The 56,479-nt window shown below is 69.1% G+C and carries 56 protein-coding genes, 2 tRNA genes and 1 pseudogene (1 of these 59 only partly in view); 36 read left to right on the forward strand and 23 right to left on the reverse strand.

Features of this window, described 5'->3' with window-relative positions; genetic code table 11:
- A partial coding sequence (locus tag WEF05_02510) for a hypothetical protein (protein MEX1100774.1) occupies positions 1–235 on the reverse strand: 235 nt, incomplete at its 3' end.
- A 214-nt stretch (positions 236–449) separates the two neighbouring features.
- On the opposite strand from WEF05_02510, the gene WEF05_02515 reads away from it, so the two are divergent.
- Both WEF05_02515 and WEF05_02520 read left to right on the forward strand, forming a co-directional pair.
- A complete protein-coding gene (locus tag WEF05_02515) occupies positions 450–1,679 on the forward strand; it encodes a PLP-dependent aminotransferase family protein (protein ID MEX1100775.1) in 1,230 nt (409 codons plus the stop codon).
- A complete protein-coding gene (locus WEF05_02520) occupies positions 1,676–2,629 on the forward strand; it encodes a D-alanine--D-alanine ligase (protein ID MEX1100776.1) in 954 nt (317 codons plus the stop codon). The genes WEF05_02515 and WEF05_02520 overlap by 4 nt, the downstream gene beginning before the upstream one ends.
- A 64-nt stretch (positions 2,630–2,693) precedes the next feature.
- On the opposite strand, the gene WEF05_02525 is transcribed toward WEF05_02520, so the two are convergent.
- From WEF05_02525 to rpmH, 7 genes and pseudogenes are all read right to left on the reverse strand, one after another.
- Complete coding sequence (locus WEF05_02525; GenBank protein ID MEX1100777.1) at positions 2,694–3,575, reverse strand: ParB/RepB/Spo0J family partition protein; 882 nt, start codon at positions 3,573–3,575, stop codon at positions 2,694–2,696.
- Complete coding sequence (locus WEF05_02530) at positions 3,572–5,227, reverse strand: AAA family ATPase (protein MEX1100778.1); 1,656 nt, start codon at positions 5,225–5,227, stop codon at positions 3,572–3,574. The genes WEF05_02525 and WEF05_02530 overlap by 4 nt, the downstream gene beginning before the upstream one ends.
- Complete coding sequence (locus WEF05_02535) at positions 5,224–5,859, reverse strand: 16S rRNA (guanine(527)-N(7))-methyltransferase RsmG (protein MEX1100779.1); 636 nt, start codon at positions 5,857–5,859, stop codon at positions 5,224–5,226. The genes WEF05_02530 and WEF05_02535 overlap by 4 nt, the downstream gene beginning before the upstream one ends.
- 269 nt (positions 5,860–6,128) lie before the next feature.
- Positions 6,129–6,800 (reverse strand): RNA-binding cell elongation regulator Jag/EloR, encoded by a 672-nt coding sequence (gene jag, locus WEF05_02540; GenBank protein ID MEX1100780.1) that lies wholly within the window; start codon positions 6,798–6,800, stop codon positions 6,129–6,131.
- The gene (locus tag WEF05_02545; protein ID MEX1100781.1) at positions 6,763–7,929 is read right to left on the reverse strand and encodes a YidC/Oxa1 family membrane protein insertase; all 1,167 of its coding nucleotides are present in this window, start codon (positions 7,927–7,929) and stop codon (positions 6,763–6,765) included. Before WEF05_02545 ends, jag begins: the two co-directional genes overlap by 38 nt.
- Positions 7,930–8,072: 143 nt before the next feature.
- Positions 8,073–8,276, reverse strand: a pseudogene (yidD, locus tag WEF05_02550) (membrane protein insertion efficiency factor YidD).
- A 374-nt stretch (positions 8,277–8,650) separates the two neighbouring features.
- Positions 8,651–8,788 carry a 50S ribosomal protein L34 gene (rpmH, locus tag WEF05_02555; protein MEX1100782.1) on the reverse strand — a complete coding sequence of 46 codons (138 nt, stop codon included), beginning with the start codon at positions 8,786–8,788 and terminating at the stop codon, positions 8,651–8,653.
- Between the two features lie 357 nt (positions 8,789–9,145).
- On the opposite strand from rpmH, the gene dnaA reads away from it, so the two are divergent.
- From dnaA to WEF05_02655, 20 genes are all read left to right on the forward strand, one after another.
- Complete coding sequence (gene dnaA, locus WEF05_02560) at positions 9,146–10,573, forward strand: chromosomal replication initiator protein DnaA (GenBank protein ID MEX1100783.1); 1,428 nt, start codon at positions 9,146–9,148, stop codon at positions 10,571–10,573.
- Between the two features lie 212 nt (positions 10,574–10,785).
- On the forward strand, positions 10,786–11,898 hold the full coding sequence (gene dnaN / locus WEF05_02565; GenBank protein MEX1100784.1) for a DNA polymerase III subunit beta: 1,113 nt from the start codon (positions 10,786–10,788) through the stop codon (positions 11,896–11,898).
- A 22-nt stretch (positions 11,899–11,920) separates the two neighbouring features.
- The gene (locus WEF05_02570) at positions 11,921–13,039 is read left to right on the forward strand and encodes a DNA replication/repair protein RecF (protein ID MEX1100785.1); all 1,119 of its coding nucleotides are present in this window, start codon (positions 11,921–11,923) and stop codon (positions 13,037–13,039) included.
- Positions 13,040–13,082: 43 nt separating this feature from the next.
- Positions 13,083–13,424, forward strand: coding sequence for a DUF721 domain-containing protein (locus WEF05_02575; GenBank protein ID MEX1100786.1), 342 nt, complete (start codon positions 13,083–13,085; stop codon positions 13,422–13,424).
- Between the two features lie 127 nt (positions 13,425–13,551).
- A complete protein-coding gene (gene gyrB / locus WEF05_02580; GenBank protein ID MEX1100787.1) occupies positions 13,552–15,738 on the forward strand; it encodes a DNA topoisomerase (ATP-hydrolyzing) subunit B in 2,187 nt (728 codons plus the stop codon).
- 181 nt (positions 15,739–15,919) lie between these two features.
- Positions 15,920–18,370, forward strand: coding sequence for a DNA gyrase subunit A (gyrA, locus tag WEF05_02585; GenBank protein ID MEX1100788.1), 2,451 nt, complete (start codon positions 15,920–15,922; stop codon positions 18,368–18,370).
- 40 nt (positions 18,371–18,410) lie between these two features.
- Positions 18,411–18,680 carry a hypothetical protein gene (locus WEF05_02590; GenBank protein MEX1100789.1) on the forward strand — a complete coding sequence of 90 codons (270 nt, stop codon included), beginning with the start codon at positions 18,411–18,413 and terminating at the stop codon, positions 18,678–18,680.
- Positions 18,681–18,777: 97 nt separating this feature from the next.
- Positions 18,778–19,353, forward strand: a complete 576-nt coding sequence (locus tag WEF05_02595; protein MEX1100790.1) for a DUF3566 domain-containing protein — start codon at positions 18,778–18,780, stop codon at positions 19,351–19,353.
- A gap of 150 nt (positions 19,354–19,503) precedes the next feature.
- Positions 19,504–19,578 (forward strand) — tRNA-Ile (locus tag WEF05_02600).
- Positions 19,579–19,605: 27 nt separating this feature from the next.
- On the forward strand, positions 19,606–19,776 hold the full coding sequence (locus WEF05_02605) for a hypothetical protein (GenBank protein MEX1100791.1): 171 nt from the start codon (positions 19,606–19,608) through the stop codon (positions 19,774–19,776).
- A gap of 198 nt (positions 19,777–19,974) precedes the next feature.
- Complete coding sequence (locus WEF05_02610) at positions 19,975–20,784, forward strand: GNAT family N-acetyltransferase (protein MEX1100792.1); 810 nt, start codon at positions 19,975–19,977, stop codon at positions 20,782–20,784.
- 22 nt (positions 20,785–20,806) lie between these two features.
- Positions 20,807–21,913: an o-succinylbenzoate synthase gene (gene menC / locus WEF05_02615; protein MEX1100793.1), complete on the forward strand. Its 1,107-nt coding sequence runs from the start codon at positions 20,807–20,809 to the stop codon at positions 21,911–21,913.
- An 85-nt stretch (positions 21,914–21,998) separates the two neighbouring features.
- Entirely contained in the window at positions 21,999–23,900 is a 1,902-nt protein-coding gene (locus WEF05_02620; protein MEX1100794.1) for a DUF3352 domain-containing protein, read from the forward strand.
- Between the two features lie 124 nt (positions 23,901–24,024).
- The gene (locus WEF05_02625) at positions 24,025–24,588 is read left to right on the forward strand and encodes a hypothetical protein (protein ID MEX1100795.1); all 564 of its coding nucleotides are present in this window, start codon (positions 24,025–24,027) and stop codon (positions 24,586–24,588) included.
- Between the two features lie 40 nt (positions 24,589–24,628).
- The gene (locus WEF05_02630) at positions 24,629–25,156 is read left to right on the forward strand and encodes a hypothetical protein (protein MEX1100796.1); all 528 of its coding nucleotides are present in this window, start codon (positions 24,629–24,631) and stop codon (positions 25,154–25,156) included.
- Positions 25,153–25,701, forward strand: a complete 549-nt coding sequence (locus WEF05_02635) for a twin-arginine translocation signal domain-containing protein (GenBank protein MEX1100797.1) — start codon at positions 25,153–25,155, stop codon at positions 25,699–25,701. Before WEF05_02630 ends, WEF05_02635 begins: the two co-directional genes overlap by 4 nt.
- Positions 25,702–25,790: 89 nt before the next feature.
- On the forward strand, positions 25,791–26,933 hold the full coding sequence (locus WEF05_02640) for a MauE/DoxX family redox-associated membrane protein (GenBank protein ID MEX1100798.1): 1,143 nt from the start codon (positions 25,791–25,793) through the stop codon (positions 26,931–26,933).
- Positions 26,930–27,721, forward strand: a complete 792-nt coding sequence (locus WEF05_02645) for a hypothetical protein (GenBank protein MEX1100799.1) — start codon at positions 26,930–26,932, stop codon at positions 27,719–27,721. The genes WEF05_02640 and WEF05_02645 overlap by 4 nt, the downstream gene beginning before the upstream one ends.
- Entirely contained in the window at positions 27,721–28,515 is a 795-nt protein-coding gene (locus WEF05_02650) for an aldo/keto reductase (GenBank protein MEX1100800.1), read from the forward strand. The genes WEF05_02645 and WEF05_02650 overlap by 1 nt, the downstream gene beginning before the upstream one ends.
- Before the next feature lie 88 nt (positions 28,516–28,603).
- Entirely contained in the window at positions 28,604–28,969 is a 366-nt protein-coding gene (locus tag WEF05_02655) for a VOC family protein (GenBank protein MEX1100801.1), read from the forward strand.
- A gap of 8 nt (positions 28,970–28,977) precedes the next feature.
- Here WEF05_02655 and WEF05_02660 read toward each other — a convergent pair whose 3' ends face one another.
- On the reverse strand, positions 28,978–30,588 hold the full coding sequence (locus WEF05_02660) for a PLP-dependent transferase (protein MEX1100802.1): 1,611 nt from the start codon (positions 30,586–30,588) through the stop codon (positions 28,978–28,980).
- Positions 30,589–30,663: 75 nt separating this feature from the next.
- On the opposite strand from WEF05_02660, the gene murF reads away from it, so the two are divergent.
- From murF to WEF05_02680, 4 genes are read left to right on the forward strand one after another with little or no spacing between them, the layout of a single operon-like run.
- A complete protein-coding gene (gene murF, locus WEF05_02665; protein ID MEX1100803.1) occupies positions 30,664–32,016 on the forward strand; it encodes a UDP-N-acetylmuramoyl-tripeptide--D-alanyl-D-alanine ligase in 1,353 nt (450 codons plus the stop codon).
- On the forward strand, positions 32,013–33,092 hold the full coding sequence (locus tag WEF05_02670; protein ID MEX1100804.1) for an FAD-binding oxidoreductase: 1,080 nt from the start codon (positions 32,013–32,015) through the stop codon (positions 33,090–33,092). The genes murF and WEF05_02670 overlap by 4 nt, the downstream gene beginning before the upstream one ends.
- Positions 33,089–34,147: a cysteine synthase family protein gene (locus tag WEF05_02675; protein MEX1100805.1), complete on the forward strand. Its 1,059-nt coding sequence runs from the start codon at positions 33,089–33,091 to the stop codon at positions 34,145–34,147. Before WEF05_02670 ends, WEF05_02675 begins: the two co-directional genes overlap by 4 nt.
- A gap of 46 nt (positions 34,148–34,193) precedes the next feature.
- Positions 34,194–35,309: a pyridoxal-phosphate dependent enzyme gene (locus tag WEF05_02680; GenBank protein ID MEX1100806.1), complete on the forward strand. Its 1,116-nt coding sequence runs from the start codon at positions 34,194–34,196 to the stop codon at positions 35,307–35,309.
- A gap of 29 nt (positions 35,310–35,338) precedes the next feature.
- On the opposite strand, the gene WEF05_02685 is transcribed toward WEF05_02680, so the two are convergent.
- The gene (locus WEF05_02685; GenBank protein ID MEX1100807.1) at positions 35,339–36,541 is read right to left on the reverse strand and encodes a hypothetical protein; all 1,203 of its coding nucleotides are present in this window, start codon (positions 36,539–36,541) and stop codon (positions 35,339–35,341) included.
- Positions 36,519–37,043 (reverse strand): sigma-70 family RNA polymerase sigma factor, encoded by a 525-nt coding sequence (locus WEF05_02690; GenBank protein MEX1100808.1) that lies wholly within the window; start codon positions 37,041–37,043, stop codon positions 36,519–36,521. The genes WEF05_02685 and WEF05_02690 overlap by 23 nt, the downstream gene beginning before the upstream one ends.
- Positions 37,044–37,207: 164 nt before the next feature.
- Between WEF05_02690 and WEF05_02695 the strand changes: the two genes are divergently transcribed.
- From WEF05_02695 to WEF05_02710, 4 genes are all read left to right on the forward strand, one after another.
- Positions 37,208–37,771: a hypothetical protein gene (locus WEF05_02695; GenBank protein MEX1100809.1), complete on the forward strand. Its 564-nt coding sequence runs from the start codon at positions 37,208–37,210 to the stop codon at positions 37,769–37,771.
- A 112-nt stretch (positions 37,772–37,883) separates the two neighbouring features.
- Positions 37,884–37,956: transfer RNA gene (locus tag WEF05_02700), tRNA-Ala, on the forward strand.
- Positions 37,957–38,089: 133 nt separating this feature from the next.
- On the forward strand, positions 38,090–39,553 hold the full coding sequence (locus WEF05_02705; GenBank protein ID MEX1100810.1) for a sulfatase: 1,464 nt from the start codon (positions 38,090–38,092) through the stop codon (positions 39,551–39,553).
- 112 nt (positions 39,554–39,665) lie between these two features.
- Positions 39,666–40,352 carry a hypothetical protein gene (locus WEF05_02710; protein MEX1100811.1) on the forward strand — a complete coding sequence of 229 codons (687 nt, stop codon included), beginning with the start codon at positions 39,666–39,668 and terminating at the stop codon, positions 40,350–40,352.
- On the opposite strand, the gene WEF05_02715 is transcribed toward WEF05_02710, so the two are convergent.
- Genes WEF05_02715 through WEF05_02730 form a run of 4 tightly spaced genes read right to left on the reverse strand, consistent with a single transcriptional unit; the run spans position 40,349 to position 43,371 of the window.
- Positions 40,349–40,927 carry a hypothetical protein gene (locus WEF05_02715; GenBank protein MEX1100812.1) on the reverse strand — a complete coding sequence of 193 codons (579 nt, stop codon included), beginning with the start codon at positions 40,925–40,927 and terminating at the stop codon, positions 40,349–40,351. The two genes, WEF05_02710 and WEF05_02715, sit on opposite strands and share 4 nt — an antisense overlap.
- 3 nt (positions 40,928–40,930) lie before the next feature.
- Positions 40,931–41,092, reverse strand: a complete 162-nt coding sequence (locus WEF05_02720; protein MEX1100813.1) for a hypothetical protein — start codon at positions 41,090–41,092, stop codon at positions 40,931–40,933.
- 54 nt (positions 41,093–41,146) lie between these two features.
- A complete protein-coding gene (locus WEF05_02725; protein ID MEX1100814.1) occupies positions 41,147–42,241 on the reverse strand; it encodes a PQQ-dependent sugar dehydrogenase in 1,095 nt (364 codons plus the stop codon).
- Positions 42,238–43,371 (reverse strand): PQQ-dependent sugar dehydrogenase, encoded by a 1,134-nt coding sequence (locus WEF05_02730; protein ID MEX1100815.1) that lies wholly within the window; start codon positions 43,369–43,371, stop codon positions 42,238–42,240. Before WEF05_02730 ends, WEF05_02725 begins: the two co-directional genes overlap by 4 nt.
- 6 nt (positions 43,372–43,377) lie before the next feature.
- Between WEF05_02730 and WEF05_02735 the strand changes: the two genes are divergently transcribed.
- On the forward strand, positions 43,378–45,669 hold the full coding sequence (locus WEF05_02735; GenBank protein MEX1100816.1) for a xanthine dehydrogenase family protein molybdopterin-binding subunit: 2,292 nt from the start codon (positions 43,378–43,380) through the stop codon (positions 45,667–45,669).
- Positions 45,670–45,719: 50 nt separating this feature from the next.
- Positions 45,720–46,403, forward strand: coding sequence for a hypothetical protein (locus WEF05_02740; protein MEX1100817.1), 684 nt, complete (start codon positions 45,720–45,722; stop codon positions 46,401–46,403).
- 168 nt (positions 46,404–46,571) lie between these two features.
- Here the strand turns inward: WEF05_02740 and WEF05_02745 are convergent, their stop codons facing one another.
- Positions 46,572–47,936: a nucleotide disphospho-sugar-binding domain-containing protein gene (locus WEF05_02745; protein MEX1100818.1), complete on the reverse strand. Its 1,365-nt coding sequence runs from the start codon at positions 47,934–47,936 to the stop codon at positions 46,572–46,574.
- A gap of 54 nt (positions 47,937–47,990) precedes the next feature.
- Between WEF05_02745 and WEF05_02750 the strand changes: the two genes are divergently transcribed.
- Positions 47,991–49,820 carry a prolyl oligopeptidase family serine peptidase gene (locus tag WEF05_02750; protein MEX1100819.1) on the forward strand — a complete coding sequence of 610 codons (1,830 nt, stop codon included), beginning with the start codon at positions 47,991–47,993 and terminating at the stop codon, positions 49,818–49,820.
- Positions 49,821–49,856: 36 nt separating this feature from the next.
- On the opposite strand, the gene WEF05_02755 is transcribed toward WEF05_02750, so the two are convergent.
- Entirely contained in the window at positions 49,857–51,092 is a 1,236-nt protein-coding gene (locus WEF05_02755) for a Glu/Leu/Phe/Val dehydrogenase (protein MEX1100820.1), read from the reverse strand.
- 121 nt (positions 51,093–51,213) lie between these two features.
- On the opposite strand from WEF05_02755, the gene WEF05_02760 reads away from it, so the two are divergent.
- Positions 51,214–51,483 (forward strand): hypothetical protein, encoded by a 270-nt coding sequence (locus WEF05_02760; protein MEX1100821.1) that lies wholly within the window; start codon positions 51,214–51,216, stop codon positions 51,481–51,483.
- A 184-nt stretch (positions 51,484–51,667) separates the two neighbouring features.
- Here WEF05_02760 and WEF05_02765 read toward each other — a convergent pair whose 3' ends face one another.
- Entirely contained in the window at positions 51,668–51,955 is a 288-nt protein-coding gene (locus WEF05_02765; GenBank protein ID MEX1100822.1) for a cell division protein CrgA, read from the reverse strand.
- Between the two features lie 46 nt (positions 51,956–52,001).
- Here WEF05_02765 and WEF05_02770 point away from each other — a divergent pair, with 46 nt between their 5' ends.
- Both WEF05_02770 and WEF05_02775 read left to right on the forward strand, forming a co-directional pair.
- Complete coding sequence (locus WEF05_02770) at positions 52,002–52,628, forward strand: GNAT family protein (protein ID MEX1100823.1); 627 nt, start codon at positions 52,002–52,004, stop codon at positions 52,626–52,628.
- A gap of 10 nt (positions 52,629–52,638) precedes the next feature.
- Positions 52,639–53,055 (forward strand): hypothetical protein, encoded by a 417-nt coding sequence (locus WEF05_02775; GenBank protein ID MEX1100824.1) that lies wholly within the window; start codon positions 52,639–52,641, stop codon positions 53,053–53,055.
- Here WEF05_02775 and cobA read toward each other — a convergent pair.
- The 5 genes in view from cobA to WEF05_02800 are tightly spaced (at most 2 nt apart) and all read right to left on the reverse strand, a layout consistent with a single transcriptional unit that may run on beyond the window.
- A complete protein-coding gene (cobA, locus tag WEF05_02780; protein ID MEX1100825.1) occupies positions 53,030–53,785 on the reverse strand; it encodes a uroporphyrinogen-III C-methyltransferase in 756 nt (251 codons plus the stop codon). The genes WEF05_02775 and cobA overlap by 26 nt on opposite strands.
- Positions 53,782–54,432 (reverse strand): bifunctional precorrin-2 dehydrogenase/sirohydrochlorin ferrochelatase, encoded by a 651-nt coding sequence (locus WEF05_02785; protein MEX1100826.1) that lies wholly within the window; start codon positions 54,430–54,432, stop codon positions 53,782–53,784. Before WEF05_02785 ends, cobA begins: the two co-directional genes overlap by 4 nt.
- 2 nt (positions 54,433–54,434) lie before the next feature.
- Positions 54,435–55,316 carry a phosphoadenylyl-sulfate reductase gene (locus tag WEF05_02790; GenBank protein MEX1100827.1) on the reverse strand — a complete coding sequence of 294 codons (882 nt, stop codon included), beginning with the start codon at positions 55,314–55,316 and terminating at the stop codon, positions 54,435–54,437.
- On the reverse strand, positions 55,313–55,465 hold the full coding sequence (locus WEF05_02795; protein ID MEX1100828.1) for an Insertion element protein: 153 nt from the start codon (positions 55,463–55,465) through the stop codon (positions 55,313–55,315). The genes WEF05_02790 and WEF05_02795 overlap by 4 nt, the downstream gene beginning before the upstream one ends.
- A protein-coding gene (locus tag WEF05_02800; GenBank protein ID MEX1100829.1) for a nitrite/sulfite reductase crosses the window boundary here: on the reverse strand, positions 55,465–56,479 show its 3' portion. Its footprint extends 695 nt past the window's final position; the window shows 1,015 of its 1,710 coding nt (coding positions 696–1,710); the start codon falls outside the window, past its right edge; it ends in the stop codon at positions 55,465–55,467. Before WEF05_02800 ends, WEF05_02795 begins: the two co-directional genes overlap by 1 nt.

Consider the following 56,479-nt stretch of genomic DNA (forward strand, 5'->3'; position numbering starts at 1 on the left):
CGGCCGGGTCGGGGACGGCCGGGTCGGGGACGGCCGGGTCGGGGACGGCCGGGTCGAGCAGGAGCTTCCCGCAGGGACCCCACTCGAGCAGCGTCGAGGAGAACCACTCCTCTTTCTGGAACCGAGCGTTCACGGCACGGTCGTCATGGTCGAGTTCCCAGAAGACGGTCTGCCGGCAGTCCCGCGGGACCCGAGCGAAGTTCTCCAGGTCGACATCGACGATGCGCCTGCCCACTACGCCGCCCGACGCCTCCGAGCGAGCAGCGCCAGCACCGATCCGAGGAGGGCCCCGAGGGCCGCGGCCCTGACGGCGCGCCGGAGCTCGGAAGGGTTCGCCGGTGACTGCATGCCGGGCATCATAGGTCGGGCTCGAGCCGCCCTCCTGCCGGGGTCGCCCCGGGACGGGCTCGGAGGTCGCGACCAGCGGCGTTGTTAGCATGGGACCCCCCATGGCCGAGTTCTCGATCGATCCCTTCGTCGACCGCTACGCCGCTCGCACGGCGGGGATGTCCGAGTCCGAGGTGCGGGCGCTGTTCGCGGTCGCATCTCGCCCCGAGGTCGTCTCCCTCGCGGGAGGGATGCCGTTCGTCCAGGCGCTGCCTGCCGACGAGGTGCAGCGAGTGGTGGCCGAGGTGCTCCGCGAGCGGGGCGCCGAGGCGCTCCAGTACTGCGGGGGGCAGGGGCTGCTCGAGCTCCGCGAAAGGCTCGTCGGTCTGATGGCTGTCGAGGGAGTGGAATCCGACCCCGAAGATCTCGTGGTGACGACGGGAGCGCAACAGGCGCTCGATCTCGTCGCGAAGATCTTCGTCGACCCGGGTGACGAGATCGTCGTCGAGGCACCGGCCTACGTCGGCGCGCTGTCGGCATTCAGCGCGTACGAACCGCGCTACCTCCAGGTCGACCTCGACGACGACGGGATGATCGTCGACCAGCTCGAGGATCTGCTCGTCCACGGAGCCCGGCCCAAGTTCGTCTACACGGTCCCCAGCTTCCACAACCCGGCGGGGGTGACGATGTCCGGGCCTCGCCGCGAGCGGCTCGTCGCGCTGTGCCGGGAGGCCGGTGTTCCGATCGTCGAGGACAACCCCTACGGCATGCTCCGGTTCGAGGGCGATCCGCTGCCGACGCTCCGTTCGCTAGATCCGCACAACGTGATCTACCTCGGCACGGTCTCGAAGGTGTTCTCGGCGGGCATGCGGATCGGCTGGGCGCTGGCCGAATCACATGTGCCGCAACGCCTCGTACTTGCCAAGGAGGCCGCCGATCTGTGTCACTCCTCGTTCACCCAGCTCGTGTGCGCGCGCTGGCTCTCGGACGAGGATCGATGGCGCTCCTCCGTCCAGACCCTGATCGACATCTACCGCTCCCGGCGGGACGTGTTGATCGGCGCGCTCGAGGAGTTCTTCCCCGAGGACGCCACGTGGACCCGCCCGGCCGGTGGCTTCTTCTCGTGGGTGACCCTGCCCGAGTACTTCGACACCCAGCAGTTGCTCGCGGCCGCGGTCGAACGACGCGTCGCGTACGTGCCGGGAACCGGGTTCTATCCCGACGGTCGCGGACGCCGGCAGATGCGACTCGCGTTCTGCTATCCGCCCGAGGAGCAGATCGTCGAGGGGGTGAAGCGATTGGCCGCCCTGCTCACGGACGAGGAGGACCTGTATCGATCGCTGCACCCATGAGCGCGGCCGTATCCGGGCGGATCGCGGTCTTGGCCGGAGGACGGTCCACCGAACGCGAGGTCTCCCTGCGGTCGGGCCATCGGGTGGCCGGGGCGCTGGGCGAGCGTGGATATGACACCGTCATACTGGATCCGGCCGACGTTCCCTTGGTCGAATCGCTGTCGGAGGGCGGCTTCGACGCATGCTACCTGGCCCTGCACGGCAAGGAGGGCGAGGACGGAACCGTCCAGCGTCTGCTCGACCTCCTCGGCCTCCCGTACACGGGGACGCCCGGATCCGCGTGCGAGATCGCGTTCGACAAGGTGCTCGCGAAGGACGCCCTTGCCGCGGCCGGGGTCCGCACGCCTGCGTGGGCCACGATCGAGGCCGCCGCCCTGCGCGATCTGGGGGCGGGCGCAGCCCTCGCGCGCATCGCCGAGACGGTGGGCACGCCCGCAGTCGTGAAGCCCTCCCGCTCGGGATCCGCGTTCGGAGTCGGATTCGTCGAGCGCGAGGCCGATCTGGCGGCCGCGATCATGGCGGCGCTGTCGTACGCGGAGGCGGTCATCGTCGAGCGCAAGATCGTGGGGACCGAGATCGCCGCCGGCCTGATCGGCGACGAGCCCGAGGTCCTTCCGCTCGTCGAGATCGAGCCGAAGTCGGGTGTGTACGACTACGCAGCGCGGTACACGGCGGGTGCCACCGAGTACCACGCCCCCGCACGGCTGGCTCCCGAGATCGCCGGGGAGGTTGCGTCCGAGGCCGTGCGGTCGTTCGAGGTTCTCGGTCTGCGAGACGTGAGTCGGGTCGACGTGATCGTCGACCGTGACGCGATCCCCTGGGTACTCGAGGTCAACGTGTCCCCCGGCATGACCGAGACGAGCCTGCTCCCGATGGCCGCGAAGGCTGCGGGGCTCTCCCTCGGAGATCTCTGCGACCGGGTCGTTCGTGCGGCCCTCGCGCGCGTTTGAACCCGATCCTCAGGGGCGATCGCAGCTCGGTCTCGGTCGCTCGGTCGCTCGGTTGCTCGGTCGCTCAGTCGGGCATCATGCCCGGTCCGGACCCGACGATCTCGGACACGATGCGTTCCAGGTCGTCGGCGGAGCCGAACTCCACGACGATGCGTCCACGTTTCTTGTTCATCTGGATCTGCACCCTGGTGGCCAGTTGTTCCGAAAGGATCTCTTCCACCTCGCCCAGGCCCGCGTTGGACGGTTCAGCCTGTGCAGCAGAGGCTTTCGGTGTTGCCTCCGGCTTCGGTCGATCGATGTAGCGGCGAACGAGTTCCTCGGTCTCACGAACCGAGAGGTCCTCGGCGGCGATCCGCAGCGCAAGGTCGTTCTGCGCCGATCCTTCGTTCAGCGAGAGCAGGGCGCGACCGTGACCCGCTTGGATCTTTCCGTCCGCGAGCAGCTGCTGACACTCTTTGGGGAGCTGCAACAGGCGGATCGTGTTCGCGATGTGCGAGCGGGAGACGCCGAGCCGGTCGGCGAGGGTCTCCTGCTTGAGGCCGAGTTCCTCGAGCAGCTCGCGGAACGCCTCCGCGAGTTCGACGGGACCGAGGTCCTCGCGATGGATGTTCTCGATCAGCGCCTCGCGCAGCGTTTCCGAATCCTCGACGTCGCGCACGACGGCGGCGATCGTGGCCAAGCCGGCGAGCTTGGCTGCGCGCAACCGCCGCTCGCCGGCGACGAGCTCATAGCCCGAGGCCGACTTGCGGACGACGATCGGCTGCAGGATGCCGACCTCCTTGATCGAGGCCGAGAGCGAGCGAAGCGTCTCGTCGTCGAAGTTCGTGCGCGGCTGCTTGGGGTTAGGAGCGACCGCCGTCACGGGGATCTCCACCAGGCCGGCGCCCTCCTCGACCGCCCCCGGGATCAGCGCGCCCAGGCCGCGGCCGAGTCCACCCTTCTTCATGCCTCTCCCCCTTTGCCGAGCTGCCACCAGCGCTTCTTCTTCCTCGCGGGTTCCTGGGGCAACCGCTCACCGATATCGGCGGCGGCGCCCGGATCGACGTCGTCGGTGCGAACCGGCCGCTCCTGCCCACTGAGCACGGCCGCCTCTTCGGCCCGCTCATCGATCACCACGACCCTCCGACCTCGTGGCCCGGACGGGTCGTTCCGTTCGCCCGACGTGGATGCTCCCACGGTTGCGGGGCGCCGCTGCGCGGGGCCCTGTGGGGGGGACGCTCCTTGCTCCTTGGAGTCCTGCTCGACAGGGGTCTGCGACCCGGTGGCCTGCTCACGACCCGAGGGTGCCCGACGCGGTGGGGGGTCCTCCCGAGGTGCCTCCCGTGTGACAGCGTCGTACGACGCAGACGGCGATCCCGTCTCGGAACGCTTGGCGGGGGGTGAGGCGACCTCGGGTGTAGTCGTGGCCTGCGTCGATCCCTCGGTCGCCGCGTCTCCTATGCCAGCAGCGGGGCGCTCGGCATCCGCCGCTACGGACGTCGACCCGCGGTCGGCAGTCTCGGGTCCGGAGGCGGTTCTCGCGGGATCGGCGGGCTCGGAGACGGCCTGGGAGCCCTCCGGCTCAGGCTCCTCGTCCTCGTCGTCCGGGGACGAGGTGGGCTGGGTGGAACGCGCCGACTCCCCCTCGACAGGGAGGATCACCTTGGGCAGATCCTCCATCTGTGGCATCGCCTCTCCCTCGGGGAGGGGCTTCTCCAGTACCTCCTTGGCGAGCAGCCGGTACGTCTCGGCTCCCTTGCTCTTGGGGTCGTAGGTCGTGATCGGCTGACCGAAGCCGGGGGCCTCCGACAGCCGGACCGTCCGCGGGATGATGACGTCATACACCCGGTCCCCGAAGTACCGCCTGACCTCGTCGACCACCTGCTCCGAGAGCTTGGTCCGAGAATCGAACATCGTCATGACGATGCCGGTGAGGCGCAGTCCCATGTTGATGTTCTGCTGGACCAGCCGCACGTTGTGGAGCAGCTGGCCCAGCCCCTCCAGGGCGTAGTACTCGCACTGGATCGGGACGATCAGCTCCTGTGCCGCGGCGAGGGCATTCACCGTCAGGAGTCCGAGCGAGGGCGGACAGTCCAGGAAGATGAAGTCGTAGGAGTCCTCCTTGAGCGGCTCGATCGCCTTCCGCAGGCGGAGCTCCCGGGAGAACTGGCTCACCAGTTCGATCTCCGCCCCGGCGAGATCGATCGTGGAGGGGATCGCCGCGAGGCCCTCGGTGGGGGTTTGGATGATCGCCTCGGTGATCGGCGCCTCGGTCGCCAGAACGTCGTAGACGGTGACGTCGCGAGACTCGTGCTTGATGCCCAGTCCCGTGGACGCGTTCCCCTGGGGATCCAGATCGATCACGAGAACCCGTTGCCCGAGCTCGGCGAGGGCGGCACCGAGGCTCACGGCCGTCGTGGACTTACCGACCCCGCCCTTCTGATTCGCGATCGCGATGACGCGGGAACCGGTATCGGTCGCTGGGGACGAACGGGAAGAAGACTTCTTCGTTCGCTTCGGCTGCTTCTGCTTCGAGCTGGAACCAGGAGAGACCTCGGACGCGGGGGCGCCGGGAGAGTCTCCGGAAGCAGCGCGATCGCGGGGGTCACGCTTCGTCACGGCCGACCCATGATAACGAGAGGACCGGCGCTTTCAAGGCCGGAGGGCTCCACGACGCGCACCTGGGGGGTTCCGGGGCCGTCCCTCAGCTCCGGAGAGAGCTGGTCCGGACCGCCGAACCCCTTGCCTCCGAAGTAGACAAGGCGTCCCCCGGGACGCAGGAGTGGCTGCGCCAGGCGCCAGCTTTCTGCGGCCGACTTCAACGCCCTTGCGAAGCACAGGTCCACACGCTGTGCCAGGTCCTCGATCCTTCCCGGACGGGCGCGGGCGTTCCGCAGCTCGAGATCGTCGATCGCGAGCTCGATGAACGCCACCCGGTTCCGCCGCGCTTCGACGCAGGTGATCGACAGCTCCGGCACGGCGATGGCGAGGGGAAGGCCGGGAATCCCGCCTCCGCTCCCGAGGTCGTAGGCGAGCCGATCACCTGTCTCGGCGGCGCCGGCCGCTCGAAGGGAATCCAGGATGTGCCGTTCGAGGATCCTGGGGCGGTCGCGTTCCGAGATCAGGCCGAGCGCGACGCCGCGGTCGGCCAGGAGCCGCTCCAACGCCAGAAGCTTCCGGAGGGCCGGATCGGGGAGTCCCCGTCCGAGGATCCTCTCGACACGGTCCGCGAGTTCCTGCACCCCGGTCATCGGATCGAACGGTACCGGGCCCGGGACCGGGCGGCCACGACGAGCGGCCTCCTCGGCGCCGCCCGGGAGTGCGCGGACGATCACAGGGGTTCCCTCGACGGTCACACCCGAGACGAGGGGACACCTGTGGCCCATGTTTCACGTGAAACATGAGGCTGAGCGATACGCTCCCCGGCGGGCCGAGAAAACGGAGCCCCCCAACCGTCGGCGGCCAACGTGCGGCGGTCCTGGGAGAGGTCGAGGGGTAGGCTCGGGACTCAGCTCGGGACTCAGGAGGAGCGGCTGATGACGACACGGCGTTCCGGGTCCTCGCCGCGGCTGGAGCTCTGGAGCCCGTCGAACCCGGCCACGACGTCGTGCACGATCTTCCGATCGTAGGCGTTCATCGCTTCGAGCTCCCGCTCCTTGCCGGAACTGATCACCTGCTTCGAGAGATCCCTGGCCCGGGACTCCAGGCGGTCGCGGTGTCGCTTGCGATAGTCCTCGACGTCCACCATCACGCGGCAGCGACCCTCGCTCTGGCGGCCGACGACCACCCGGGTCAGCTCCTGGAGCGACTCCAGGGTCTGACCGTGCCGCCCGATCAGGATGGCCATCTCCTCGTCGTCGGGGCTGTCTCCGAGGATGTCGACATACATCGTCCCGTCCTCGAAGTTCGGCTCAACGACGCATTCGATGCCCATCCTCTCGAGGAGCTCATCGAGGAAGTCGGCCGCGATCTCCGCCTGCTCCTCGAGCTCCTCCTGCGTGGGCGCGTTCGGATCGCGGCGACGGCGCACCCGGACGACCGCCTCCTGGCCACCACGGCGAAGCAGCCCGCCGGCCTTCGGCTCCTGGACGATCTCTACGTCCACTTCCTGTTCCGTCGCCCCGAGTGCCGCCAGAGCGGCCCCGAGAGCCTCCTCAACGCTTTGGGCGCTTCTTTCGACTTCCGCCACCACTGCCTCCGGTTCCCGGTTTCTGTCCGGACGGCTTCTTGGCCCCGGAGGATCCGGAGCCCTTCGTGCCGCCGGACGCGCCGGGCTTCTTCTTGTTGTTGGTCGATGATCCCGAGGACTGCGCCTTCTTGGATGGGGACGATCCCGATCCGGGACCCTTCTCCGGCGCCTCGCCCCGCTGGCGCTGCTGGTCGACGGAGTCCATCATCCGGCCCATGATGCCTTTCCGGGCGCCGTCCTTGGGCTTCTTGGGGGGAGCGGCCTGCGCGGCCGGACCGATGTGGCCCAGCCGCAACATCGCGGCTTGCTGCCCCATCTGCCACAGGTTCGAGGTGGTCCAGTACAGCACCAGACCGGACGGGAAGCCGATACCGAAGACCCCGAACAGGATCGGCATGAGCTTGAGCAGCGCCTGTTGCTGGGAGTTCGTCGCGCCGGGCGGAGCCGCCCGCTGCATCTGCCTCTGCTGGTAGAAGGTGCTGCCGATCATCAGCAGAAGCAGCAGGAAGTAGGGAGCCTTCGCGAGGACCCCCTCGCCGCAGTCGATCGTGAGTCCCGTGTCCTTGTCGTCGGTCGTCTTCAGCTGGACGTCCCCGGATCCCGCCTGCAGCGCGTTGCACTGCATGTTCATGAACAGGAACTCGGTCCCCTCGTGGTCGACCACGGTCACCTGATACAGCTCGCTGTCCTCGGGGATGTGGATCTCTCCGTCGATCACGGGGACCGGCTCCCCGCCGTCCGGGGGGATCTCGTACGTGGGGGGCCGCAACACCGCGTACATCGCGATCAGGATCGGGAACTGAAGCAACACCGGCCAGCACCCGGACAGCGGATTGACGCCGCTCTCCCGATACAGCTTCATGATCTCTTCCTGCTGGCGTTGCTTGTTCCCCTTGTACTTCTGTTGGAGCTGTTTGATCTTGGGCTGCAGGGACTGCATGTTGTGCATCGAGCGCACCTGCTTGATCCCGAGCGGGAGCAGGATCAGCCGGACGATGATCGTCAGGATGATGATCGCGACGCCGTAGTTGCCGACGACGTCGTAGATCTCGGCGAGGACCCATCCGATCGCACCGAGGATCGTCCGGAAGACGGGGGAGACGATCGGGATCTCGGCGAGCAGCCCGATCATGCTTTCGCTCCCTCACGCGAGTTCCGCTGGGCGTGGGCACCCCGGCGCGATCCGCGGTTCGAGCGCGCACGTGTGACCGCGTCATACCCACTCGCAGGGGTGACCCCGTCATACACACCGTGATACGAAGGCGCTCCGCGACCGGCAGGGGGGACCGGGTCGACGCCGCCTCGGGTGAACGGACCGCACCGCGCGATCCTCCACACCGCCAGAAGGGAGCCGCGCACCGCTCCGTGTTCGCGGATCGCCTGCTCGGCGTAGTGGGAACACGACGGGAAGAACCGGCACTGGCCGCCGAGCACCCCCGACAGGGTCCGGCGGTAAACGTGGATCACACCCACCAGGATCGCGCGCGCAGGGACGCCGGCGGACCTCGAAGCACGACGCAGCGTGTTCACCCGCGCGTCACCCGCGCTCCGCGGAGCAGTTCGGTCATCTCGCCCACCAGGTCCTGCGTCTTGGCGCCCAGGATGTCTTGCCTAGCAACCCAAGCGATGTCGTGTCCCTCGGAAACCTCCGGAGCGATCTGTTGCCAGGCCGCCCTCAGAACCCGACGGGCGCGGTTCCGTTGCACCGCACCTCCGACGCGACGACCAGCGATGAACGCCACCGCCCCGGAGCCGGGTGCGAGGAAGGCTACCACCCGTGCTGCGTGGAGTGGTCTGCCTCGCTCCAGCAGCGCGCGCACTTCGCGAGGACGCACAGCGTCACCCGCGGGAGGTCAGCCGGCGAGGCGGGCGCGGCCCTTGGCGCGACGCCGGGAGATGATCGCGCGGCCGGCGCGGGTCTTCATGCGCGCACGGAACCCGTGCTTCTTGGCCCGGCGGCGGGTGTTCGGCTGGAACGTGCGCTTCGACATCGGAGTCCTCGCGTGATCGGTGTGACACGGACGGCCGGATCCCCGAAGGGGCGGCACCTGGGCAGTATACGGTCGCCGGTCTCGGCGGGACAAAGGGACATCGCAAGCAGCACACCGCCGCTCACCGAGACGCATCGAGACGACGGGACCCGCCGTGGATCGCCACCGGGGTCGCTCCGGAAGAGAAAGACCGTCAAAACCGAGGCGCCGAGGGGGGTTCGGCTTCCGGTGTGGAAAACGCCGGTGCTATAGTCCGGCCCGCTTCCCCCGCGAGGGGGCCGCGCCGGAAGGGCCGGGTCCCCGCTCCCTTCCCTTCAGGTATTTCCACACATGTGGAAAGGTTCTGTGGAATCAGGGATGGTCGACGCATCTTCGCAGGTCAACAGTGGATCCGATCCGGAAGCGATCTGGACCCATGTTGTCGATCGAGCCCGCTCCGAACTCACCGAGACGTCGATCTCGATGTGGTTCACCGGCGTCCGGGCCGTCGGCCTTCACGACGGCGTCTTCGAGGTCGCCGCGCCCTCGGCCTACGTGCGTGACTGGCTCGCCCGCCATCACCTCCGCCTGATCGAAGGCGCGATCGTCGAGGCCACGGGACAAGAGCAGATCCGCGTCGTGCTGACCGCAGACGAGGAGGCGGAGCAAGCGGTCGCTGCCGCCGCGCCGCCGTCCACCGACGGAACCGCTGCGCTGCAGCCGACCGGGCCCACGACCGATCCCGTCGAGCGTCTCGGCGCTCCGGGACTCCCGTTCCCCGGCTACACCTTCGACGCCTTCGTTCCCGGCCCCAGCAACCGGTTCGCCCACGCGGCCGCGATGGCGGTCGCGGAGGCGCCACCGTCGAAGGCCTACAACCCACTGTTCATCTACGGCGGCGTCGGACTGGGCAAGACCCACCTGCTGGTCGCGATCGGTCATCACATGCACCGCCTCAACAACCGGCTCCGCGTGAAGTACGTGACCTCCGAAGCGTTCGTCACCGAGTTCGTCAAGGCTGTCCGTGAGCGGCAGGGCTATCAGTTCCAGCAGCGCTACCGCGAGGTCGACGTGCTGCTCGTCGACGACATCCAGTTCCTCGCCAAACGCGAGGAGACCCAGACCGAGTTCTTCCACACCTTCAACCACCTCCACCTCGCCGAACGGCAGATCGTGATCGCCTCCGACCGTGCGCCGCAAGACCTTTCGGGCATGGAGGAACGGCTCAAGAACCGGTTCCGCTGGGGCTTGTGCGTCGACGTGCAGCCCCCCGACCTCGAGACCCGGCTCGCGATCCTGCAGCTGAAGGCGCAGCGCGACGACATCCGCGTGCCCGACGAAGTGCTCGACTTCATCGCCAGCCGGTTCGATCAGAGCGTCCGCGAGCTCGAGGGCGCGCTCGTACGCGTCGTCGCGTTCAGCGAGCTCACCGGACAGGCCATCGACGTGCTGCTCGCCGAACGCGCACTGCAGGATCTGTTGCCGCAGACCGTGGCGGAGATCGCGCCCGAGACGATCCTCGACGAGGTCGCCACCTACTTCGGGCTCTCGCGCGACGACCTCGTCTCGCCGAGCCGCTCGCGACCGCTCACGAATGCACGCCACATCGCGATGTACCTGATCCGCGAGTGCACCGGGCTGTCGCTCGTGAAGATCGGTGAGATCTTCGGCGGCAGGGACCACTCGACCGCCTTGTATGGCATCAATCAGGTCGAGAAGAAGATGCGTGCGCGCGACACGACCTACAAGCAGGTCCAGGACCTGTCCCGGATCATCCGTGGCCGGGCCCGGGCCACCGGGAACTGAGGGGAGCGGAGCGTGGAGCGACATGGGGGAAACCGGTGGGGTTCGTGGGGACTGGTGCTCGCCGCGCCACGTCCCACCCCGATCCTCACCGCCCCTCCACATGTCAGCCGGCGTCGGTACGCTGCACGAACAGGGGGGTTCTCCACATCCTCACAGCCCCTACTACTACTGATAGAGAAAGAACCACTACAGAAGCAGGGCGAGCCCAGGGGGTGGACAACGTGAAGTTCCGGTGCGATCGAGACACGCTCTCCGAGGCGCTGCAGACCGTCCAGCGAGGGGTGTCCTCACGGCCCGGGATCCCGGCGCTGACCGGCGTCCTGCTCGATGCGGCCGACGGCGGCACGCTGACGATGACAACGACCGACCTCGAGGTTTCCGCCCGCCTCGCGATCGAGGTCACCGTCGCGGCATCCGGCTCGGCGCTCGTTCCGGCACGGTTGCTCGCCGACACGGTCAAGAGCCTGTCCGACGCCCCCGTCGAGATCGAGACCGATCAGGCTCAGGCGCAGATCCGTTCCGCGGCGTTCGAGGGATCGCTGCGGCTGCTTCCCGTCGAGGACTTCCCGACGCTGCAGGAGCCGAGTGGAACGAAGGTCACGTGCGAGGCCGGCGCCTTCGTCGAAGCCGTCGGGCAGGTGGCGCGCGCGGCGTCACGCGACGAGGCGCGCCCGGTTCTGACCGGTGTGCTGCTGGAGATCTCCCGCGAAGGCGTCACGCTCGTCGCGACGGATTCGTACCGCCTCGCCGTCCGCGACCTCGTCGCGACCAGCGCCGGCGAGTCGAAAGCGATCGTTCCCGAGCGGGCGATCTCCGAGGCTGGGCGGGCGGCCGCGACCGACGAGAAGGGCACGGTCGAGCTGCTCCTGGACGACGCGCAGGTATCGTTCAAGGCTGGCGACCTGATGCTCACGTCCCGTCTGATCGAGGGCGAGTTCCCGAACTATCGCCAGTTGCTCCCCGACACCTACGACAGCCGCCTCGAGGTCTCTCGCCAGCAGCTGATGGAGGCCGTCAAGCGGGTGGGACTGCTCGCCCGCGACACGACCCCCGTGCGCATGGAGTTCAACGCGCTCGGCGTCAAGCTGTCGTCGTCCTCGCCCGACGTGGGCCAGGCTGTCGAGGCCGTCGAGGCCCGGTACGAGGGCGAGGAGATCACCGTCGCCTTCAATCCCCACTACCTGTCCGACGGCCTCGCCGCCGCGACGGGAGAGACGGTGAAGGTCGAGGTCCGCGACGGCCTCAAACCGGGCATCGTCCGGGGCGACAACGACGCGTTCACCTACCTGGTGATGCCGGTGCGGCTCCCCGCGCCGGTGGCCTGAGCGGCGCCGGGGGCTCCACCCCGTGCGTCTGCTCTGGGTCGAGCTCCGCGACTTCCGAAACCACGAGCACAGCGAGATCACCGATCTGCCGACGGGTCTGATCACCGTCGTGGGCCCGAACGGTGAAGGGAAGACGAACCTACTCGAGGGGATCGACTACCTGTTCGCTCTCTCGTCCCCCCGCTCCACCGCCGGGGAGCCGCTCGTTCGCCGCGGCGCCGGCGCCGCGTACGTGCGCGGGGAGGTCGAGACCCGCGACGGCCGAGTGCTCGTTGAGGTCGAGATCCCCACGAAAGGTGCGTCACGGCTCCAGGTGAACCGATCCCCGCTGCGCCGCAAGCGCGAACTGCGCAGGCAGATCCGTTCGGTGTTCTTCGGCCCGCACGACCTGAGGATCGTGGCCGGCGAGCCCGGCGCGCGACGCGCCTTCATGGACGAGGCGCTCGGCGTGCTGAACCCGGTGAAGGAGTCGCTCGTCGCTGCGTACGACAAGGCACTGCGCCAGCGAAACCGCTTGTTGAAGGAACACGAGGGCGCCGGTGCGCCGCCCGCGATCGAGGTGTGGGACGAGGAGCTCGTCACCGCAGGGACGGCGTTGATGCGCGCGCGCGCCGAGGCGATCGCGAAGCTCGCTCCCACCGCGGACGAGGAGTACAGATGGCTCGCCGGCTACGGGCTCAGGATCACCTACCTGCCGAACGTCCCCGGGGACCCGTCAGCGAAGGTCGACGCGGCCTCCCTCACCGAGGCGTTCCGGGCGCGGATCGCGGAGCGGAGGGCGGACGAGCTCATCCGGCGGACGACGCTTGTCGGGCCGCACCGCGACGAGCTCGATCTCGAGGTTCGCGATCTCACCGTCCGGGGGTTCGCATCGCACGGGGAGTCCTGGGCCGCCGCACTCTGCCTGCGACTCGGGCTGGCGAAAGCCGTCGAGGCAGAGATCGGCGAGCCCCCTGTGCTGCTCGTCGACGACCCGTTCTCCGCGCTCGATCCTGCGCGGCAGCGCCGGGTCGCGGAGCATCTCGAGCGCCGCGGGCAGGTGCTGATCTCGGTGTTCGACGACGCGCTCATCCCGAAGAACACGATCGCGGTGTGGGACGTGTCGTCAGGTCGGGTCGCCGTCCGAGATGCGGCCGCATGATGGGATCCGCCGAACCCGAAATCCCGTCCCGAGAGGAACCCTGATGCCACACAGCAAAGGATGGTCCTCGCGTAGGGACGAGCGCAGCTCGAAGGAGACGCCGATCGGCGACATCGTCGCGGGGTTGCTCCGCGAACCGCTGTTCTCGCGCGGCATGGCCGTCGGCCGCCTCGCGGCCGGGTGGGAGGAGATCGTCGGTCCCAAACTCGGGTCGCAGACCGCCCCGGAGAGCCTGGACGAAGGCGTCCTGGTGGTCCGGGCGAGCACCGGGCCGTTCGGCGCGCAGGCCCGATTCCTGGCCGAGGAGATCCGTCTCCAGGCGAATGCGGCCCTCGGTTCCGAGCTCGTCCGTCAGGTGCGGATCGTGGTCCGTCCCGAGGGCTGAGAACCCCTGCTCCCCAACGGTATATCGACCCCCCTGACCTCGGTCGATAGGGGTCTGTGGTTGATAAGATGAGAACGTAGTTCTGGCCCCGCACGGCCCCCTGAACGGCACCGAGCCGTCCCCCGGCGTGGCCGGGTTTCTGCACGACGGAGGTTCCTTGGCGACGACGAGGAAGTCGACCGGCGCGAAGAAGGCGTCGGCCACGAAGAAGACGACCGCGAAGAGAGCGACGCCCGCGAAGTCGACGGCGACGACCGCCCGTGGAAACGCTGCGAAGAAGGCTGCAGCGGCCAAGAAGGCGACCCCGAAGAAGCCCACCCCCAAGGCCGTCGCGAAACGGCCCGCGAAGACCGGGACCCCCCCGCGCGCGAAGGCGACGACCGCGAAGCGCGCCGCCAAGGGGGGCAAGTCCGGCTACGACGCGGAGAACATCACCGTCCTCGAGGGCGTCGAGCACGTACGGCTGCGGCCGGGGATGTACATCGGCACCACCAGCGGCCGCGGCCTCCATCACCTCGTCTACGAGGTCGTCGACAACGCGATCGACGAGGCGATGGCCGGGCACTGCGACCGGATCATCGTGCGGCTGCTCGCGGACGGCGGCGTCAGGGTCGAGGACAACGGACGCGGCATCCCCGTGAAGCCGATCCCGAAGGCGAAGGATCGCCGTCCGGCCGTCGAGGTCGTGCTCACCACCCTGAACGCCGGGGGGAAGTTCGGCGGAGGTGGCTACCGGATCTCCGGAGGTCTGCACGGCGTCGGCGTCTCGGTCGTGAACGCGCTGTCCGAGCGGATGACCGCCGACATCAAGCGCGACGGCTTCAACTGGCACCAGGAGTACGCGCGCGGTCGCAGCACCGGCAAGCTCAAGAAGGGAACGGCCAGCACCAAGCACGGCACGACGATCACCTTCTGGCCCGATCCGGAGATCTTCGACGAGATCGACTTCAAGCGCGAGACGCTCGGCGAGCGGCTCCGCGAGCTCGCGTTCCTCAACGCGGGGATCGAGGTGCGCCTGGTCGACGAACGCGAGAAGCCTACGGTCGAGGAGTCGTTCCGCTACACGAAGGGCCTCTCGGACTTCGTCGCCTACCTCGGCGCCGGGAAGGATCCCCTCAACCGCACGATCGCGTTCGAGGAGAAGACCGCCGATGCCGAGGTCGAGATCGCGATGCAGTGGAACTCTGCCTATGCCGAGTCGCTGTACTCGTTCGCGAACACGATCAACACGCACGAGGGCGGTATGCACGAGGAGGGGCTCAAGAAGTCCCTGACGAACGTGATCAACCGCTACGCGCGCGCGAAGGGACTCCTCAAGGAGAAGGACGACAACCTGATCGGCGAGGACGTCCGTGAGGGCCTGATCGGGATCGTGTCCGTCAAGCTCAAGGACCCGCAGTTCGAGGGTCAGACGAAGACGAAGCTCGGCAACGCCAGCATCCGTTCGTTCGTCGAGAAGTCGGTCAACGAGCGTTTCGGTACCTGGCTCGAGGAGCACCCGGGCGACGCGAAGCGCATCGTCCAGAAGAGCGCCAGTGCGGCGAAGGCCCGCTTGGCGGCTCGCCACGCGCGCGACCTCACGCGCCGCAAGTCGTTCCTCGAATCCGGGAGCCTGCCGGGCAAGCTCGCGGACTGCTCGCTCAACGATCCCTCGCAATGCGAGCTCTACATCGTCGAGGGCGACTCGGCCGGCGGCAGCGCGAAGCAGGCGCGCGACCCCGCGACACAAGCGATCCTTCCGATCCGGGGCAAGATCCTCAACGTCGAGAAGGCCCGCCTGCACAAGACGCTGGAGAACGCCGAGATCCAGGCGCTTATCACCGCGATCGGCACGGGCATCGCCGAGGAGTTCGACCTCGAGAAGGCGCGCTACCACCACATCGTGCTGATGGCCGACGCCGATGTCGACGGCGCGCACATCCGCACGCTGTTGCTCACGTTCTTCTTCCGGAACATGCGCGAGCTGATCGACGCCGGCTACATGTACATCGCGCAGCCACCGCTGTACCTCGTGAACGTCGAGAAGAAGCCCCACTACTTCTATTCCGAGAAGCAGTGGCAGCAGTTCCGCAAGGCCAACGGCAACGGCAAGTTCAAGGCCGACCCCCAGCGGTTCAAGGGGCTCGGTGAGATGGACGCCGGCCAGCTGTGGGACACGACGATGGACCCGGAGAAGCGGACCCTGCTGCAGGTGACCCTCGAGGACGCCGCGACCGCCGACAAGCTGTTCACCGTCCTGATGGGCGAGGACGTCCCTTCTCGGAAGGCGTTCATCGAGCAGAACGCGAAGGATGTTCAGAACCTTGACGTGTAGGGGACAGCGTGGGCGGGTGGTGGGGACGCTCCGCCGGACGGTCCTCCTCGTCTCGCTGCGCGAGACTTCGTGCGGGGTGTCCGGCTCCGGTCCCCACCACCCGCCTCAGACGGGTTCCCGCGACGTTCGTGTCGGCCTGATCGCCGACAAGGGGCGGTAGCCGGTGGCGCAGAACTTGTTCGTGGGGCGGGTTGAGCCTGTTGCGTTGGAGGAGGAGATCCAGCGGTCGTACCTCGACTATGCGATGTCGGTCATCGTGGGGCGGGCTCTGCCGGATGTGCGGGACGGGTTGAAGCCGGTGCATCGGCGGATCTTGTGGTCGATGCTCGAGGGGGGATTGCGGCCGGATCGTCCGTATCGCAAGTCGGCGTCGGCGGTCGGCGACGTGATGAAGAAGTACCACCCGCACGGGGACACGGCGATCTACGACGCGTTGGTGCGGATGGCGCAGGACTTCTCGTTGCGGTACCCGTTGGTGGATCCGCACGGGAACTTCGGATCGATCGACGGGGATCCTCCGGCGGCACAGCGCTACACCGAGGCGCGACTCGCGCCGCTCGCCCTCGAGCTGCTGCGCGACATCGACGCCGAGACGGTCGACTTCGTTCCCAACTACGACGGGTACGAGCAGGAGCCGGTGGTGCTGCCGAGCCGGTTCCCGAACCTGCTCGTCAACGGTTCGGGAGGTATCGCTGTCGGGATGGCCACGAACATCCCGCCGCACAACCTCGGCGAAGTGATCGACGCCGTGATCCACACGATCGACAACCCCGAGTCCACGCCGAAGGACCTCATGAAGTTCGTGAAGGGTCCGGATTTCCCGACGGGCGCGGTCGTGATGGGCCGCGACGGCTTCAAGGATGCGTACGAGACGGGTCGCGGCTCGATCAAGGTGCGCGCCGTCACGAGCATCGAAGAGGGGACCGGGGGACGGTCGCGCATCGTCGTCACCGAGCTCCCCTATCAGGTGAACAAGGCGCGACTGGCCGAGAAGATCGCCGACCTCGTGCGGACCGGCCGCGTGAAGGAGATCGCCGACCTTCGCGACCACTCGAGCGGTCGCGCCGGCATGCGCCTGGTGATCGACCTCAAGCGTGGCGCGAACCCGCACGTCGTGCTCAACCAGCTCTACAAGCACACGCAGCTGCAGGACAACTTCAGCGTGATCATGCTCGCCCTCGTGGACGGCGTTCCCCGAACGCTGAATCTCGCGGAGATGGTCGGCTACTACATCGACCACCAGGTCGAGGTCGTCACCCGGCGCACCCAGTTCCAGAAGCGTAAGGCGGAGGAGCGCGACCACATCATCCAGGGTCTGCTGATCGCGCTGGACAACCTCGACGAGGTGATCAAGATCATCCGCGCGTCGCAGGACGCCGAGGCCGCGCGCAAGAAGCTGATGACCAAGTTCAAGCTGAGCGAGATCCAGGCGAACCACATCCTGGACATGCCGCTGCGCCGGCTGACCAAGCTCGCGCGCGAGGAGCTCGATAACGAGCATGCGGAGCTGCTGAAGCGGATCAAGTACCTCGCGTCGTTGCTGAAGGATCCGAAGAAGCTGCGCGGCGTGATCAAGGACGAGCTCACGGCCCTCAAGGACAAGTACGCGGACAAGCGCCGTACGGCGATCAAGGCCGACGAAGGAGACCTCGAGATCGAAGACCTGATCGCCGAGGAGGACGTCGTGATCACGGTCAGCCGCGCCGGCTACGTGAAGCGGTTCCCGGTCGACACGTTCCGGCGCCAGGGTCGCGGGGGCAAGGGCGTACGCGGGCAGAACCTCAAGGAAGAAGACGTGGTCAGTCACGTCTTCACGACCACGACGCACCATTGGCTGCTGTTCTTCACCGACAAGGGCCGCGTCTACCGCGTGAAGGTGCACCACGTTCCCGACGTCTCGCGCACCGCACGGGGGCTCTACGCCGCGAACCTGCCGGGGGTCGGTATCAGCGGGGACGAACGCATCAGCGCGGTGATCGACCTCAAGGAGTACGAGGACGGCCGGTTCCTGCTGTTCGCCACGAAGAAGGGGATCGTGAAGAAGACGCCGCTGCCCGAGTACGACTCCCCACGGACGGGCCTGATCGCGATCAACCTGAAGCCCGGGGACGAGCTGATCGAGGTCAAGCTCACCGACGGGAACGACCAGGTGATCCTCGTCTCCCGCCGCGGACAGGCCGTGCGTTTCAAGGAGTCGATGGTGCGCCCGATGGGCCGCTCGGCCGCCGGCGTGATCGGGATGCGCCTGGGCAAGGAGGACGACGAGGTCCTCGAGCTGTCCGTCGCCTCCCAGGGCGACGAGCTGATCAGCGTCACCGAGCAGGGATACGGCAAGCGCACGAAGCTCGAGCAGTATCCGGTGAAGGGCCGTGGCACCAAGGGCGTGATCGGCCACCAGCTCACGAAGAAGACCGGCCTGCTCGCCGGCGCCTACGTCGGAACGAAGGACCACGACATGTTCGTGATCTCCTCGTCCGGCATCGTGATCCGCGTCCCGGCGGGCGACATCCGGCGCGTCGGTCGCTCCAGTCAGGGTGTCCGGACGATGCGTGTCGACGAGGGCGCGAGCGTGGTAGCGCTGGCGCCGGTCGCTGCGCAGGTCGCCGGCGTCGACGAGCCCGCCGAGGAATGATCCCGTCGGAACGGGTTCGAGAGGGGGAGTCCGCGCCGCCATGGATCGTGCCGCCGGGATCGCGCTGATCGTCCTCGGTTCCGGGATCGGGCTGGTGACCGCCGCCGCCCTGCGGCAGCGGATCGCATCGGCCTACGCGATCGCCCTGTACGCGGGAGCGGGAGTGGTCCTCGGGACCGGTGCCTTGCTCGTGCAGAGCCGCCAGCCGAACCTCACGAACTGGGCGGTCACCGTCACGGTGCTCGCGTTCCTCACGCCCCTGCACATGCACCTGGTGTTCGGCCCGCCCCGTTCGGGAGCCGAGGCATGATCGTGCCTGGCCGCGATGTTCGGTCCCCGGCAGGGAACCGCCGTTGCTTGCCGGGCCGTCTGTCTGCGCGTACAAAGGCGTATCCGAGGTGTAGGCAGTGAGTGACGGAACGACGAGGGCGACCGACGCGAACGAGGCTGCGCCGGACGAGGGGAACGCGATGGCCAGCGAGGTCGATACGGGATCCGTCGCCGATCGGTCCGGCGAGCCGTCCAGCGACCCTGGTTCCGCCCAGCCCGCACCGCCGACGGCCGTGATCGGCGGCGGACACCCGGCGGTGGCCGGCCCCGCGATCCACGCGCCACAGCCCTCGCGCAAGGCCCGCGTCGTCGTGCGCAAGGTCGGTCCCTGGTCGGTGCTGAAGTTCTCGCTGCTGTTCTACCTGTGCGTGATGCTCGTCGTGCTGCTCGCGGGAACGATGCTCTACCTCGTGCTCGACGCCCTCGGTACGATCGATGCGGCCGTCGAGCTGGCGGTGAACCTGTCGGTGGTCGAGGCGGGATTCGCCGTCGACGGGAACTGGCTGTTCTGGCGCGCGCTCTCCGTGGGGTTGATCGGCGTCGTCCTATGGTCGCTGGTGAACGTGTTCGTGATCTTCCTCTACAACCTGATCTCCGACGTGGTCGGAGGCATCGAGGTCACCCTCGGCGAGAAGCGTTCCCGGCGCGGTTGAACGCACGACCCCGGGGGTAGGTCTGCGGCGCAGGTTCGAGCATCACCCGAGACGGTTCCGCAGGCCGATGCACCGATTGACACCCTTTCCGGGGCGTCGGTACGCTCCGACCAGGGCGGGGTGTAGGTTCATCCCGGCACCACTCACCTCGGGCCTGTAGCTCAGCTCGGTTAGAGCGCTTCCCTGATAAGGAAGAGGTCGATGGTTCAAGTCCATCCAGGCCCACTGGCCCGACCGGGAAAGGGGTTCCCCATGGCCGAAGAAGTCGAAGTGAAGCAGAAGAAAGGGTTCTTCCGGCGCCTGATGAAGCTCGCCGTGATCGGCGCGATCATCGCCGGCGTCGTCGCGTTCTTCAAACGACGTCGCGGATCGGATCTGGACGACAGCGAATGGCAGGAGCTTCCACCGCCGTCCGGCGGGTAGATCCTTCCACGCCCACCGTTCGAGCCCGCGCCCCTTCCGAGGGGCGCGGGCTCTTTCGTTCGTAGCGGTCCCGGGCAGCATCCTGGGGCGTGAGGGTGACCCGGAGCCGAACACCCCGCACGAAGCCGCGCGAAGCGCGGCGAGGAGGACCGTTCGGCGGAGCGGTCACCCCCGCGACCCGCTAAAGTTCGCGGTCTGATGGATGGGGCTTGGGAGGTTGCGCAGGGGGCCGCGACGGCTGCGGGGGTCGAGCTTGAGCCGTTGGAGTCGTTGGAGGACGCGGATCTGATCCTCGAGGTGATGACCTCGACGTGGGGTGTGACGGCGGGACTGCCGCGCGAGGTGATCCGGGCGCTGCAGGAGAGCGGGAACGTTCCGTGGGGAGCGTTCTCGTCGGGACGGATCGTCGGGTTCGTGCTCGACTGGGCGGGGTTCGACGATCTCGGTCTGCACGTGCACTCGCACATGCTCGCGGTCGATCGGGAGTGGCAGGGCAAGGGCACGGGGTTCGCGCTCAAGCTCGCGCAGCGCGCGGTCGCGCTCGACCGCGGGGTCGGGGTCGCGCGCTGGACGTTCGACCCGATGCTCACGAAGAACGCGTACTTCAACCTCGCGAAGCTGGGCGCCTTGGCCGATGGGTTCCGCCCGAACTTCTACGGGGCGATGGACGACGAGCTCAACCGCGGCGAGCGCAGCGACCGCCTCGTGATCCGCTGGGAGCTCGATCGCGAGCCCGAACCCGGCGCGCTTCCCGACGAGGGAACGATCGTGGTCGATCGCGAGGGCCCGGACGACGTGCCGCACCCGGTGGTCGCTCTGGATCCCGCCGACGTGGGAGCGGGACCGTTGCTCGTCCGGATCCCCGAGGACTACCGCACCGTGCGCGAAGCCGACCGAGAGCTCGCCGACCGATGGCGCGAAACCGTCGGATCGGCGCTCGGAACGCTCCTGGACGCGGGCCGCACCGTGCGCGGATTCACCGCGAACGCCACCTACGTCCTGGACTGAGCCGAGACAGCGAAGGGCACACGTGAGCCGGATCCGCGACATCGAGCTCTGCCTGATCGGGCTGCCCCTGGTGCGCCCGTTCCGCACGAGCTTCGGCATCGAGACCGACAAGGCCTGCGTCCTCGTCCGCGTCGAGACCGATGGGGCGGTCGGCTGGGGCGAATGCGTCGCCGGCAGACGCCCCGACTACTCCGAGGAGTTCAACGAAGATGCCTGGCTGACGCTGCGCGACCACCTCGGCCCGGCCGTCCTCGGCGAGGATGTGCGGCCCGAGGACGTCGCGGCGCGGACCGCCTGGGTCCGCGGGCATCGGATGGCGAAGGCGGCCCTCGAGATGGCGGTGCTCGACGCCTGGCTGCGAGAGCGTGATCGCTCGCTCGCGTCGCACCTCGGGGCGGAGCGCGACCGCGTTCCCTGCGGAGTCTCGATCGGCATCACACCGACCACCGGCGAGCTGCTCGAGCAGGTCGGGGGATATCTCGCCGAAGGCTACCGAAGGATCAAGCTCAAGATCGAGCCCGGCACGGACGTCGAACGTGTCGCGGCGGTGCGCGAGGCCCATCCGGAGATCCAGCTCTCGGTCGACGCGAACGCCGCCTACACGATCGAGGACGCGGACACGATGCGCGCCCTCGAGCCGTACGAGCTGCTGATGATCGAGCAGCCCTTGTCGCACGAGGACATCGTCGAGCACGCGAACCTCCAGCGGATGCTCCGCACCCCGATCTGCCTGGACGAGTCGATCCGCTCAGCCGCCGACGCGGCCGCGGCTCTCGAACTCGGCGCGTGTCGCATCGTGAACATCAAGCAGGGACGGGTCGGAGGACTCCTCGAGTCGCGCCGTATCCACGACCTCGCGCTCGCGCGAGAGGCACCGGTGTGGTGTGGAGGGATGCTCGAGACCGGCATCGGCCGTGCCGCGAACCTCGCGCTCGCCGCGCTCCCCGGGTTCACACTCCCCGGGGACACCTCGGCGAGCGCTCGCTATTTCGAGGCCGACGTGACCGAACCCTTCGTGATGGAACCCGACGGAACGATGGCGGTCCCGGTCGGTCCCGGGTTGGGGGTGGAGCCGCTCCCCGATCGGCTCGCCGAGATCACCACCCGGACCGAGCGTCTCGAAGGTTGAAGCGCGCGGGCATCATCGCGTTGCCGATGCGAGATACTGCCGGGGTCAGCACGAGGTAGGCACCAGCCGGAGGGGGCACACGGACATGGACGATCAACGACCGGACGCACCGGGGGCCGGCGAGGCTCCGCCGCCGCCGCCCGGAACGACCCCAGCCGATCCCCCCTCGGGAACCGCGTCGTCCGGGTCGACCCCGCCACCACCCCCGACCGAGGCGGGTGGTTCCGGCGGCGGCGAGGGGCAGACCCCCACCACCGCGGGGGACAGCTGGTCGGCGGGAGATCCGGCGCCGTCGTCCCGCAAGAAGCGCAGCACCGGCGTGGTCCTTGCGATCATCGTGGCAGCGATCGTGATCGTGGCCGGCGCCGCGGTCGCCACCACGATGTTCATGCTTCGTGGCGCCGACGAAGCGCTCGCGACGAAGGTGCCGGCCTCGGCGCAGGTGTTCGCCGCCGTCTACCTCGACCCCTCCGCGAGCCAGAAGGTCAACCTGTTCCGCCTCACGGAGAAGTTCCCGGCGCTCGGCGGGGAGGAGCAGATCGAGGCCGAACTCGACTCGACGCTCAACGATGCCCTCGAGCCCATGGGACTGACCTCCGACGACGTCACCGGTTGGGTGGGCTCGCAGGTGGGCGTCACCGCGCGTATGGGAGCCGACGCGAGCGATATCCAGGGAGCGGTGCTGATCGCGACCGACGACGAAGCCGCCGCACGGACGGCGCTGGAGAAGGCGCGTGGGGCCGAAGGCTCGGACACCACCTGGACCCAGCAGGAGTACGGCGGGGCCGATCTGTGGATCGGTGCGAGCGAGTTCGGTGACGATCAGGTGGTTGCGATCGTGGACGGCGTCGTCGTCTTCGGCTCGGACCGCGGGTTCGTCGAGGACGTGGTCGATACCGCGAACGGCGACCTCGAGGCACTCGAGGACACTCCCACCTACACCGACGCGATCGAGGAGCTGCCCGAGGGCAAGCTAGCGGCCGTGTACGTGGACGTCGGCGCGTTCGTGCGTCAGGGGCTCGAGCAGGCCACCACGACCGGCGAGTTCGGCGCGGCGCAGGCCGGCCTCGGAGGTCTCGACCCCGAGGCATTCGGCGGCATGGGGATGTCGATCTCGGCGCAGCCCAACGGGATCGCGATGGACGTGTCCGTCGGGTACGACCCGACGAAGCTGCCCGCCGAGCTCCGTGATCAACTGGGTGCCGACACGGGTCCGAACGAGCTGCTGAACGACACACCGACGGATTCCTACGCGGTGATCGCTCAGACCGGGATCGATCGCGGACTCGAGCAGGCGCTCGTGCAGGCCGGACCCATGCTTCCCGAGCTCGACGAGCTCGGACTGACCGGACCCGACGGTGTGGTCGAGAACCTCACGGGCGACCTGGTCGTCACCGCCGGCCCGAGTTCGTCCACCTCGGTTCCGACCGGCGCGGTGTTGCTCGGGACCGAGGACGAGGCGGGGATGCAGATATTCCTGGACACGGTCGCGCCGATGCTGATCCAGGGGCTCGGGGGTGTCGGCGCCGAGGACTTCTCGAACGAGAACGCAACGTTGTTCCGAACGCCTCTGCAGATCCGACCGGCGTGGCAGACCGAGACCTACGAGGGCGTCACGATCTCCTCGCTCGTCGAACCCTCCCTGAACGAGATGGGTGTGCGCCCGGCCTACGCCGTGACGAACGGGTCGGGCGTCCTCGCGACGAGCGTCGAGGAGATCAAGAAGGTGATCGACACGGCGAACGGTGAGTCGATCGAAACCGACACCACGTTCACCGAGGCGGTCGGCGCGGTCGGCGACGCGAACCAGTCGCTGCTGTTCCTCAACGTCGGGGGGATCGTCGACGCGGTGCAAGCCGCGGACCCTTCGGGAACGGCGATCCCACCCGAAGTCGGCGCGAACCTCGAGCCGATCGAGGCCTTCGTCGTCGGGGGCCGCGTCGACGACGACAGCCAGGATGCGCGGATCCTGCTGCTGATCCGCTGATCCGGGGCACGAGGCGGACCGGACCGATCGTCCGGTCCGCCGTGGCGGCCTCGTTCGGTGCTGGACGCGGCGCCGCGCAGGCGCGATGCTTACCCATCGCCACACGGCCGAGGGGTGACGATCGGTGAAGAAGCGTGTCGTCCAAGCGGGCGGCTTCGAGATCGTCGACGACGAGGGACGGGTCCGTGCGCGGATCGGGATGTCGAGCGACGACTCCCCGTTCCTGTCGTTCCACGACGCCGAGGGGCGCGTCCGGGCACGGTTCGGCCTCTCCGCGGACGGTGCCGCAGGTCTCGCGATCGGTGACGAAGAGGGCAAGGTCCGGGCGACGATCGGTCTGGCCTCCGACGGGTCGGCGAGCATGGCGCTCGGCGACAAGCGCGGGAAGATCCGCGCGAAGTTCGGTCTCGCCGCGGAGGGCGCGCCCACGTTCGGTCTGATGCACAAAGACGGCGAGGTGAAGATGGTCTACACCCTCGCGCAACAGGGTTCGCCGACGGTGGGGCTGCACGACGAGGACGGCAAGGTCCGGGCGCGTCTCGGTCTGGCCGCCGACGGCGCCCCGGTGATCCGGATGCTCGACGCGGAGGGCGAGCTGCGCGCGGTGCTCGGGATCGCCGACGACGGATCAGCGGTGCTGCGGTTCACCGATCAGAACGGCAAGCTCCAGTGGTCCGCTCCCGACTGAGGGCTGCGCGACCGGCTCCGGGCACGTACCCTCGTTGGCGATGACGGGCTGGTGGATCGTCGCGTTCGTAGCCCAGTGGCTGCTCCTCGTCGTGCTGGCGGTGGTCGTTGTCGCCCTCGCCCGGCAGGTCGGCACGCTGCACTTGCGCCTCGGCCCCCTCGGCGCGCTAGAGCTCGACGACGAGGGTCCCCCGCTCGGGAAGGCCGTGGATCTGCTCCACGTCGCGGGGCCCGACGATCGCCCCGTCACCCTCGGAGGACCCGCCGACCGCGGGAAGCTCGCGCTGTTCACCTCCCCGACCTGCCAGATCTGCCGCCAGGTGGCTCCCGGCGTGCCGGCGGTCGCGACCGCCGGCGGGCTCGATCCGGTCCTGGTGTCCGATCCGGGAGCCGAGCGCGCCCTCGATGTTCCGGGGACCCCCTATGCTCTGGTGCTGGACCGCCACGGTGTGGTCCGCGCGAAGGGAACGGTGAACAACCTCGAGCAGCTCGAGGGCCTGGTCGACACGGCGGCGCGACGCGTCGAGGAGGTCGGCCCGGCCGACGGAGCGCACCGGGAGGCGATGTGAGCACCCGAGAGCCGCAGACCGAGACCGCGATCGAGTGGGCGCAGCGCCGTCTCGCGCAGCGTTCCTCGCGCCGGTCGTTCCTCGGCACGCTGGGTGCGGGGGTCGTGGCGATCACGGGCGGCGCCGTCGTCGCCAGCGCGTTGAAACCCGACCGTGCCGAGGCGTATCACATCTGCGGGCACACCTTCACGACGGGATCGTGTCCGCATCCGTTCGCGCCCCTGTCGCGGATCGACAAGGCCGGGTTCCCGCTGCATCCGACCTACGGCTATCCGGTCGACGACGCCGGCAACGTCTACACCTCACGCGATCAGAAGCGCCGAAAGGTGTGTGAGCAGGTCGTTCCCGATCGCTACAACTTCGTGAACAACCCACGGTACGGCGGCGGATGGAGCCGGTGCTGCGGTGGACGGATCCGGCACATCTCCGACTGCTGCTCGAAGTCGGACCGACGGATCAACGGTGACGCCTCGGTGCGGGGCTATTGCCCGAAGGGCAAGAAGGTCTTCTGCATCACCTACCGGGATCTCCAGCTGCGGTGCTGACCGCCGGAGCCGAGCCGGTCGCGGTCGCGGTGATCGCCGCCGCGGTCGTCGCGGGCCTGTCGACCCTGTTCGGTCCCTGAGGCCTGTCGATGGTGGAAACCATCGCCCCCGTGGTCCACGGGGGACGCCGCGCCAGGTGGGCCCTGGATGTCGCGCTCCACGTCGTGGGCGCCACGCTCGCCGCCGCGGTGTTCGGAGCGCTGTTGGGTGGCATCGGCACGCTGCTGGGAGCACCGTTCGGCGCCGCCGGCCTGCTCCTGCTCGCCGCGGTCGCGGTCGTCTACGGCGTTGCCGAGGCCGCGCGACTGGGCGTGCCGATTCCCCAGGCGCGGCGGCAGGTCCCCGACTGGTGGCGCACGTTCTTCTCGATGCCGGTCTTCTCGTTCCTGTACGGGGCGGGTCTCGGGGTCGGGTTCCTGACCTACCTGTCGCGAGGAACGCTGATCGCCGTGACCGCCGCGTGCGTCGCGAGCGGGCGGCCGCTGACGGGGCTGGTCTCGATGGCCCCGTTCGGGTTCGCACGGTCGGCGGTCGTGCTGCTCGCGGCCGGCGCGACGACGCGCGAAGCCGCGGCCGCCCTCGTCGATCGTCTCGCGGAGGCGTCGCGTTCGGTCTGGTGGCGCATCGCCAACGGCGCCGTCCTGTTCGCCGTCGCGCTCACCGCCGGTCTGACCGCGCTCGACACCGGTGGTGACGGAGCGGGGCTCGAGCGACTGCTGCCGGCGGCGCTCGCGGCACTCTTCGGCTGGGCTGGCTTCGCGAAGCTGCTCCGCCCACGCGCGTGGCGCCGTTCGCTCACCGACCACCGGTTTCCCCGGCGCGTCGCGTCGGTGGCCGGGTTCGGCGTTCCGTTCGCGGAGCTCGCGGTCGCGGCGCTCGCCGTCCTCGGCTACGGCCGCGCCGCGGGTGTCGCCGCCGCGATCCTCACGGTGGTGTTCTCGGCCGCGGTGCTCCGTGCGCGGGGGTTCGCCGAGGGACAGGTCCCGTGCGGTTGCTTCGGGGGAGTGCGCTCCCGCGACTGGCGTGTGCTCGTGCTCCGCAACCTCGCCGTGCTCGCTCTCTCGATCGCGACCGCGCTCACCGGGTCCGACCCGAGGATCGAGTGGCCGGGAACTCCCTCGGGCTCGGAGGTGCTCCCGGCGCTGTTGGCCGTGGCGGGCGTGCTCGTGGGAGGGTGGGTGCTCGTCACGGCCGCGAACGCGTTCCGTGCGGGAAAAAGGAGGCAGGCGTGAGGATCCGGACGGACACGCGGTGGCGGACCGTGCCCCGGATCGGGGTGTCGGCGGTCCTCACCGCTCTGGCCACCTCGGCCCTGCTCGTGCTGAGCGCGCTCCCGGCGGCGGCCGTCCACGAGCAGGTCGCCGATCCGAACGACGCGGACGGCCGGTTCGACGTCCGGTTCGTCGACCACGCGCACAAGGCGCGTCCGCGGCGGTGGTTCGTGACGATGTACCCGAAATGGACCCTGCGGAACACATGGGACACGGGGTACATGGTCCTCAACCTCGACACGACCGGCTCGCCCGACCTCGACTACTACGTCGTGGTGAGCTCGAACGGCAAGCGCCTCCTCGCGCAGGTGCATCGCGACCGCGCGCGAGGCAGGGACCCCGTCATCGCCAAACCGCGGGCCTGGAAGAAGGGCCGGACGATCGGTCTCGAGGTTCCGTGGAGCAAGCTGAACATCGGCGACCAGCGCCTCCTCTACCGCTGGTCGGTGCAGACGCTGTGGACCGGGAAGGGATGCCTGCGCACGTGCTTCGACTTCGCGCCGAACGGCGGCGAGTGGGTCGAACAGCTCTACGAGGAGGAGGACCCCAAGGACCCGCCACGGCATAGCGACGCGGGACCCGAACCGACGACCGACCCCTCGGAGCCGTCCGCACCGTCGGAGTCGCCCGAGCCGTCCGAACCCGCCCCCGAGCCGACCGAGGCCGGCCCGTCTCCGACTTCGCCGACCCCGGATCCCACCTCTCCCGCGTCCACCGGCATCGCGTCACCCGATCCCTCGCCCGGGTGATGGAGGAGCGCAGGCTCGGTCGCGATGGCCCGGAGATCCCGGTCGTGGGCCTCGGCACGTGGGAGGTCTTCGACGTCGAACCTTCGCAGGTGCCGGCTGCCCGAGAGGTCGTCACCACGGTGCTCGATGACGGCGGCCGGTTCCTGGACTCCTCCCCGATGTACGGGCGGGCCGAGCGCGTCCTAGGCGAGGCGCTGGGCGATCGCCGTCCGAACGCGCTCGTCGCCACGAAGATCTGGACCGATTCCCTCGACGAGGGTCGCGCGCAGTTCGAGGCGCAGCTCGGCTTCTTCGGGGGTGTCGTCGACCTCGAGCAGGTCCACAACCTCGTCGCATGGCGAGAGCATCTCGACTGGATCGAACGGGAGCGAGACCGCGGGACGATCCGCTGGCTGGGAGCGACCCACTACGACACCTCCGCGTTCGACGAGCTGGAGACCGTGATGCGAACCGACCGCCTCGACTGCATCCAGGTTCCCTACAATCCGCACGAGCGCGAGGTCGAGGAACGCATCCTGCCCCTGGCCGAAGAGCTTGGTCTCGGGGTAATCGCGATGCGGCCACTCGGCCAGGGTTCGGTGGTGCGCCGCGCTCCCGCTGCCGATGATCTCTCCGGACTCGGCGTGCGCTCGTGGGCGGAGGCGCTCCTCACGTGGTGCCTCTCGGATCCGCGCATCACCGTCGCGATCCCGGCGACGTCGAGCCCGTCGCACGCGGCAATGAACCTCCAGGCTGGAACGGGCCCCTGGTTCGACGAGCCGCAGCGGGCTCAGGTCGCCGCCCTGACCTCCTGATCCGCCGGGGTCAGGGCCGCTGATCGCCACCGATGAGTTTCGTCGCGGTCTGCTGTCTAATGGGGAAAGGACGAGCGAAGGAGGAGCGATGGATCTCAACAGCGTCTTGATCGGATCCGAGGACCCGAAACGCCTGGCGGACTACTACACGAAACTCTTCGGCGAGCCGCAGTGGAACGAGGGCGGCTTCACGGGGTGGATGATCGGCTCCGGCGCGATCACCGTCGGTCCGCACGACCAGGTGAAGGGGAAGAACCCGCATCCGGGGAGGATGCTCCTGAACATCGAATCCCCCGACGTGAAAGCCGACTTCGCCCGGCTCGCGGCGGCGGGTGCGACTGTGGTACAGGAGCCGTACCAGCCGGAAGGCGCGCCCCAGGAGGCCTGGATCGCGACGCTCGCCGACCCGGACGACAACTACTTCCAGCTCATGAGCCCGATGACGGAGGGGTAGCTCTGGATCTAAGTCTCCTCGTCTCGTCCGGCGGCCGCGCTCGGATCCCAGCGGCCGTACGATCCCGAAACCGGATATGTGGCCGTGGAGACCAGATCGTATCCGCGCGGGAACGACCGTTTCGCGACCCGCGACGATCCCGAAGGAGGGCTCAACGCTGACAGGAGTGCGACAGCGAGAGCGTCGATCTCGGGAAGCGTCTCGATCCCGACCGCGATCCGAAGGAACGAGCGACGCTCGTTGGCAACCGCGTAGATCCTCGTCGTGTCGAAGCCGAAGCTCGTCCCTGCCACCAGTGGAACTCCACCGTCGCGCGCGGCACACAGGGCCGCGTCGACGAGCGCGTCGCAATCCGAATCCGCGGTAGCGACCGTCAGGAGGCCGCCGCGGAAGGGGAGCCCGCGACAGACCCGGTGTGAGGGGTGGCGCTCGAGCGATCCGTGCTGCACGTCGAGTGAGCCTGCGAGGAGGCGAGCGAGGTGCTCGGTATTGCCCCCGATCCGATCGAGTCGGCGCATCAGCATCGTCCGATCGGGCGGAGGCAGGACGATCGGCGAGATCGCCGCGACGTTGGCTCCGAGGTGTTCTCGGTACCGGTCCAGCCGCTCGGCGTCCTCATCGACCGCGACGATGAGTCCCGCGGTCGTCAGGTCCATGCCGAACTGCGGGTATTTCGTGAGGCTCTCGTGGACGATCAGCCGCACGTGAGCCGCATCGTCCGAGGCGAGCTCCCACGGGAGCAGGGACGACGACAAGCACGTGTTGTCGACCACGAGGTAGGTTTCGGACTCGACCTCACGCAGGGCCGCGCACGCCTCTGCGAGATCCGGAACGATCACGCCCGCCTCGTTACAGAGGGAGTCGAGGAACACCGCCACCGGCCGGTGGCGCGCAACCGCGGTTCCGATCGCCCCCGGGATCGACTCGTCGACGTCGATGAGCTGGCTCCCGAGGGCCGAGCGAAGCAGTCCGGCACACTCGTGATAGCTGTGCCGTCCCATGAGGACCGGGCCGCGGAGGTGCCCCTCCATGGCCAGGTACGTCATGATCGTGGTGAACGCGGACATGCCGCAGCTCGTCATGATCGCTCGTTTCCCGTGACCAGAGGGTCCCAAGGATGCGACGTAGTCCCGTTCATACCCAGCGGCATCGTGGTGACGGTCTCGCTTGTAGTCGTCGTGGCGTGCCCTGATCGAGCCCATGTGGCGGCCCGCCGCGGGCGTGCCGGAATGTTGCGTCGATGGCGATTGCCAGTCGGTGGAGATCACGGTCGTTGCCGAGAGCCCGACCTCGGTCCGAACGAGGTCAGACATCTCACGCCTGCGTCGTGACAGCTCACCCAGCTCACCGATCCCCGCCTCGCGTGCCGTCGATCCGAGGTTTCGGAGCGCTCGGAGCAGACGTCCGTGACGATCGATCGTGCGCTCGAGCTCGTGCTCGTAGAGCATCCTGGTGCCGGGGAAGAACCCGCCCCGGCTGCCCGCGATGTGGGACCGCAGGCGCTCCAGCCGCGCAAGCCCCGCGCCCACGACGAACGCGAGCGATCCGAAGTCTTCGGACAGGTCGGCCCCCGCGCTGCGTCCCAGGCGGTCCGCTTCGCGGGCTGATGTCATCGTCATGCCTAGGGGACCAGTTCGAGGGTCAGTTCGGTTCCCGCTCGGAACCTCATCATTCCTGCACCGGTCTTCCCCCGTATGAGGCGATCGCGTCTTGACGACGTTGCCGCACGCCTCGGAGGCCGCTTGATCGGGCCTTCAGGGTGGGCGTCGGGAGTCATCACCGACAGCCGCCTGGCCTCCAGGGAGACATTGTTCTTCGCCCTCCGAGGCCAGAGGTCGGACGGGCACGACCATGCCGCGGAGGCCCTCGGACGAGGGAGCTCCGCCGTGGTCGTCGAGGAGGGGCGGGTGCAGCTCGAACCGAGGATCGAGGTTCGCGACCCGCTGGCCGCTCTGGCGGGCCTGGCGGCAACCGAGCGGTCCGCCTCCTCGGCCCATGTCGTTGCGATCACGGGGTCGACGGGCAAGACCACGACGAAGGATCTTCTGGTCTCGATCCTGTCTCTGGCGGGACCGACGCACGCCAGCCCGGAGTCTTTCAACAACCATGTGGGGGTCCCGACGACACTGCTCGGGGCGGCCTCCGACCCGGCGTTCTTTGTCTGTGAGATGGGCGCCGGGGCCGAAGGCGAGATCGCGGACTACTGTCGGATAGCGCGCCCGGACTCCGGGATCGTGACCAACGTGGGCCAGGCGCACCTCGCAACGTTCGGCTCCGTCGACTCGATCGCTCGGGCGAAACGCGAGGTGGTCGAGGCCCTTGCGGACGACGGGCTGGCCGTCCTGAATCGCGACGACCCACGCGTGATCGCCTTCTCCCGAGGGCTCAGGTCTCGGATCGTGACGTTCGGACGCTCGCGGGCCGCAGACGTGCGCGCTACCTGCGTGCGTCTCGGAGCGGACGCAAGGGCGAGGTTCACGTTGGTGACGCGCCAGGGAGCCGTGCCCGTCGTCTTACCCCTGCCTGGTGCGCACATGGTGCCCAACGCCCTGGCCGCCTCGGCTGCGGCGTTGGGCTTGGGCCTGACCCCAGTGCAGTGCGCGGAGGGATTGAGGGCGGCCAAGACGAGCCGATGGCGGATGCAGCGGTCGGTGACGCCCTCCGGTGTTCGGCTCCTGAACGACGCCTACAACTCGAGCCCTCCTTCGGCCCGCGCCGCTCTGACAACGGCCCGTCTCATGGCGGGGAGCGGTCGGTTGATCGCGGTGATCGGAGAGATGGCGCAGCTCGGACCCGAGTCCGCGAGGGAGCACCGGTCCCTCGGCCGGTTCGCGTCCGAACTCCCTGTGGACCGCCTCATCACCGTGGGCGCATCCGCGAGAGCGATCTGGAGCGTTGCCACCGACCGTGGGATCGCCGCCTCGCACTCCGAGGACCTGGACGGCGTCGACGCAACCCTCGAGGCGATGTGCCGCCCCGGGGATGTCGTTGTTCTCAAAGCGTCCCGCTCGGCCGGCTTCGAGCGGATCGCGGCGGCGCTGTCATGAGTTCCGAGGCGGTCGTGGTCGGGGCCGGCATCTGTGGCGCCTCCGCGGCCTACCATCTCGCGGCCCAGGGGGTTCAGACGCTCCTCGTCGAGCGATCGGGTATCGGGTCGGGCGCGACCGGGGTGGCCCCGGGACTGCTGTGCGGGGGAAGCGATCCTCCGTCGCAGGCCCCCGGACTCGACGTCCTCAAGTCCTGGGCCCAGGCGCACTACGAGGAGACCCTGATCCCGATCCGCGACGAGCTCCCGAACAGCGCCCTCAGGTGGACGGGGGCCCTGCGCATACGCCGGGTCGCCGATCCCCCCGATCCTCCGACCGAACCGGCCCCCGGATCGATCGAGATCGTGAGCGCTCGCGACATCTCGCAGATCGATCCTTCGTTGCACGCACCGCTGGGGGGGAGCTGGTTCCCCGAGGACGGGAACGCCGATGCCCCGGCGATCGCGAGGGCCTTCGTGTCGGCAGGCGTCGCGACCGGGAAGCTCGCGCTGGATCATGCCGACGGCATCGAGGTCGTCGCCCCGGGGGGCGCGGTCACGGGGTTGCGTACGACGTCGGGCACGATCGACTGCTCGACGCTCGTGGTGGCGACCGGAAGCGACGAGCGAGGGCTCCTCGCACGGCTCGGCCCGGAGCTCGCACCGGTGCGGGGGCAACTGCTGGTCGACCGTGGGACGCCACACCCCCGGGTCGTGTGCCGCTACGGCCGCACCTACGCGGTGGCGCGAGGAGGCTGCACACTGATCGGTGCAACCGAGGAGCGTCTGGGTTTCGACACCACGCCGGATCACCGGAAGCTTCGGGTGCTCGCCGGTGAGTGGGGGGAGCTGATGGGACGGGGGCTCGTCGATCCCGAGGTGAGAACGGGCTTCCGGTCGGCGACCTCGGATGGGGCCCCGTTGATCGGTCGGCACCCCGGCGTCCGAGGCCTCTACATCGCCTCGGGGCTGTATCGGGATGGCGTCCTCCTCGGGCCCGCCGCGGGCGCGGCCATCACCCGCGTGGTGACTGCGGGAGTGGCGCTTGCTCCATGGGATCGGTTCGATCCCGCTCGCCTGATCGAAGGTGCCGCATGAGCTTGGTCCTGCGCGAAGCAGCCGCGGTCGACTCCGTCTTGGACGTGGTCGGGCACACGCCCCTCGTGCGCCTGAGGCGCCTGCCCGATCCTGCGGGCGCCGACGTGTTCGTGAAGCTGGAAGGCTTCAACCCCAGCGGCAGCGTCAAGGACCGCTCCGCTCTCGGGATGATCGATGCCGCTGAGGCGGCCGGGTCGCTGGCCCCCGGCATGACCGTGATCGAGTCGTCATCGGGCAACCTCGGCGTCGCGATCGCGCAGATCGGTGCGGTTCGTGGCTACCGAGTGATCATCGTTGCGGACCGCAAGGCCTCACCCGCGCAGGTTGCGCTCATGACCGCCTACGGGGCGGAGGTCGATCTGGTCCAGGGTGATCCCCCCGAGGGTCTGCAGCAGGCGCGTTGGCACCGGGTACGCGAGCTCGCGGCGATCCACGCGCCCGCCTTCATCCCCGATCAGTACGACAACCCCGACAATCCTGCGGCCCACGCTCGGACCACGGGCGCCGAGCTGCTCGCCGCGCTCGGTGATCGGTTCTCGACGGTGGTCGCGTCGGTGAGCACCGGGGGACACCTCAGCGGGATCGCGGAATGCGTGCGCCCGATGGGAGTGCGGATCGTCGCGGTGGATATCGCGGGGTCCGCACTGTTCGGGTCCGAGAGCCATCCGTATCTCACGAACGGCATGGGCCTTTCGTGGACGCCCGGGAACCTCGCCGACGACCTCATCGACACGGTGGTCGTCGCCGACGACATCACCGCCTTCGAGACCGCGCGAGCGCTCGCACTTCACGAAGGGATCCTCGCCGGGCCGTCGACGGGGGCGGCCGTGGCTGCCGCGATCGGAGTGGCTTCCACCGCTGCTCCGGAGGACTCCGTCGTGGCGATCGCACCCGACAGGGGTGATCGCTACGTGGATTCGCTCTTGCAGCCCGACTGGTGCGAGCGGCACGGTATACGGGCGTGGCCGAGCGTTCGGCAAGCTCGGGAGAACCCGAGGCTGGCGTCCCTCGGCCGCAGCGTGCGGCGGACGCTCGTCGGCCGGGATACGGGATGAGTCGCGCGTGACGGGGCGGGTGTCCACCGCCGCGCCTGCCGACCTGGTGCTCAACCCAAGGTCGAGGCCGAGCGATATCCCGGCACCCGGTCGGCAAGCGTTCGAGTGGCACCGGTCCCTTCCGGGATACCGTCCGACGCCGCTACGATCCCTCCCCTCCCTCGCGGAGTCGCTCGGTCTGGAGCGACTCCTGGTGAAGGACGAGTCGAGCCGTTTCGACCTGCCCTCCTTCAAGGCCCTCGGAGCCTCGTGGACGACCCGACAGCTCCTGCGCGAGCATCGGGGGACCCGGATCGATGCGCTCGTCGCGGCATCCGACGGCAATCACGGCCATGCTGTCGCCGCCGTTGCGCGCGAGCGAGGCCTCGATGCGGTGATCTACCTTCCTCCCACGGCGGTCCCGGCGCGGGTCGACGCGATCAGGAAGACCGGGGCACGCGTGATCACCGTCCCCGGCACCTATGACGATGCCGTGAGCGCGGCGGCCGCGCACGCAGCACGGTTCGGCTCGGCCCTCCTCGTCACCGACACGTCCGTGAGTGCCGCCGACCCGAGCGCGAGGGCAACGATCGACGGCTACGCCACGATCTTCTGGGAGATCGACGATCAGCTCGCGCGTGCCGGTCTGGAGCAGCCCGATCTGGTGATGCTGCAGGTTGGGGTGGGTGGCCTTGCCGCCGCGGGAGTTCGGCACTTCCGTGCGGAACCGACTCCGCAGGTGATGGTCGGTGTCGAGCCGCTCCATGCGGCCCCCGCGTTCGAGTCGCTCCGCAGCGGAGGGCCGGTCCGAGTCGACCTTCCCACGAGTGCGGGACGCATGGTCGGGCTCCAGGCCGGCATGGTTTCCGCGGCCGCCTGGCCGTCCCTTCGTGACGGACTCGACGCTGCCGTCGCGATCTCAGATGTGTGGTGTTCGCAGGCGATCGAGGGGCTCGCCGATGTCGGGATCGCCACCCTGCCGACGGGTGCGGCCGGTCTCGCCGGGCTGCTGGCGTTGGCAGCCATGGACCGCAGGCCGAAGGGTCTCGTGTGGCGAGGCTCGGCGCTCGTCATCGTGACCGAAGGGGATGATGGGAGCGGGTTGGCTTGGGGTCCGCCGTCGAGGCGGCGGTTTCAATGGGACACGACATGGACTCAACAGAGGACGTTGCGGCGCACCTGAAGGGGACTTGGTCGGTGGCATAGCTGCGCTCACGTGCCTTCCGCGAGCTTCAGCAGGTCGCCTCGCTCATTGAGGATCCAACCAGTGGAGGAGGCCGGCTCCCAGGCTGAGTCGACAAAGGCCGCTGATTGCGTGAACGTCTCAGGCACGTCCGCCACCGGCACAGTCTCGTGCGAGATCCCATCAAGCGCAGCCACCTCCCATTCACTTTCGGAACCTTGAATGAACAAGACATCGTCATCCGGTCCGAAGAAGGGAACGATCATCTGCTCGTCACTCGATCCCGGGGTGACGGCTCCCGTCAATGTGTCGACTCCGAGGGCGGGATCGGTACCACGGGAAGCCCAGATCCTGCCGTCGCGGTATGCGATCGCGGTCGCCCCTGGAACACTGGCGATCAGAGAGAAGGATGAGTCACCACTCGAAAGGGCGTACAGGCGCGTTCCGACGACCTTCGGCCCAGCGCCTTCGTCTGACTGTTCCAGCACGTCGCCCGCAAGAATCCACAGTCGTCCGTCGCCAGTCTGTATGTCCCAAACCTGCCGACTAGCACCTGCCTCAAGGGTCGGGGAAGCGGTTGCCAGGTCAACGCTTGATTCCACAGCGTCCAGCGCTGGATCGACCTCGCTCACCCAGACGGTTCTTCCGTTGGCGGATGTGGATGTCACCCACACTTGCGCGTCGGCACCCGTCACAAGCCCAGCCACTTCCCCGGGCAGCGGCACATTGGCCGCTACCGACCCGTTGCTGTTCAGCCTGCTGACAGAATTACTCGTGTGCGGCGAAGTAGCAATGCCAGTGATCCAGATCGACTCGTCCACGTAAGCGGCCGACGTGGGACCATCGCCTTCGATGATCGTCTCCTGTGTCCCGGATTGCGCGTCCACTTCCAGCAGCGCGTCGTAGGTTCCAACCAAGACCGATCCGTCCGGTCCAACGACGAGGAATCGACCACCATCCCCGGCCGGGATGATGGTTGGCTCCAGCTCGGTCGGGACCGATGAAGACGCGCTGGTCTCCTCGCCTGGACCCGCACCACTCGTGAACGAGACGACCAGCCATCCGATCGCTGCCACCGACATGACCACAGCAACGACGATGGCCGGGAGTCGACCACGATTGCTCCCACGCTCATGCATGCGATGACCAAGCGCGGCCCTCGCAGAGGTCTCGTCTACCTTGACCAAGCTAGCCTGGCGCTTGAGTGCCTCACGCAGTTCTTCGTGCACCATTTTCGATCTCCTTGCGCAGACGACCTAAGCCGCGTGAACACTGGCTCTTGATCGTTCCAACAGAAACGCCCAAAGCAAAGGCTGCTTCGGAGTCAGTCATGTCGTCGTAGTACTTCAGGATCAGGCAGGCTCTCTGGCGCGAGGGAAGGGTGACAAGAGCTCGGGTTATCAGATCGGAGTTGTCGATCGCTTCGTGTGGATCGGAGACCGGCAAGGCGTGGGCTCTTGCCTTGCGTCGCTCAAGACTGAAACGGCGTACTCGGCTTCTCCACGTGTTCACCGCGGTCCGTCGCAGGTAGTACTTGGCCTTCGCTTCCTCCAACTTCTCTAGGTGAGGGGCGATTCGGACGAAGCAGTCCTGCGCCAAGTCCTCTGCCACGGCCCGACTGCCCGTCAGGAGTGAGCAGAACCTGACAAGCCCCGAGTACTCAGCCTCGAAGAGGGACTCCCAGGAAACCCGGGCGTCTTGCCCAACCGTGCCTGGCTGTGCCTGTCGCGCCATCGATAAGCCGCCTATGTAGATAGAGACTCACGGGGCATGGGAAAAGTTGAGATGAGAAGGGAAAATCCTCCTTCGACCTCCAGACAAGGCCGGGCCTGCTCCCGATCGTCAAAGTCCCGGCGGCCAGCCGAAAGGCCCGCCGCGGCGCACGGGGTGGGCGGCGTGTGGACAAGGAACGCTTGATCGAGATCAAGGGCGTCACGATGCCCGACGGTCAAGTCCAGAAGGTTCAGATCTATGCCACCGATGGTGCGGCGGCGATCGGACGCCTCAACGATGAGGGCGAGATGATACTCGTCCCGCTTGAGCGCGTCCGAACCCAACGGCGCGCGAGCAAGAGCGGATACAGCTGGAACAACCAGTACCGGCTCCCGGCAGAGTTCGGTCACCGCGAGATCACCTTCCGCCTTCAGGGAAACGATGCGGACGCCGCGAAGAAGCTGAACCGAGCCGAGAATCTGCGCGCGATCCCCCGGTCCGACCCCGACTTCGGGCGCCTGTACGTTCGCCGGAGCGACGCCGAGAGCATCAACCGCCACCTCGAAGACACCCTGTATCTGAATCGAGCGCACAGCGTCGGCATGCTGCGGCAGGAGGCGGATCTCCTCGGCTTCGCTCTCTCGGTCAAAGCGATGACCGTGCACGACATCGGGCCCGTGAGTCCTTGCCCGAGGCTGCATAACCTCCCTGCGTTGCGCGTTCCATCGGTTAGACGCTGCTCGAAGTAGCTGAAGGGGCGCCGGCGATCGATGCCGCGCCCTTGCGGGGCTGAGTAGACTCGAGTGCCGAAGGTTGCTGGCTTTCGTGGACGGGTTTCCTGCCACGTTTCCTGCATCCCCCGGGGACGTAGCTCAGTCGGTAGAGCACCGCCTTTGCAAGGCGGGGGTCGCCGGTTCGAATCCGGTCGTCTCCACCGAGGGTCGTCGACTCACCTCCTTCGCGTCGATCCACGCACCCGACGTCGTCCCTTCTCAAGCCGCACGGGCGATCCGTCGAAGTTCCTTCGGAAGGCATCCAGGGGGAACCAGGAGGGACCGGGCTCGATCATGCGTGGGTGGCCGAACTCGAGGTTCCTCCATGCTGGTCCGCTCGCGCTGCTCGCCGTCGCCCTCCTCGGACTGGCGCCCGCAGCCTCGTCTGCCGCGTCGTCGGCGGGCGCATCCTCCGGCGCCGCGCAACCGGCCGTCTCCGAGCCGTCGCCGCAGCCCCAGGCGCCCCCGGCGCCGTCGGATCCGAACGTCGTGTTCATCGTCTCGGACGATCAACGGTGGGACACCCTCGACGCGATGCCCAACGTCCTGTCGCAGATCGCCACGCCGGGCGTCACCTTCGAGAACGCCTTCGTGTCGAACCCGCTGTGCTGTCCGAGCCGAGTGAGCATCCTCACGGGGCAGACCTCGGCAACGTCCGGCGTCTGGCGGAACGCCCCGCCGGGCGGCGGGTTCGAGTCGTTCGACGACTCGACCACGATCGCGACCGAGCTGCAGGGCGCGGGGTACCGCACGGGGCTGTTCGGGAAATACCTGCAGGGCTACGCTCCCGACGGCACCTACGTTCCACCCGGCTGGAGCGCCTGGGCCGCCCGCGATCGCGCCGCGTACTTCGACTACACGCTGAACGTCGACGGCGTGCCGACCGCGTTCGGCAGCGCCTCCCAGGACTACTCGACCGACGTGCTTGCGGGGATGGCGGACGGGTTCATCCGCTCGACGCCTTCCTACCAGCCGCTGTTCCTGTTCTTCTCCCCGTCGGCGCCGCATCTTCCGGCGACGCCCGCCCCTCGCCATGACGGAGCGTTCGACGGGATCGCGAAATATCGTCCGTCGAGCTTCGATCGGATCGGGACAGGCTCTCCTCCCTGGGCCGAGGCTCTGCCGCCACTCGCGTGGCGCGACCGTGCGAAGCTCGACGAGCTCCGGCGCGACATGCTCGAGACGCTCCTCGCGCTCGACGAGGCCGTCGGCACGATCGTGACGGCACTTCACGACACGGGACGACTGTCCGAGACGCTCCTGGTGTTCACCTCCGACAACGGCTATCTCTGGGGTGAGCACCGGCGCGAGGGCAAGTCGGTCGCCTACGAGGAGAGCATCCGCGTCCCACTCGTTGTGCGCTACGACCCGGCCGCCACCGCGGGAGCGCTCGACGACCGGTTCGCGATGAACATCGACCTGGCGCCGACCGCCGCCGCGGCCGCGGGTGTGGCGCTCCCTGCCCCGGACGGGAAGAGCCTGCTCCCGCTACTGCAGAACTCCGAGGGCCCGGGCGTCAGGAGCCGGGTCGTCGTCGAGCAGATCCCGCATAGCAGCTTCGACGTTCCTCCCTATTGCGCGATCCGGACACGCCGACACTCCTATATCCGTTACCGCAACGGCGCGACCGAGCTCTTCGACCTGCGTCGTGACCCCTACCAGCTGCGGAACCTGACCGCCGATCAGGCGCACCGGCCCCTCGTGCGATCGTTGGTGCGTGGCACCCGGAGTGCCTGCGAGCACAGCCTGCGCGGGTAGCTCGAGCGCCCGCTGCGAGGGTTCAGCCACTCTCCCCGGAAGCCGAAACGAACGGAGAGGAGGCGGCATCGCGGGTGTCGCCGGAGAGCGAACCGCGGAGACGGCATCGGCGATGGATCGCAGGGAGCGTGTACGCGAGCTTGCAGGCAGGGTCGGCGCCGGCCGAACCGGACGGATCGTCTGGACCGGCATCGCTCTGTTCGCCGCCGCCGTTCTGCTGTTGAGCACCTCGGTGCAGGCTCGGGAACGGGGGAACGAGCGCGCGTTCGCCGAACGTCGGGCGGCCGGGAAGGTGCGCACGGCACTGTCCCAGTCGCTCACCGCGAGGGACCTCGAAAAGCCGATCCTCGGGCCGCGGCTCCGGGAAGTCCTGATCCTCGTGCGCGCGAAGTTCCTCGCAGATCCGGCGATCGGACGCGTCCGGATCTGGCAGCCCGACGGCGACCTGATCTTCTCGACACAGGAGCGCGAGCGGCTCGTTGACGCGACAGGCGAGGAGGCCGGGCTGATCCTGGACGCGATCGAGGGTCGGACGACCAGCGTCGACGCGGTCGAGCGGGTGGCTCCGGGCGTCCGCGCCCGGCCCGTCCGGACCGAGATGTTGAAGACGGTCACGCCGATACGCGTTCCGAACCGCGAGGCGGTGCTCGGCGCCGCCCAGATCGACACGTTCCTGTCCTCGATCGACGAGCCCGCTGCCGAGCCTTGGCAGACGCTGCGGATCGTGTTCGGGATCGTGCTGCTCGCCGCGCTCGCGATGCTGGTCGTCGCGGTCCGGTTCCGCCGCGACTATCCCTAGGCCACAGGTTCGCGCAAGAGGTCGACCGCGTACGCGTCGAGCAGCGCACGTTCGATCGTCCCCGCGTCGACCGTCACGCGCGGTTGCATGCCGTAGCGCACCGCCGTTCCCAGGTGCGGCTCGCACAGCGGAAGCATCCGCCGGCGACCGACGATCGCGACGACGTCCGGATCCTCACCGAAGGTGCCGCGCAGCCAGAAACAGAGCAGACAGACCAGACGGAGGCGCTGCGGGTAGGCGAACTCCGCGCGGTACCCGTGCTCGTGCTCCACGATCGTGCCCCACAGCGCGATCCGCCCGAGCACGGCGGGGGTCTTCGTCCGGCGCAGCAGCTCCGTCGTGTGGGTTGCGTGGAGACCGCAGGTGCACCCGAGGGCGGGTGCGGCGTGCAGACGACCCTTCTTGCAGTGCGCCCTCGCCGGCTCGCGGTACGGCCAGGGCAGACGCGGACCCGCGACCGGGCGCAGCCGGAGGCGGCTAGCGTCGGGGCGGCCGGTGAGCGCCCACGAACGCCACGCGACGATCGGTTCCGTCGTCGCGAGCGCCGGAGCCGCGCGCGCGAGATCGACCTGCATGGCCTACCTCGATGGCGCGGGCGGGGGCTCGGCGGGAACGGGATCGGCGGGAACCGGCTCAACCGGGCGGGGCTCCGACGGCGCGACGGGGTCGGGAAGCGTCTCGGGCACGGGGAGGGTTCCGGGATCGATCTCGATCACGCGCTTGGGGCGACCGATGTTCATGGGGCCAGCGTACGCCCGTTCTCCGATCCGCTCAACGCGAGCCGTCCTGCCTGGTCAACGACGGACGAGCTTGAAGATCGCCTTCGTGTCGCTGAAGTAGAGGGCGCCGTTCGGGTGGGGTTCCACCGAGAGGATCCCGCCGTCGTGGCGGAACACGACCCGTTGTCCCTTCACGTTCCGCCGGTCGGCGGTCAGCGAGACGCGCCGGAGCTGGCCGGTGTTGATCGCACCGAAGAAGGCGGCCCGACGCGCGGCCACCCCGAGGTCGCACCCGTCACAGAACGCGATGCCGGTCGGAGCGATCGTCGGGTTGTACCAGCGTTCGGGGAGCACGGGGTTCGGCCCGTCGCGGTTGGTGTTCCGGGGCGCGTTGCCCGAACAGCTCTCGTTCGGCCCCCATCCGTAGTTGCGACCGGGCGCGATCCGGTTGAGCTCGTCGTTGCACTCCGGGCCGTTCTCCGTTTCCCATAGGTCGCCGCCGTAGGGGTCGAACGCGAGCCCGAACGAGTTGCGGATCCCGAAGGCGAACACGCGACGGTTCCCGAGGGGGTTGTCGCCGGGGATCGCGCCGGTCGGTGTCATGCGGAGCACCTTGCCGCGCTCGTCGCCGAGCTGCTGGGAACGGGCCGGACTACCCCCGTCGCCGACGACCGCGTAGAGCATCCCGTCGGGACCGAAGGCGATCGGCCCGCCGTTGTGGATCGAGCTGGGGCTGCGCCGTGCCCAGATCTTGGTGAGATCCCGGCCCTTCCCGTCCACGTTGCGCAGCCGGATGATCTGGTTCTGGACACCGCCGCCCCCGCGGCGCGTCACGTACACGTAGACCAGCGGCGTCGCCGGGTAGTCGGGGTGCAGCGCGATCGACAGCATCCCACGCTCCCCGGAGCTGTTGACCCCGCGCACCTTGAAGAACGTGTGGCGCCCTCCGCCGGCCCGGTTGATCACCAGGATGCGTCCGGAGTTCTTCTCGATCGCGAAGACGCGGTTGTTCGGAGCGAACGCGAAGTCGGTGGGGAACCGCAGGCTCCCGACCGCCCGCACGGAGCGGACGCGGGCGGCCGCCGGGTGCGCCGCGAGCAGCGACCCGGTGAAGGACAGCACGACGACGAGCGCGATCCCCGCGGCGAACATGCGACGCGTAGGGGTCATCGGCGGTCGAGCCGGTAGATCCCGTCGAAGGTCGAGAAGAACAGCCGCCCCGAGGGTCCCGCCTCCAGCGCGACGACGTTGTTCCCGGACAGGAGCTTCTCGATCCTCTTGATCCGCGTGCGCGGCTCGTTCAGCGTCGTGCGCCGGATCAGTCCCTGCTGACGGCTTCCCCAGAACATCCGGCCGCGGCTCTTCGGCCCGAGACGGCATCCCCGGCAGAACACTGCCCCGACGGGGGCGATCGTCGGGGTCCACCAGCGCTGCGGCAGCACGACGTTCGGGCCGTCCTGGTTCGTGTTGAACGGGTCCTGCCCGCTGCAGGTCTGACTGGCACCCCAGCCGTAGTTCTGCCCCTCGCGGATCCTGTTCAGCTCGTCGTTGCAGGCCGGTCCGTTCTCGGTCTCCCAGAGGAACCCCGTGTGCGGATCGAAGGCCATCCCGAACGAGTTGCGGATCCCGTAGGCCCACACGACGCTGCCCGCGAACGGGTTGTCGACCGGGGCGTTCCCGTCCGTGTCCATCCGGAGCACCTTCCCGCGATCGTCGTCGAGGTCCTGCGCGTTCCCCGGCTCGAGTCCGCCGTCGCCGACCACCGCGTACAGCATCTCGTCGGGACCGAACAGGATCCGCCCACCATTGTGGTTCGTGCGCGGCTCGGCGACCGGGGCGCTCCAGATGATCTCGGGTGAGGTGCCGCTGCCGTCGTCGTCGATCAACCTCACGATCTCGTTCTCGAGCGGATCGGCCGGGGCGGGGCGGCGCGTGACGTAGACGAAGACCTCCGGCGTCGCGGGGTAGTCAGGGTGCAGCGCGACGCCGAGCACGCCGCGTTCGCCGGCAGAGCTCACGTCGGTGAACTCGTAGAACAGCGTGTTGGTGTTTGCGGCCCGGTCGATGATCCGCACCTGGCCGTTGCCGGCGTCGGCCTCCTTCTCGGTGTAGAAGATGCGGCCGTCGGGAGCGAAGGTGAATCCGACGGGGACCTCGAGTCCCTCCCGGACGGGAACCGCCACGATCTTCGCGCTCGCGAGCTCCGGGAGGACCCCGAGGGCGAGACAGGCGCCGATCGCGACCGCGAGGACCCTCGCGATCCCGCGGGCACCGGAACGTGGGCGACTCGTCGCTAGCATGGGCGGGTGATCCCTTCTTCCTTCGGCATTCCCGTGCTCCGGTCTGAAGACCCCCGGTTCCTGCGAGGCGAGGGCCGCTACCTGGCGAACCTCCCGCTGGAGGGGGCGCTGCACGCCGTGTTCGTCCGTTCCATGATGGGCCATGCGGGGCTGAACGGTGTGGACGCCGCCGCCGCGGCCCGGATGCCCGGCGTTGAGGCCGTCTGGTCCGCGGCCGACGTTGAGGGACTCCCGCAGATCCCGCCGTCGGGCAACGTCCCCGAGCTGTTCGCGATGCCGTTGCTCGCCTCCGAGCGGGTGCGCTACGTCGGCGAGGCGGTGGCCGTGGTGCTGGCCCGGACGCTCGAGCAAGCGGTGGACGCCGCCGAGCTCGTGGCCGTCGACTACGATCCGCTCCCCGCTGTCGTGGGGTTCGACGCGGCGCTCGCCGACGACGGAGAGCTGTTGTTCCCCGCGCACGGCAGCAATGTGTGCGATGTGCTCGACGAGGAGCGTCCCGAGTCGCGGGGTGACGACGTGCTCGCCGACGCCGAGGTCGTCGTCCGCGGAACGTTCGTGAACCAGCGTCTCGCCCCGGTCCCGATGGAGCCGAACGCGTTCGCCGCCCGGCCGGAGGAAGGGGGAGGCCTCACGGTCTGGGCGTCCACGCAGATCCCGTTCGACGTGCGCGACGACATCGCGGAGGCGCTAGGGCTCCGGCGGGAGCAGGTACGTGCGATCGCGCCGGACGTCGGTGGCGGGTTCGGTGCGAAGCTCGTCGTCTATCCGGAGTTCGTCGTCCTCGCGAAGGCCGCGCTCGATCTCGGGGTCCCGGTTCGGTGGGCGCAGTCGCGTTCCGAGAGCATGACCGCCCTCACCCACGGCCGGGCGCAACGACAGCGCGTCGCGATCGGCGCCACGCGGGACGGAACGATCACTGGTCTGCAGGTGCACCTGACCCAGGATCTCGGCGCCTACCCGATCGGCGCCTACCTCGCGGTCACGACCGCGGAGATGGCCGGCGGCGTCTACCGCATCCCGAGCATCGACGTCCGCGGCGAGAGCATCGTGACGAACGCGTCGCCCGTCCAGGCCTACCGGGGAGCCGGCCGGCCCGAGGCGACCGCGCTGATCGAGCGCGCGATCGACCTCCTCGCGGCCGAGCTCGACATGGATCCGGTGGCGTTGCGGCGCCGCAACCTGATCGAGCCGGATGCGTTCCCCTACGACACGGGACTCGGTCCCGTCTACGACAGCGGCGAGTACGCGCGGGCCCTCGACACCGTCCTCGGACTCGCCGGCTACGAGGACCTTCGTGCCGAGCAGGCGAGGCGTCGGTCGGCGGGCGGTCCGATCCGGCTCGGGATCGGGATCAGCACGTACGTGGAGACCACCGCCTTCGCCGGCAAAGAGTGGGGGAGCGTCGAGGTCCACGACGACGGGACGGTCACGGCTTTGACGGGCTCGTCCTCCCATGGTCAGGGGCACGAGACCGCGTTCGCACAGCTCGTGTCCGGGGCGCTCGGGGTCGGGTTCGACTCGGTGACCGTCGTGCACTCGGATACCGCCAAGGTGAAGATGGGGAACGGCACGTACGCCTCGCGTTCCCTGCAGCTCGGCGGATCCGCGTTGTGGGAGCAGAGCCTGGCGGTGATCGACGAGGCGACCCGCCTCGCGGCGGAGGATCTCGAGGTTGCGATCGACGACGTGGCGCTCGCCGACGGGGTGTTCGGTGTCGTCGGCGCTCCCGATCGACACCGCAGCTGGTCGCAGGTCGCGCAGCTCGCCCGCGCGGCGGGCGGAGCGCTGTCCTCGGAGGGGCGGTTCGCGCAACGCGAGTCGACCTACCCGTTCGGAGCGCATATCGCCGTGGTCGAGGTCGACACCGGAACGGGTGACGCCCGGCTCGTGCGCCACGTGTCGGTCGACGACTGCGGGCGGATCCTCAACCCGATGCTCGTGCAGGGCCAGGTCCACGGCGGACTCGCCCAGGGGATCGCGCAGGCGCTGTACGAGGAGGTCGTCTACGACGAGCAGGGGAACCCCCTGACCTCGACGCTGTCGACGTACGCGATGCCGAGCGCCGCGGAGCTCCCCGCGTTCGAGAACGCGAGCACCCAGACCCCCACCCCGCACAACCCCCTGGGTGTGAAGGGCATCGGCGAGGCGGCTACGATCGGATCCACCCCGGCGGTGCAGAACGCGGTGATCGACGCGTTGTCCGACCTGGGGGTGCGTCACCTCGATCTGCCGCTGAGTCCGGAGCGGATCTGGCGGGCGCTCCGCGCCGCAGCAGGCACCGACGGAACGGGTCAATAGTCCGTTCGCGGCTAACGGGTTGGATCCGGCGTGCCGAAGCCTAATCAGCGATGTTCAAGCACGGGCCCGGCAAGGGCTCTTCGACGCTGTCGGCGGCGGTGGCGATCCTCGTCCTGCTGGGCGCGAGCCTGGCCGCAGCGAGTCCGGGAGATCTCGGCCGGTTGGTCGACCACGCGAAAGAGATGCTGAACATCGCGCCCGAAGACACAGCCACCGGGGATCACGGCAAGCGCGACGACGGCTCCGGTGACGGGGCGCCGGCGGGAGACGCGGATGGTTCCGGCGACGCGTCCCGCCCGGGCGGCGGCGCAGGCGGTGACGGTGGAGCGGGTTCCGCCGACGCCGCCGGTGGATCTCCCCACACCGGGGGTCCCGATGACGGTCCGGATCCGCCGGACGTCGACGGCGACGAACCGGGCCCGGGCAATGGGAACGATGATGACCCCGGCGAAACGAATGCCGGCGGGAAGGGTCACGGCGCGGGCGGTGGCAACTCCGGCAACGGCGGTGGCAACGGTGGTGGAGACGGCAGCAACGCGGGTGGCAGCGGCTTTGGCGACGGTGGCAACGCGGGCGGCAACGCGGGCGGCAACGGCGGCGGTTCCAGCAGCGATCACGGCGCCGGGGGCGATCACGGCGTCGGTGGCGGCACCTCAGGCAAGGGCGGCAACCCGGGCTCCGGGGGCGGCGCTCCATCCGGCGTAGGTCAGCCTCCTGACGAAACAGAAGGGTAGTTCCACGAGAGTTCGCGTCAGTTCATTGCTCCGTCAGCCGGTTTACGTCTTCGCCCGAACCCCATCGCCCCGATATCGTCAGCTGGTTGACGTCTTCGCCCGAACCCCATCGCCCCGATATCGTTAGCCGGTTGTCGTGCTGGCCCGACCACACCCGCCTCCAGGTCGTCAGGAGGCTGACGCGTTCCTCACCGGTTCGCCCGTCCGCGCCACCTGCTCGATCAGGTCGGCCGCCCGCGCCGTTCCCGGCGACGCCTGCAGTCGCGAAGAGATCGTCGCCAACGCAGCGCGACGTTCCACGCCGGACAGCAGCTCTTCGATCGCCGCCAGCATTGCCGGCGCCTCGAACTCATAGGTCGGCAACCGGACGCCGTAGCCCAGCTCATCCACCCGTTGCGCGTTGTCGTACTGGTCCCAGAACACCGGCAGCACGATCATCGGCTTGCCGAAATGGAACGCCTCGGTCACCGTGTTGTTCCCCCCGTGCGTGATCACGAGGTCGACGTGCGGCAGGATCGAGGTCTGCGGCAGGAATTCCGCTCCGTGCATGTTGTCGGCGACCTCGTACAGGTCCGCCTGCGGCCCCTTGCTCACGACGAACCGGTGCGGAGAGGTCGCCAGCACCTCGACCAACCGCTCCATCAACGACACGTCCGCCGAGGCGAGCGAGCCCAGCGAGAGGTAGATCAGCTTGCCGTCCCCGGACCCGCCGGACCCGCCCAGCGACGCCGGAACCTCCCACGGCTCGTCCGTCGTCCGCACGCTCGAGTCCAGCCGATGCCAGGTCGCGGCGAGGGGATCACGGCGCGCGTAGTCGGCCTCCTCCGGGTACACGTACAGGTTCAGGAACGGCGACCCGTGGATGAATTCTCGCGCCCCCAGCGGCGGCGCACCTCGTTCCACGCAGAACTCCGAGAACGCCGCCGCCATCGGCGACAACACCCGGTCGTACTCCTCCCAGAACTCCGCCCACCCGCTCGTGTCGCCGTTGGCGGCGTAGCCGGAGAACACGGGCGGGATCGCCGGATCCTTCAGTTCCGCCGGGTTGCACGAGGCGATCCGGACCCACGGCACGCGCGAAGCCATCGCGGGCAGCGTCGGGAACGACACCACGTTGTCCTCCACCACGGCGTCGGGCTGCACCTCCTCGTAGATCTCGCGCAGCCGGTCGTCGACGTAGGTCGCGCCGTCGATCAGGGCCTGCCAGGTCGGAGCGAGGAACGAGGAGATCTGCTCGATCGTCGGCTTGCGGAACTCGGGCGCGGTGTCGCGGATGAAGTCCTTCCAGAATTGCCCCGGAACCTCCTCCTCCTCCGGCGGAGGCGCGAGGCGCATCAGGCGTTCCTCGAAGCCCTTCGCGGCGAGCGTTCCTTCGAACGACTCCTCGATGATGAACACGACGCGGTGCCCGCGCGACCGCAGGACGTTGCCGATCCCGACGCAGTTGTTCGTCGGCCCGAACGCGCCTTCGGGAAAGAACACGATCGTCTTCGCGCCTGCGTCCACCACCGACGCCGCCGCCATCACCACCATCACCTCCGTTGCCGAACCGCTCGTTGCGGTGCCCGGATGCTACCCTCGCTCGCCATGAGCGTGGAGACCCGTCCGACCGATACCCCGATCTGGGAACGCCGGTTCCGAGCACCCACGGTGTGGTTGCCGACCTGGTCCCCCGACGCGCCTGAACGGCTCGTCTACGCCTCGAACCAGGGTGGGTCGTGGCAGCTCTGGGCGTGGGACCGGAGCACCGGGGAACGCAACAAGGTGACCGACGATCCGGTCGGTCTGCACGACGGGTTCCCGACGCCGGACGGTTCGGGGATCGTCTGGTTCCACGACGATACGGGCGACGAGTTCGGCCGCTACCTCGTCGCTCCCTTCGAAGGCGGAGGGACCGAACCGCTCGTCGAAGGGATCCCCGACGGGTGGCCCGCCGGACACGCCGTCCGCGAGGGCGTCGTCGCGGTCGCCCTCGGGGAACGCGAGGGGTTCGCGATCTACGTCTCCGTCGACGGCGAGCGCGCCCGGGAGGTCTACCGGCACGACGAGGTCCTCGGCCTCGGCGGCGGGGAACACACCGGCTTCAACACCGGCGGCCTGTCGGCCGACGGCTCGCTGCTCGCGTTCGCGCACTCCGAGCACGGCGATCCGCTGCACCCCGCGCTGCGCGTGCTCGACGTCCGCACCGGCGAGACCGTCGGCGACCTCTGGGACGGCGACGGCAAGGGGCTGTCCGCCGCCGCGTGGAGCCCGGTGCCGGGCGACCAGCGACTCGCCGTGGTGCACGAGCGTGCCGACCTCCAGCGCCCCACGATCTGGAACCCCGTCACCGGGGAACGCAGCGATCTGGAGGTCGACCACCCCGGCGCGATCGAGGAGATCTGGGACTGGTACCCGGACGGCTCGGCGATCCTCGTCTCGGCCTCCCTCGACGGTCGCGACAGCCTGCTGCGCATCGACGCGTCGACGGGTGCCGCCACGCCGGTCGAGCACGACGAGGGCGTGGTCTCCGTCGCCCGGGTTCGTCCCGACGGCGAGGTGTGGATCCGCTGCTCAGCAGGCGGAACGCCCTCGCGGGTGATCGGTGCGCGCGGCACCTCGCTGCTCGAGCTCGACGGGGAAGCCTCGCCCGGGGGACGACCGTATGAGTCCTGGGAGTTCACCAACCCGAACGGGCAGCGGGTCCACGGGTTCGTGGTCCGGCCCGACGGCGAGGGGCCGTTCCCGCTGGTGATCGACATCCACGGCGGGCCGACGTGGCAGTGGTACGACGAGTTCTCACCCACGGTCCAGTCGTGGGTCGACGCCGGCTTCGCGGTCGCCCTCGTGAACTACCGTGGCTCGACGGGGTACGGGGCGGCCTGGCGCGACGAGATCAACGGCAACCCCGGGTTCACCGAGCTCGAGGACGTGATGGCCGGGCTCGACGACCTGATCGCGTCGGGCATCGCCGATCCGGCGCGCGCGGTGATCGCCGGTGACAGCTGGGGTGGCTACCTCACGCTGCTCGGGATCGGGATGCACCCCGATCGCTGGGCCGCTGCCGCGGCGGGCGTGCCGGTGGCCGACTACGTCGCCGCGTTCGAGGACGAGGCACCGTCGTTGCAGGCGATGGACCGCGGGCTGTTCGGTGCCGGACCCGACGAGAAGCGGGAGATGTACGAAGAACGCTCGCCGATCACTTTCGTCGACCGGGTGGAGACGCCGCTGTTGATCCTCGCGGGCGAGAACGACAGCCGGTGCCCGATCCGTCAGGTGGACAACTACGTCGCGGCGATGCGCGAACGGGGCAAGGAACTCGAGGTCTACCGGTACGACACGGGGCACAGCTCCTTCGTCGTCGACGAACGCGTGCACCAGCAACGGATCCGGCTCGAGTTCGCCGCGAAACACGTCCCCGGCGTGACGCCGTCCTGATCGGGTTCCGACCGGCGTGATCCCCGGCCGGTCGACTCAGTGCCGGCCGCGGCGCTGCTCGGCCTGGCCCACCCGCTCGACGGCGATCTCGTAGGAGGCCTCGCGATGGGTAACGCGGCCGGCCTCGGCGCGTGCCAGCACCTCGTCGGTCGCCGTTTCCATCAGCTCGCGGAGCCGGTCGTTCACCCGGTCCTCGGTCCACCGCTCCCGCTGGATGTTCTGCACCCACTCGAGGTAGCTGACGGCGACGCCGCCCGCGCTGCCGAGGATGTCGGGAACGACGACCACGCCCCGCTCGGCGAGCACCGCGTCGGCCTTTGGGGTGATCGGGTAGTTCGCCACCTCGAGCACCGTGGAGGCTCGGACCTGGTCGGAGTTGTCCTCGCGGATCGACTCCTCGAGCGCGGCGGGGACCAGGACCTCGCAGTCCACGCCGACGATGTCTTCGCCGTCGATCGTCTCGGCGTTCGCGAAGCCGACGACGCTCCCGGTCTCGCGCTTGTGGTCGAGCACCGCGCGGGGATCGAGCCCCTGCTCGTTCACGACCGCTCCTCGCGAGTCCGACACACCGACGATCCGGTACCCGAGCGCGTGGGCGAGGATCGCGAACCACGAGCCGGCGTTCCCGTAGCCCTCGACGGCGATGCGGATCTCGCCGCGCGCCCAGCCGTGCGCGTGCGCCAGGCGATCCAAGCAGAACACCGCGCCCCGTCCGGTCGCCGCGTCGCGCCCGAGCGAACCGTTGTACTCCACCGGTTTGCCGGTGAACGCGCCGGGCGAGTCGCGGCCGACGAGCCGGGAGTACTGGTCGGTCATCCAGGCCATCTCGCGTGGGCCCGTGTTCACGTCGGGGGCGGGGATGTCCTGCTCGGGTCCGATCACCGGCGCGATGCCGCGGACGAACGAGCGACACATCCGCTCGAGCTCGCCCTCGCTCAGCTGCTTCGGATCGACCCGGATCCCGCCCTTGCTGCCCCCGTAGGGGATGTCGACGAGCGCGGTCTTCCACGTCATCAGCGCCGAGAAGCACCGGAACTCGTCCAGCGACGCGTCGGGATGGAAGCGCAGTCCACCCTTGAACGGGCCGCGAGCGCCGTTGTACTGCACGCGCCACCCCGCGAACACGTCGAGTGAGCCGTCGTCGCGGGGCACCTTGACCTGGACCGCGACCTCACGCCGGGGACTCGAGAGCACCGTCCGGGTCGCATCGTCCAACCCGAGCCGATCCGCCGCCTCGGAGAAGAATCCTCGCACCGCCTCGAAGAGCTCCATCGGCTCCCACCTCCCGTTCCGCCTGTGGAGGGTGTGCGGCGCACATCCTTGCACGCCAGAGGCTCCCACGGCCAGTTGCTCGCCGGCGCGTGTCCCGAGGCGGCCTCGCTAAGCTGGGCGCATGCCCTGGTGGATCACCGTTCCGATCGCGATCGTGATCGCCGCCCTGATCTGGCGGATCGGGATCGGCGTGATCCGCGGCATCTCGCTGGCTCCCCCTCCGCCGGACCGCGACGACGCGGAGGACGTGGAGGAGCTCGACGTATTCCTCGTCTGCTCCGAGTGCGGAACCGAGTTCCGGGTGACCCGGATCGGCGAGCTGCAGGTTCCGCGTCACTGCGGCGAGAAGATGCAGGTGGAACGGCGTCCCCGCGGCTCGACCCCCGCCTGAGGGCCGGTTCCCCACAGGTTTTCCACAGCTGATCCCGGACGATCGGGCCTGTTTCCCACATCGGATGAACGGACGGAACCCGGGTGTCCCCCGAGAGTCACACCGATGTGATTTCCCCAAGTGGGGAGAACGCCGTGGAAAACCACACGGGTGTGATTCGTGGGCACGGGGAACCGGGGGCGGATCAGCGCCAGCGGGTGGTGCCGATGAAGCCGACCGCGATCAGGCCGAGTCCGCTCCACAGGTAGAGGTTGCGCGCCCCCTGGTCGGTGCCGGGCAGCACCTCCATGTAGTTGAGGACGATCGTCACGACGCCCAGGCCCATCAGCACCAGCAGCGTGGGCCCGTACCAGCGCGGGCTCTCCCTGCGCGGCTGTTTGCGGTTGGGCTCGAGCTGGTAACGCTGGGAGGCGCTGCGTGGTCGCGCCGCCTTCTGCTTGCGCCGGGTGACGTGCGTCTTCGACTTCGGCATGACCCCGGGATGGTACCGCGTGGTCGCGTGCCATCATGGCGAGCCCATGCCGTCCGCAGCCCCTCTCGATCCCGGCGCCACCCTCGTGCGTGTCGACGAGGACATCGAGCTGCGCATGCCGGCCGAGGTCGACGCCGAGGCGATCTTCGCGATCGTCGACGCGGAGCGACGCCGGCTCGCGCGCTGGCTGCCGTGGGTGGATCTCGTTCCCGACGTCGAGGTTGAACGCGGATTCCTCCGCCGGTCCCTGCAGGAGGCGGCCGAGGGTCGCAGCTTGACCCTGGTGATCTGGGTGGACGGCGAGATCGCGGGTGGCGTCGGGTTGCCGCGCATCGAGCCCATCGATCGATGCTGCGAGATCGGGTACTGGATCGCGCAGGCGTACGCCGGTGCGGGGGTGATGACCCGTTCGGTCGCCGCGCTCACGACCCATTGTTTCGGCGAGCTCGGGATGCATCGGGTCGAGATACTCGCGGCGGAGGGGAACAGGAGAAGCCGCGCGATCCCCCAGCGCCTCGGCTTCGTGCAGGAGGCCGTGTTGCGCGCGCGGACCTTCGCGATGGGGGGATTCCGCGACGCGGTGATCTACTCGGTCCTCGACCACGAGTGGGATGCCGAGCAGGGCCGAGGTCCGGGAACCGAGAGACGACGCCCGTGGAGGCGGCCCCAGTGAGGCGGCCCGCGTGAGGTGGCCTCCGCCCGGCATCGGGCTCGGCCTGGCCGCGGCGCTCGCGGCGGCATTCACGGTGACCGGCTGCTCCGGCGAGGAACCTGCGTCGTGCGCCGACGCCTCCGCCGCCGTCATCGAGGCCGCGGGGTTCCCGGCGGAGTTCTCCGAGTACGCGGCGGTCGCCGGCGACGAGGGCGCGTGGTTCGTCGGCATCCCCGCCGATCTCGTCTCGGTCCATCCGGAGGTCGCCGTCTACGCGACCGACGCGGACCCCGGTGCCGTGCCGTTCGAGGGAACGCTGCTGCCGGCGAACGACCTCGCCGCGGGAACCAAGGGCGAGCCGGTCGCCTCGGACGCCTTCGACGACGCGGACGTGGTCACCGAGGCGACCGCGTGCGTCCACCTCAGGACTGCTGAAGCCTTTCCTTGAGGGAGGCTTCCCGAGCCGCTTTCGCCACGCCGACCACGGCTCCGACCACGAGCGTCGCGGGAGGGCCGATCGAAACGGCGGCAGCGAGCGTCGGAAGCTCCCGGAGGGTCCCGACGACGGACCGCTGCTCCGGCGTTCCCGCCCACTGGACGATCGCGGCAGATTCGGCTCCGTCGCGGCCGGCCGCGATCAGCTCCGCGCAGACCGCCTCGAGCTTCGACGCGGCCATCAGGACCACGAGGGTGTCGACGGCCGTCGCGACGCGGGCGAGGTCGACCTCGTCGCCGTGGGCGGTGCTCGCGGTCACGACCGCGAAGCTCTGCGCCACTCCTCGATGGGTGACGGGGATCCCGGCGAGGGCGGGGGCGGCCACGGCGCTCGTCACGCCGGGAACGACCTCGCACGGAACGCCGGCCTCCACGCAGGCGAGCATCTCCTCGCCGCCGCGACCGAACACGAAGGGGTCGCCGCCCTTCAGGCGCACGACGACATCTCCCGCCAGCGCTCGTGCAACGAGTAGCTCGCCGATCTGTTCCTGCTTCATGGCCGACACGCCGGGCTCCTTGCCGACGTAGGCGCGCTCGGCGCCGGGTGCGAGCTCCAGCAGCTCGGGGGCAGCCAGCCGGTCGTAGACGACGACGTCGGCCTCGGCGAGCGCCTTCGCGCCGCGGACCGTGATCAGCTCCGGATCGCCCGGACCGGCGCCGACGAGGATCACGCGCCCGCTCACAAGGACTCCTCCCTATCCGCGAGCAGGCGCGTCCGCAACCGATCAGCCAGTTCGTCGGGGCGGCCGGCGGCCACGAGCTTCTGGGCCTCCTCGAGATCGAGCGCTCGGCGCCAGCGGCGCGAACGGTCGGCGAGGTCGGGAAGCGCATCGATCGTCTCCTCGCGCACTTCGCGAAGCACGCGGAGGATCTCCTCCCACTCCGGACCGAACCGATCGCCGAGCTCCTCGCGGAGCTTGCGCGCCAACGTCGGGGACCCGCCGCCGGTGCCGATCGCGAGCACCAGTTCCCCGCGGCGCACGATCGCCGGCATCGCGAAGTCGCACTGCGGGATGTCGTCGGTCACGTTCACGAGCACACCCCGCTCGCGCGCGGCGGTCCCCAGCTCGGCGCGTTCGCCCGCGTCGCGCGACGCCGCCAGGCACAGGAACGCGCCGTCCAGATCCGACGGGCGCCACGCCCGACGTTCCACGCGAACGCGGTCGTCGGGGGTCTCGGCGACGTCGACGTCGCCCTCGACGATCAGCGTGATGTCGGTCGCGCCCGACTCCAGCAGCTGGCGCACCCGGTGTTCACGGACGGCGTCGACCCCGATCACCACGACCCTGCGTCCTGCGAGCTCCAGCAGCGCGGGGAACCCGAACGGCACGGCTACTCCCGCCCCGGCGTCTCGGAGGGTCCCGCGGCGGCCGCGCCCTCGTCGGTGGCCGAACCCAGGGCGGCGCGGTCCCGCGCGCGGTCCCCGTCGGTCTTGGTTCCCAGCAGCCCGACCGAGCAGTGGATCCCGCACTCCTTGTCGGTGTCCTGCTCCCACCACCAGCGGCCGGCGCGCTCGTCCTCGCCCGGCTGCACGGGGCGGGTGCACGGGATGCAGCCGATCGAGCTGTATCCGTGGTCGAACAGCTCGTGGTAGGGAACCTCGTTCTTGCGGACGTAGTCCCAGACCTCGTCCTGGCTCCAATCCGCGAGCGGGTTCAGCTTCACGATTCCGCCGTGATCGCGGTCCAGCTCGACCTTCGCGATCGACTTGCGTGTCTTCCACTGGTCTCTCCGAAGCCCGGACACCCACGCGTCGAGCGTCGCGAGCTTGCGCTTCAACGGCTCCACCTTGCGGATCTCGCAGCACCGGAGGCGGTTCTCCACGCTGCGGTACATCAGGTTCGGTCCCCGCTCGAGCACCATCATCTCGACCGCGACGCGCTCGGGGAACTCGAACTCGACCTTGATCCCGTACTTCTCGCGGATCTCCTCGAACAGCGTGTACGTCTCGGGCGGCAGCCGCCCGGTGTCGAGCGTGAACACGCGGATCTCCGGGTTGATCTTCCAGGCCATGTCGACGATCGCCATGCCGTCGACCCCCCCCGCGGCGGAGATCGCCATCTTGGGGTGGAAGCGTTCCAGGGCCCACGCGAGCAGTTCCTGGGCCGAGGCGTGCTCGAAACGGTCGGCGGCGTCGTGGATCGCGCGCGCCTCTTCGTCGACGACGGGCAGCGCGGGTTCGTGGAGCGGTTCGTGGGGGTCGGTCGTGCTCACTGTGGGTTCTCCCCGAGTCCGGTGAAGCTGAGGTCGAAGTTCCGGTCGCAGATCAGGCAGTGCCACCCGCCGGCGTCGACCGGGCGGAGGTCCTGTTCCCCGCAGAACGGACAGTAGAAAGGAACGGCGCGCGGCGTGCCCGAGGCCATCAGCGTCCCCCCGGCTTGGCGAAGCGCGCGAGCTCTTCCTCCGACAACGACCGGACGAACTCCGCGAAGCTCTCGTGCCCGTTGCGGCGGTGTCCGTAGCGGCGCAGCAGCGACTCGACGTAGTCGGTCGCGTCCTCGGCGTAGATCCGTACGCCCTTGATCTTGCGTCCGAATCCCGGCCGCTCGCCGAGTCCGCCGCCCAGGTGGACCAGGAACCCCTCAGAGCGCGTTCCGTCCGGCCGAGGGAGCTGGCAACCCATCAGTCCGATGTCGGCGACCTGGAACCGCGCGCAGCTGTTCGGGCAGCCGTTCACGTGGATCCGGATCTCCTCGTCGAAGTCGGGCATCCGTTCCTCGAGCTCGGTGTAGAGCTGCTGCGCGCGCCCCTTCGTCTCGGTGATCGCGAGCTTGCAGAACTCGATGCCGGTGCACGCCATCATCCCTTTGCGGAACGTGCTTGGCCGCGCGCGCAGGTCGACCTTGTCGAGCTCGGCGACGAGCTCGTCGGCGCGAACCGGGTCCACGTCGAGGATCACGAGCTTCTGCTGCGTCGTGGTGCGCACCCGGCCCTGTCCGTACTCCGCGGCGAGGTCGGCGACGAGCGAGAGCTGGTGGCCGAAGGTCCGCCCGGCCTTCGGCGCGAAGCCGACGTAGACCGTGCCGTCGTGCTGCTCGAACACCCCGACGTGATCGCGCTGCGCGGTACGTGAGGTCGGAGGGGCGTCCCCATCGGGCAGGGCGCCCTGGAGGTACTCCTTCTCGAGCACCTCGCGGAACTTCTCGGCCCCCCAGTCGGCGACGAGGAACTTCATCCGCGCGCGGTTGCGCGTTCGCCGGTAGCCGTAGTCGCGGAACACGCCCGTCACGCCCGCCCACACGTCGGGAACGCGCTCGGGCTCGACGAACGCACCGAGCCGCTGAGCGATGTGCGGGCTCGTCGACAGGCCCCCGCCCACCCACAGGTCGAACCCCGTGGCGCCGTCGGACCGCTCGACGCCGACGAACGAGACGTCG

It is taken from the genome of Actinomycetota bacterium, assembly GCA_040881665.1.
In the GTDB taxonomy this organism is placed as follows: Bacteria; Actinomycetota; UBA4738; order UBA4738; family HRBIN12; genus JBBDWR01.

What these genes read in the sequence shown, in the direction of transcription:
- WEF05_02515 (MEX1100775.1), top strand. Translation starts at nt 450, where the DNA reads ATGGCCGAGTTCTCGATCGATCCCTTCGTCGACCGCTACGCCGCTCGC.
- WEF05_02520 (MEX1100776.1), top strand. Translation starts at nt 1,676, where the DNA reads ATGAGCGCGGCCGTATCCGGGCGGATCGCGGTCTTGGCCGGAGGACGG.
- WEF05_02525 (MEX1100777.1), bottom strand. Translation starts at nt 3,575, where the DNA reads ATGAAGAAGGGTGGACTCGGCCGCGGCCTGGGCGCGCTGATCCCGGGG.
- WEF05_02535 (MEX1100779.1), bottom strand. Translation starts at nt 5,859, where the DNA reads ATGACCGGGGTGCAGGAACTCGCGGACCGTGTCGAGAGGATCCTCGGA.
- WEF05_02545 (MEX1100781.1), bottom strand. Translation starts at nt 7,929, where the DNA reads ATGATCGGGCTGCTCGCCGAGATCCCGATCGTCTCCCCCGTCTTCCGG.
- rpmH (MEX1100782.1), bottom strand. Translation starts at nt 8,788, where the DNA reads ATGTCGAAGCGCACGTTCCAGCCGAACACCCGCCGCCGGGCCAAGAAG.
- dnaA (MEX1100783.1), top strand. Translation starts at nt 9,146, where the DNA reads ATGGTCGACGCATCTTCGCAGGTCAACAGTGGATCCGATCCGGAAGCG.
- WEF05_02575 (MEX1100786.1), top strand. Translation starts at nt 13,083, where the DNA reads ATGCCACACAGCAAAGGATGGTCCTCGCGTAGGGACGAGCGCAGCTCG.
- WEF05_02590 (MEX1100789.1), top strand. Translation starts at nt 18,411, where the DNA reads ATGGATCGTGCCGCCGGGATCGCGCTGATCGTCCTCGGTTCCGGGATC.
- WEF05_02605 (MEX1100791.1), top strand. Translation starts at nt 19,606, where the DNA reads ATGGCCGAAGAAGTCGAAGTGAAGCAGAAGAAAGGGTTCTTCCGGCGC.
- WEF05_02610 (MEX1100792.1), top strand. Translation starts at nt 19,975, where the DNA reads ATGGATGGGGCTTGGGAGGTTGCGCAGGGGGCCGCGACGGCTGCGGGG.
- WEF05_02620 (MEX1100794.1), top strand. Translation starts at nt 21,999, where the DNA reads ATGGACGATCAACGACCGGACGCACCGGGGGCCGGCGAGGCTCCGCCG.
- WEF05_02630 (MEX1100796.1), top strand. Translation starts at nt 24,629, where the DNA reads ATGACGGGCTGGTGGATCGTCGCGTTCGTAGCCCAGTGGCTGCTCCTC.
- WEF05_02640 (MEX1100798.1), top strand. Translation starts at nt 25,791, where the DNA reads ATGGTGGAAACCATCGCCCCCGTGGTCCACGGGGGACGCCGCGCCAGG.
- WEF05_02650 (MEX1100800.1), top strand. Translation starts at nt 27,721, where the DNA reads ATGGAGGAGCGCAGGCTCGGTCGCGATGGCCCGGAGATCCCGGTCGTG.
- WEF05_02655 (MEX1100801.1), top strand. Translation starts at nt 28,604, where the DNA reads ATGGATCTCAACAGCGTCTTGATCGGATCCGAGGACCCGAAACGCCTG.
- WEF05_02660 (MEX1100802.1), bottom strand. Translation starts at nt 30,588, where the DNA reads ATGACGATGACATCAGCCCGCGAAGCGGACCGCCTGGGACGCAGCGCG.
- murF (MEX1100803.1), top strand. Translation starts at nt 30,664, where the DNA reads ATGAGGCGATCGCGTCTTGACGACGTTGCCGCACGCCTCGGAGGCCGC.
- WEF05_02670 (MEX1100804.1), top strand. Translation starts at nt 32,013, where the DNA reads ATGAGTTCCGAGGCGGTCGTGGTCGGGGCCGGCATCTGTGGCGCCTCC.
- WEF05_02675 (MEX1100805.1), top strand. Translation starts at nt 33,089, where the DNA reads ATGAGCTTGGTCCTGCGCGAAGCAGCCGCGGTCGACTCCGTCTTGGAC.
- WEF05_02685 (MEX1100807.1), bottom strand. Translation starts at nt 36,541, where the DNA reads ATGGTGCACGAAGAACTGCGTGAGGCACTCAAGCGCCAGGCTAGCTTG.
- WEF05_02690 (MEX1100808.1), bottom strand. Translation starts at nt 37,043, where the DNA reads ATGGCGCGACAGGCACAGCCAGGCACGGTTGGGCAAGACGCCCGGGTT.
- WEF05_02705 (MEX1100810.1), top strand. Translation starts at nt 38,090, where the DNA reads ATGCGTGGGTGGCCGAACTCGAGGTTCCTCCATGCTGGTCCGCTCGCG.
- WEF05_02710 (MEX1100811.1), top strand. Translation starts at nt 39,666, where the DNA reads ATGGATCGCAGGGAGCGTGTACGCGAGCTTGCAGGCAGGGTCGGCGCC.
- WEF05_02715 (MEX1100812.1), bottom strand. Translation starts at nt 40,927, where the DNA reads ATGCAGGTCGATCTCGCGCGCGCGGCTCCGGCGCTCGCGACGACGGAA.
- WEF05_02720 (MEX1100813.1), bottom strand. Translation starts at nt 41,092, where the DNA reads ATGAACATCGGTCGCCCCAAGCGCGTGATCGAGATCGATCCCGGAACC.
- WEF05_02725 (MEX1100814.1), bottom strand. Translation starts at nt 42,241, where the DNA reads ATGACCCCTACGCGTCGCATGTTCGCCGCGGGGATCGCGCTCGTCGTC.
- WEF05_02730 (MEX1100815.1), bottom strand. Translation starts at nt 43,371, where the DNA reads ATGCTAGCGACGAGTCGCCCACGTTCCGGTGCCCGCGGGATCGCGAGG.
- WEF05_02740 (MEX1100817.1), top strand. Translation starts at nt 45,720, where the DNA reads ATGTTCAAGCACGGGCCCGGCAAGGGCTCTTCGACGCTGTCGGCGGCG.
- WEF05_02745 (MEX1100818.1), bottom strand. Translation starts at nt 47,936, where the DNA reads ATGGTGGTGATGGCGGCGGCGTCGGTGGTGGACGCAGGCGCGAAGACG.
- WEF05_02750 (MEX1100819.1), top strand. Translation starts at nt 47,991, where the DNA reads ATGAGCGTGGAGACCCGTCCGACCGATACCCCGATCTGGGAACGCCGG.
- WEF05_02755 (MEX1100820.1), bottom strand. Translation starts at nt 51,092, where the DNA reads ATGGAGCTCTTCGAGGCGGTGCGAGGATTCTTCTCCGAGGCGGCGGAT.
- WEF05_02760 (MEX1100821.1), top strand. Translation starts at nt 51,214, where the DNA reads ATGCCCTGGTGGATCACCGTTCCGATCGCGATCGTGATCGCCGCCCTG.
- WEF05_02765 (MEX1100822.1), bottom strand. Translation starts at nt 51,955, where the DNA reads ATGCCGAAGTCGAAGACGCACGTCACCCGGCGCAAGCAGAAGGCGGCG.
- WEF05_02770 (MEX1100823.1), top strand. Translation starts at nt 52,002, where the DNA reads ATGCCGTCCGCAGCCCCTCTCGATCCCGGCGCCACCCTCGTGCGTGTC.
- WEF05_02795 (MEX1100828.1), bottom strand. Translation starts at nt 55,465, where the DNA reads ATGGCCTCGGGCACGCCGCGCGCCGTTCCTTTCTACTGTCCGTTCTGC.